The 51,002-nt window shown below is 64.6% G+C and carries 45 protein-coding genes and 1 pseudogene (1 of these 46 only partly in view); 23 read left to right on the forward strand and 23 right to left on the reverse strand.

Annotated elements, in window-relative coordinates; translation table 11 throughout:
* Window positions 1–502: the 5' end (the start) of a MocR-like pyridoxine biosynthesis transcription factor PdxR gene (gene pdxR, locus BN2476_RS15755; RefSeq protein ID WP_087735146.1), read on the reverse strand. The gene continues 1,004 nt to the left of window position 1, outside the view; 502 of the gene's 1,506 nt are visible here — the first part of the coding sequence; it begins with the start codon at window positions 500–502; the stop codon falls past the left edge of the window.
* Between the two features lie 191 nt (window positions 503–693).
* Complete coding sequence (locus BN2476_RS15760; protein ID WP_087735147.1) at window positions 694–2,214, reverse strand: peptide MFS transporter; 1,521 nt, start codon at window positions 2,212–2,214, stop codon at window positions 694–696.
* 340 nt (window positions 2,215–2,554) lie between these two features.
* Between BN2476_RS15760 and BN2476_RS46490 the strand changes: the two genes are divergently transcribed.
* From BN2476_RS46490 to BN2476_RS15795, 8 genes are all read left to right on the forward strand, one after another.
* Window positions 2,555–2,743 carry a hypothetical protein gene (locus tag BN2476_RS46490; RefSeq protein WP_160111724.1) on the forward strand — a complete coding sequence of 63 codons (189 nt, stop codon included), beginning with the start codon at window positions 2,555–2,557 and terminating at the stop codon, window positions 2,741–2,743.
* A gap of 244 nt (window positions 2,744–2,987) precedes the next feature.
* On the forward strand, window positions 2,988–3,557 hold the full coding sequence (locus BN2476_RS15765) for a cupin domain-containing protein (protein WP_087735079.1): 570 nt from the start codon (window positions 2,988–2,990) through the stop codon (window positions 3,555–3,557).
* 209 nt (window positions 3,558–3,766) lie between these two features.
* Window positions 3,767–5,383 (forward strand): peptide ABC transporter substrate-binding protein, encoded by a 1,617-nt coding sequence (locus tag BN2476_RS15770; RefSeq protein WP_087735080.1) that lies wholly within the window; start codon window positions 3,767–3,769, stop codon window positions 5,381–5,383.
* Window positions 5,384–5,401: 18 nt separating this feature from the next.
* Complete coding sequence (locus tag BN2476_RS15775) at window positions 5,402–6,340, forward strand: ABC transporter permease subunit (protein WP_087735081.1); 939 nt, start codon at window positions 5,402–5,404, stop codon at window positions 6,338–6,340.
* Window positions 6,341–6,351: 11 nt separating this feature from the next.
* Window positions 6,352–7,236 (forward strand): ABC transporter permease, encoded by an 885-nt coding sequence (locus tag BN2476_RS15780; RefSeq protein ID WP_162497877.1) that lies wholly within the window; start codon window positions 6,352–6,354, stop codon window positions 7,234–7,236.
* A 1-nt stretch (window position 7,237) separates the two neighbouring features.
* A complete protein-coding gene (locus BN2476_RS15785) occupies window positions 7,238–8,227 on the forward strand; it encodes an ABC transporter ATP-binding protein (RefSeq protein WP_087735083.1) in 990 nt (329 codons plus the stop codon).
* Entirely contained in the window at window positions 8,224–9,222 is a 999-nt protein-coding gene (locus BN2476_RS15790) for an ABC transporter ATP-binding protein (RefSeq protein WP_087735084.1), read from the forward strand. Before BN2476_RS15785 ends, BN2476_RS15790 begins: the two co-directional genes overlap by 4 nt.
* 155 nt (window positions 9,223–9,377) lie before the next feature.
* Window positions 9,378–10,895 carry an OprD family outer membrane porin gene (locus BN2476_RS15795; RefSeq protein ID WP_087735085.1) on the forward strand — a complete coding sequence of 506 codons (1,518 nt, stop codon included), beginning with the start codon at window positions 9,378–9,380 and terminating at the stop codon, window positions 10,893–10,895.
* 78 nt (window positions 10,896–10,973) lie between these two features.
* Here BN2476_RS15795 and BN2476_RS15800 read toward each other — a convergent pair whose 3' ends face one another.
* The 11 genes from BN2476_RS15800 to BN2476_RS15850 form a co-directional block, all read right to left on the reverse strand.
* On the reverse strand, window positions 10,974–11,273 hold the full coding sequence (locus BN2476_RS15800; protein WP_087735086.1) for a hypothetical protein: 300 nt from the start codon (window positions 11,271–11,273) through the stop codon (window positions 10,974–10,976).
* A 71-nt stretch (window positions 11,274–11,344) separates the two neighbouring features.
* A complete protein-coding gene (gene panE / locus BN2476_RS15805; RefSeq protein WP_087735087.1) occupies window positions 11,345–12,280 on the reverse strand; it encodes a 2-dehydropantoate 2-reductase in 936 nt (311 codons plus the stop codon).
* A 155-nt stretch (window positions 12,281–12,435) separates the two neighbouring features.
* Complete coding sequence (locus BN2476_RS15810) at window positions 12,436–13,620, reverse strand: thiolase family protein (protein ID WP_087735088.1); 1,185 nt, start codon at window positions 13,618–13,620, stop codon at window positions 12,436–12,438.
* A gap of 67 nt (window positions 13,621–13,687) precedes the next feature.
* Complete coding sequence (locus BN2476_RS15815; protein ID WP_087735089.1) at window positions 13,688–15,142, reverse strand: efflux transporter outer membrane subunit; 1,455 nt, start codon at window positions 15,140–15,142, stop codon at window positions 13,688–13,690.
* Between the two features lie 42 nt (window positions 15,143–15,184).
* On the reverse strand, window positions 15,185–16,765 hold the full coding sequence (locus BN2476_RS15820; RefSeq protein WP_087735090.1) for a DHA2 family efflux MFS transporter permease subunit: 1,581 nt from the start codon (window positions 16,763–16,765) through the stop codon (window positions 15,185–15,187).
* A gap of 22 nt (window positions 16,766–16,787) precedes the next feature.
* Window positions 16,788–17,903 (reverse strand): HlyD family secretion protein, encoded by a 1,116-nt coding sequence (locus BN2476_RS15825; RefSeq protein WP_087735091.1) that lies wholly within the window; start codon window positions 17,901–17,903, stop codon window positions 16,788–16,790.
* A 74-nt stretch (window positions 17,904–17,977) separates the two neighbouring features.
* Window positions 17,978–18,421 (reverse strand): MarR family winged helix-turn-helix transcriptional regulator, encoded by a 444-nt coding sequence (locus BN2476_RS15830; RefSeq protein ID WP_087735148.1) that lies wholly within the window; start codon window positions 18,419–18,421, stop codon window positions 17,978–17,980.
* A 64-nt stretch (window positions 18,422–18,485) separates the two neighbouring features.
* Window positions 18,486–18,911, reverse strand: coding sequence for a MarR family winged helix-turn-helix transcriptional regulator (locus BN2476_RS15835; RefSeq protein ID WP_087735149.1), 426 nt, complete (start codon window positions 18,909–18,911; stop codon window positions 18,486–18,488).
* Between the two features lie 81 nt (window positions 18,912–18,992).
* Window positions 18,993–19,892 carry a transglutaminase family protein gene (locus BN2476_RS15840; RefSeq protein ID WP_173819627.1) on the reverse strand — a complete coding sequence of 300 codons (900 nt, stop codon included), beginning with the start codon at window positions 19,890–19,892 and terminating at the stop codon, window positions 18,993–18,995.
* The gene (locus BN2476_RS15845) at window positions 19,889–22,522 is read right to left on the reverse strand and encodes a circularly permuted type 2 ATP-grasp protein (protein ID WP_087735092.1); all 2,634 of its coding nucleotides are present in this window, start codon (window positions 22,520–22,522) and stop codon (window positions 19,889–19,891) included. Before BN2476_RS15845 ends, BN2476_RS15840 begins: the two co-directional genes overlap by 4 nt.
* Before the next feature lie 41 nt (window positions 22,523–22,563).
* A complete protein-coding gene (locus BN2476_RS15850) occupies window positions 22,564–26,013 on the reverse strand; it encodes a transglutaminase family protein (RefSeq protein ID WP_087735093.1) in 3,450 nt (1,149 codons plus the stop codon).
* 332 nt (window positions 26,014–26,345) lie between these two features.
* On the opposite strand from BN2476_RS15850, the gene BN2476_RS15860 reads away from it, so the two are divergent.
* Window positions 26,346–27,410 (forward strand): zinc-binding metallopeptidase family protein, encoded by a 1,065-nt coding sequence (locus BN2476_RS15860; RefSeq protein WP_087735095.1) that lies wholly within the window; start codon window positions 26,346–26,348, stop codon window positions 27,408–27,410.
* A gap of 54 nt (window positions 27,411–27,464) precedes the next feature.
* Here BN2476_RS15860 and phaP read toward each other — a convergent pair whose 3' ends face one another.
* Window positions 27,465–27,884, reverse strand: coding sequence for a phasin family protein (gene phaP / locus BN2476_RS15865; protein ID WP_087735096.1), 420 nt, complete (start codon window positions 27,882–27,884; stop codon window positions 27,465–27,467).
* Window positions 27,885–28,322: 438 nt separating this feature from the next.
* Here phaP and BN2476_RS15870 point away from each other — a divergent pair, with 438 nt between their 5' ends.
* The 7 genes from BN2476_RS15870 to BN2476_RS15900 all read left to right on the forward strand — a co-directional run bounded on the left by BN2476_RS15870 (window position 28,323) and on the right by BN2476_RS15900 (window position 34,191).
* Complete coding sequence (locus BN2476_RS15870; protein ID WP_438942880.1) at window positions 28,323–29,498, forward strand: HPP family protein; 1,176 nt, start codon at window positions 28,323–28,325, stop codon at window positions 29,496–29,498.
* A gap of 118 nt (window positions 29,499–29,616) precedes the next feature.
* Complete coding sequence (locus BN2476_RS15875) at window positions 29,617–30,030, forward strand: MarR family winged helix-turn-helix transcriptional regulator (protein WP_087735098.1); 414 nt, start codon at window positions 29,617–29,619, stop codon at window positions 30,028–30,030.
* A gap of 39 nt (window positions 30,031–30,069) precedes the next feature.
* Window positions 30,070–31,887, forward strand: a complete 1,818-nt coding sequence (locus tag BN2476_RS15880) for a chloride channel protein (protein ID WP_087735099.1) — start codon at window positions 30,070–30,072, stop codon at window positions 31,885–31,887.
* Window positions 31,888–32,068: 181 nt separating this feature from the next.
* Window positions 32,069–32,596: a DUF4142 domain-containing protein gene (locus tag BN2476_RS15885; protein ID WP_087735100.1), complete on the forward strand. Its 528-nt coding sequence runs from the start codon at window positions 32,069–32,071 to the stop codon at window positions 32,594–32,596.
* Window positions 32,593–32,925: a cupredoxin domain-containing protein gene (locus tag BN2476_RS15890; protein WP_087735101.1), complete on the forward strand. Its 333-nt coding sequence runs from the start codon at window positions 32,593–32,595 to the stop codon at window positions 32,923–32,925. Before BN2476_RS15885 ends, BN2476_RS15890 begins: the two co-directional genes overlap by 4 nt.
* Before the next feature lie 29 nt (window positions 32,926–32,954).
* The gene (locus BN2476_RS15895) at window positions 32,955–33,671 is read left to right on the forward strand and encodes an RNA polymerase sigma factor (RefSeq protein ID WP_087735151.1); all 717 of its coding nucleotides are present in this window, start codon (window positions 32,955–32,957) and stop codon (window positions 33,669–33,671) included.
* A 163-nt stretch (window positions 33,672–33,834) separates the two neighbouring features.
* A complete protein-coding gene (locus tag BN2476_RS15900; RefSeq protein ID WP_087735102.1) occupies window positions 33,835–34,191 on the forward strand; it encodes a hypothetical protein in 357 nt (118 codons plus the stop codon).
* A gap of 24 nt (window positions 34,192–34,215) precedes the next feature.
* Here BN2476_RS15900 and BN2476_RS15905 read toward each other — a convergent pair whose 3' ends face one another.
* Together BN2476_RS15905 and BN2476_RS15910 are read right to left on the reverse strand one after the other, a co-directional pair.
* Complete coding sequence (locus BN2476_RS15905; RefSeq protein ID WP_087735103.1) at window positions 34,216–36,285, reverse strand: 2Fe-2S iron-sulfur cluster-binding protein; 2,070 nt, start codon at window positions 36,283–36,285, stop codon at window positions 34,216–34,218.
* Between the two features lie 60 nt (window positions 36,286–36,345).
* Entirely contained in the window at window positions 36,346–36,987 is a 642-nt protein-coding gene (locus BN2476_RS15910) for a glutathione S-transferase family protein (RefSeq protein WP_087735104.1), read from the reverse strand.
* Window positions 36,988–37,120: 133 nt separating this feature from the next.
* On the opposite strand from BN2476_RS15910, the gene BN2476_RS15915 reads away from it, so the two are divergent.
* The 5 genes from BN2476_RS15915 (at window position 37,121) to BN2476_RS15940 (ending at window position 41,717) form a co-directional block, all read left to right on the forward strand.
* Complete coding sequence (locus tag BN2476_RS15915; RefSeq protein WP_087735105.1) at window positions 37,121–38,029, forward strand: LysR family transcriptional regulator; 909 nt, start codon at window positions 37,121–37,123, stop codon at window positions 38,027–38,029.
* A gap of 465 nt (window positions 38,030–38,494) precedes the next feature.
* Window positions 38,495–39,109, forward strand: a complete 615-nt coding sequence (locus BN2476_RS15925; protein WP_087735107.1) for a LysE family translocator — start codon at window positions 38,495–38,497, stop codon at window positions 39,107–39,109.
* A 352-nt stretch (window positions 39,110–39,461) separates the two neighbouring features.
* Complete coding sequence (locus BN2476_RS15930) at window positions 39,462–40,154, forward strand: RodZ family helix-turn-helix domain-containing protein (protein ID WP_087735108.1); 693 nt, start codon at window positions 39,462–39,464, stop codon at window positions 40,152–40,154.
* A 9-nt stretch (window positions 40,155–40,163) separates the two neighbouring features.
* Window positions 40,164–41,264: a GGDEF domain-containing protein gene (locus tag BN2476_RS15935; RefSeq protein ID WP_087735109.1), complete on the forward strand. Its 1,101-nt coding sequence runs from the start codon at window positions 40,164–40,166 to the stop codon at window positions 41,262–41,264.
* A gap of 261 nt (window positions 41,265–41,525) precedes the next feature.
* Window positions 41,526–41,717 (forward strand): hypothetical protein, encoded by a 192-nt coding sequence (locus BN2476_RS15940; protein WP_087735110.1) that lies wholly within the window; start codon window positions 41,526–41,528, stop codon window positions 41,715–41,717.
* Window positions 41,718–41,767: 50 nt separating this feature from the next.
* On the opposite strand, the gene BN2476_RS15945 is transcribed toward BN2476_RS15940, so the two are convergent.
* Complete coding sequence (locus tag BN2476_RS15945; RefSeq protein WP_087735152.1) at window positions 41,768–43,186, reverse strand: aminotransferase-like domain-containing protein; 1,419 nt, start codon at window positions 43,184–43,186, stop codon at window positions 41,768–41,770.
* A 163-nt stretch (window positions 43,187–43,349) separates the two neighbouring features.
* Here BN2476_RS15945 and aptA point away from each other — a divergent pair, with 163 nt between their 5' ends.
* Complete coding sequence (aptA, locus tag BN2476_RS15950; protein ID WP_087735111.1) at window positions 43,350–44,678, forward strand: omega-aminotransferase AptA; 1,329 nt, start codon at window positions 43,350–43,352, stop codon at window positions 44,676–44,678.
* A gap of 70 nt (window positions 44,679–44,748) precedes the next feature.
* Here the strand turns inward: aptA and BN2476_RS15955 are convergent, their stop codons facing one another.
* On the reverse strand, window positions 44,749–45,330 hold the full coding sequence (locus BN2476_RS15955; protein ID WP_087735153.1) for a DUF6496 domain-containing protein: 582 nt from the start codon (window positions 45,328–45,330) through the stop codon (window positions 44,749–44,751).
* Between the two features lie 302 nt (window positions 45,331–45,632).
* Between BN2476_RS15955 and BN2476_RS15960 the strand changes: the two genes are divergently transcribed.
* Entirely contained in the window at window positions 45,633–45,884 is a 252-nt protein-coding gene (locus BN2476_RS15960; RefSeq protein WP_087735112.1) for a hypothetical protein, read from the forward strand.
* 134 nt (window positions 45,885–46,018) lie between these two features.
* On the opposite strand, the gene BN2476_RS15965 is transcribed toward BN2476_RS15960, so the two are convergent.
* The 5 genes and pseudogenes from BN2476_RS15965 to BN2476_RS48235 form a co-directional block, all read right to left on the reverse strand.
* The gene (locus tag BN2476_RS15965) at window positions 46,019–47,239 is read right to left on the reverse strand and encodes an ABC transporter substrate-binding protein (RefSeq protein WP_087735113.1); all 1,221 of its coding nucleotides are present in this window, start codon (window positions 47,237–47,239) and stop codon (window positions 46,019–46,021) included.
* Window positions 47,240–47,372: 133 nt separating this feature from the next.
* Complete coding sequence (locus BN2476_RS15970; protein WP_087735114.1) at window positions 47,373–48,086, reverse strand: ABC transporter ATP-binding protein; 714 nt, start codon at window positions 48,084–48,086, stop codon at window positions 47,373–47,375.
* Complete coding sequence (locus BN2476_RS15975; RefSeq protein WP_087735115.1) at window positions 48,083–48,886, reverse strand: ABC transporter ATP-binding protein; 804 nt, start codon at window positions 48,884–48,886, stop codon at window positions 48,083–48,085. The genes BN2476_RS15970 and BN2476_RS15975 overlap by 4 nt, the downstream gene beginning before the upstream one ends.
* A complete protein-coding gene (locus BN2476_RS15980; protein WP_087735116.1) occupies window positions 48,883–50,802 on the reverse strand; it encodes an ABC transporter permease in 1,920 nt (639 codons plus the stop codon). The genes BN2476_RS15975 and BN2476_RS15980 overlap by 4 nt, the downstream gene beginning before the upstream one ends.
* A 78-nt stretch (window positions 50,803–50,880) precedes the next feature.
* A pseudogene (locus BN2476_RS48235) lies at window positions 50,881–51,002 on the reverse strand (IS630 family transposase); the annotation flags it as partial.

Here is a 51,002-nt window from a genome sequence, read left to right on the forward strand (position 1 = left end):
GCACGCGCAGCGCGTGATTCACGCAGCGGCGCCAGACGTCGAACGGGAAATGGGACTTGTCGGTGATGCCGCCGACAAAGTCGAATGACGTGCCGAGCGTCGGCTGCGGACCGAGCACTTCGGGCACGGCGGACCACACCGGCTGCGCGCGGGCGCTGGACTGCACAGCCGATCTTGCGCCATGCAAGCCGTGCGCTCCCAGCGTGCCGAACGCGTCATGCGCGGCGCGCGCGTGCGACGAGCGTTCGGCGGGGAGGCGCTGCAATCCTTCGGCGACGAACGTGCCCGAGCCCGCGCGCGCATTCAGGAAGCCTTCGGCGAGCAGGCGCTCGAACACATCGAGCGTCGTCTTGCGGGACACGCCGAGTTGCGTCGCGAGATCGCGCGTCGACGGCAGTTGCGTGCCGCCCGCAAGGCGGCCTTCGATAATCCCTGCCCGCAGTTGCCGATAGATCTGCCCGGCGAGATCGTGGCGGCCCTCGACGGCGATGTGAATGTCCATGTGGTCCCGTTGCTTCGCTTGCTGTGTTTTTGCAAGCTTACCGTGGGAATCGGCGGCCGGGTCCGCGACGGGTATCGCCTGATTCGTCGGCGAGCGCAGCGCGTAAAAACGAAGCGCAAAAACAAAAGGCGCGCCCAACGGCGCGCCTTCCGGGATCCACTGAAACTGAACGGCCCCGCAGGGCCGCGGCGTCATTGCGCCGACGCAGCCATCGCCCCGGCCTTGCGCGAATCCTCACGCGCTTCCTCGGCGCAGCGATGATGCGCGCGCGACAGCTTGCCCATCAGCGGCAACAGCAGGATCGCGACCACGGCGCCGAAGGCCGCGAGCCAGCCGAGTTCGGTAAAGAGCTTCGTATACAGCGGCAGCGAAGTCATCGGATCGAGATCGCCGGCCGGCATCTTCGCCAGATTCGCGACGACGCTGCCCAGATACTGCGAGACACCCGTGGCCACGAAATAAGCGCCCATCATGAAGCCGCTCATGCGGGCGGGCACGTAGCGCGCGATCATCGCGAGGCCGAGGCCGCTCACCAGCAACTCGCCCAGCGAGTACAGCCCGTAGCCGCCGACCATCCACCACGACGACACGCGGCCGTTCACCGCGAAGCTGCCACTCCATGCATAGACGAAAAAGCCTGCCGCGACCACTGCGAAACCGAACGCGTACTTCGCCGCGACAGGCACGTCCTTGCCGTTTTTCGCGAGCTTCGTATACAGCGTCGCGAGAATCGGGCTCAGCAGCATGATCCATATCGGGTTCAGCGCCTGGAACTGCGCGGCGCTCCACGTGAACAGATGCGAGCCGAACAGCGAGAACGTCGGATCGACGTTGCGCAGCGCGAAGAGCGTCAGCGACGTCGACATCTGCTGATAGAACACGAAGAACAGGATGACCTGCAATACGAGAATCAGCGCGGCGAGCAGGCCCGAACGTTCCGAGCGCTCGCACTTGAGCAGCATGTATGCAAAGATCGCCAGAATCGCGACGCCCGCCGTATAGACGCATGCGACGGCAATCGCCTTGTGCTGCAACACGAACATCGTCGCCGTGCCGAGCGCGATGCCGCCGAGCGCGACGGCCAGCACGCGCATCCAGCGCACGGGTTCGGCATCCGGTGCGGAACCGACATGCGACAGCGTGCGGAACATCAGGAAGTAGTTGATCACGCCGATCAGCATGCCGCCGCAGCAGACCGCGAACGCCGTGTGCCAGCCCCAGTGATCCTTGATCCACGGCGTCGCGAGCATCGATACCGTCGAGCCGATATTCACCGCCATGTAGTAGATCGTGAACGCGCTGTCGATGCGCGCGTCGTCGCCTTCGTAGATGCGGCGCACGAGATTCGCCGCGTTCGACTTGAACAGGCCGTTGCCGACCACGATCACGCCGAGCGACGCATACATGTAGTCAAGGCTGTCGTTCGGCAGCGCGAGCATCAGATAGCCGGCCGCGAGCACGAGCGCGCCGAAGATCATCGAGCGGCGCGCGCCGAGAACCTTGTCGCCGATCCAGCCGCCGATCGACGGCGATGCATACACGAGCGCCGCGAACGCGCCCCATGTGAGATTCGCGTGGCTGTCGTCGAAACCGAACTTGTCGATCATGAACAGCACGACCAGTGCCGCCATGCCGTAGTAGCCGAAGCGCTCCCACATCTCGATGAGAAAGACGGTCGAAAACGACCGGGTCTGGGATACGGGTGAGTTCATGTGTTCCTCGAATTCATGCAAAAGCAGCCGCGCGCGCACGCGTCGATTCGACGCCATGCCACGTGGCGAAGCTGGAAAAACCGGAGATCGTCGATGACTTGCCGTGGCCGATGCGCGCCATGCGGCATTCGACGACGGTTCAGTGCGATACGAGCGACGGACGATGCGGTCCGCGTCGAAAACGGAACAACCAGGACTTCAGCGGGAGGCCGTCAACGCGAAAAGCCGCGTGACGATGGCTCAATGATAAAGCATCGCGTATCCGGACCGGAGTTGCGGCCCGTTCGGGACACTCGTGCACGGCAGGCGGGATGACGGAAGAAGGACGGCAGGAAAGACTGTGGATTGGATCGACATGCGTGTTCACCTTCGGTTATCGGTGGCAGCCCGGTCAGGACGTACCGATCAAGAGACCGCCGCAGGATCGCTGCAAACGGGAGTGCAGGCGGATCGGCCCTGCAAGGCCGATCCGCGCGAGGTAGCGATTTTGCGCATCAAGAAGCGTCTTGTCGCTTCGGGAATTCACTGAGGCCCGCACTCAAGCTTCCATCGACATTCAGGCGCCGTCCTTATCTGGATCGAGTCGTCTAATGCGAATCCGATAAGCGCTTCTTGCGATCTGGCAACATAGAGTGCTTTCTCGAAATTAACTGACGCACATGAGCGGCGTCGATGCGTGGTCAACGTCTTCAATGCGGGACACGCGAGCGGCACGTCATCTAACAAGATTTGCTTATATCAAACTAATTTTGACGGACTAATTTGGTTTTGTTATGGTCACGACACTTGAGAAGGACACGGCACTTGCACTGGGGAACAAGATCCGCGCGCTGCGGCAAAGGCTGAAGCGCACACTCGATGAAACGGCGACGGCAGCAGGCATTTCGAAGCCGTTTTTGTCACAGGTCGAGCGCGGTCTCGCATCGCCGTCCATCACGTCGCTGGCAGGAATTGCGCATGCGTTGGGTGTCAAGGTGCAGTACTTCGTCGATACGCCGAGCGAAGAGCGTTCGGTGTGTCGCGCAAACGAACTGAAGTTTTTTGGTTTCGCAGACTCGGCGAATCTGTTTGCCCGGATGACCAATCTGTCGGGGGGCCGTCAGTTGGAAGCCATCCTTGTGAGGATGCCACCCGGGCAAAAGCGTTCCGAAGTCACGACGCATGCCGGTGAAGAGTTTATCTACGTCATCGAAGGGCAAGTGTCGTTGACGCTGGAAGGCAAGACCTTCGTGCTGCGCGCGGGAGACAGCGCGCATTACGAATCGACGCTGCCGCATAGCTGGGCGAATACGGCCCGGAAAGAGTCGGTGGTCGTCTGGGTAGGTACGCCGAGGCTGTTTTAGAAGGCAGGCATTCAATCCTGGTTGGAAGCGCTTCCGCAGGTCGGGGAGCGCGATGAATCGGCGGTGGAGGATGCCTGTAATAATAATTGTAAGGAATCCTCTATGCCGTACACCGAGCAAGGACCACCCCGGTCCACATCACGCGGATAACCGTTAGCGGCATCCGTGCCGCTTGCGTTCCTCTCCCGACTCTTCCTGCGACTTCAACCATGAAAACAACGTTCGTCTACACGACGGCGCTGACCGCGCTCGTCCTTACACTTCAGCAAAACGCATCGGCCGTCGTGATTCCGTCCGGCGCGACGCTCGCCGCCAGCCAGGAGCTGACACGCCAGGTCCCGGCCGAAACCGAATCGCTCGATCCCGCGCACATCGAATCGTGGACGGGCAACACGATCGGCCTCGACCTGTTCGAAGGCCTCACGCGCATCGACGCGGCGGGCGCGATCGTCCCCGGCGTCGCGCAGTCGTGGGCGCGCACCGCGCCCGATACGTGGGTCTTCAAGCTGCGTCACGATGCGAAGTGGAGCAATGGCCAGCCCGTCACGGCAGCGGACTTCGTATATTCGTGGCAGCGCGTCGTCGACCCGAAGACGGGCTCGAAGTACACGGTGCTCGTCGAGTTCGTGAAGAACGCGAAGCAGATCATCGCGGGCAAGGCGCCCGTGACGAGCCTCGGCGTGCGCGCCGTCGATCCGTACACGCTCGAAGTGAAGACGGAAGTGCCCGCTGCGTTCTTCCCGCAACTGGCGGCGATGGCGACCATGGCGCCCGTCGACAAGGCCGTCGTCACGAAGTTCGGCAACGACTGGACGCGTCCCGCGAACTTCGTCGGCAACGGCGCGTTCGCGCTTTCGGACTGGCAGCCGAACAACCGTCTCGTCATCGCGAAGAACGGCAACTACTGGAACGCGCCGAAGGTCGCGATCACGAAGGTCACGTATCTGCCCATCGAAAGCGATGAGACGGCGATGCGCATGTATCAGGCCGGGCAGTTCGACTACACGTACACGATTCCGTCGGGCATCTACAACCAGGTCGGCAAGCAGTTCGGCGCGCAGCTGAAGGCAGGCCTGCAGATCGCCACGTACTACTACAGCCTCAACAACGATGACCCCGTGTTCAAGGACAAGCGCGTGCGCGAGGCGCTGTCGATGGTGGTGGACCGCGACCTGCTGACGTCGAAGCTCACGGCGGGCGGTGAATTGCCGATGTACGGCCTGATCTCGAAGGGCACGGAAGGCGCAGCCGTCTACAAACCGGAATGGGCGTCGTGGCCGATGGCGAAGCGCGTCGACTACGCGCGCAACCTGCTGAAGGAAGCGGGCTATTCGGATGCGAAGCCGCTCACTTTCACGTTCACGTACAACACGAACGATCTGCACAAGAAAGTCGCGCTCTTCGTCACGTCCGAATGGCGCACGAAGCTCGGCGTGAACGCGAAGCTGGAGAACGTCGAATACAAGGTGCTGCTCAAGCAGCGTCACGACGGCAAGGTGCAGGCGTCGCGTGACGGCTGGTTCGTCGACTACAACGACGCGATGTCGTACTTCGACCTGATCCGCTGCGGCAGCGTGCAGAACGACCAGCACTACTGCAACCCGAAGGTCGACGCACTGATCGACCAGGCGAACCAGCAGACCGACGACAAGCAGCGCACCGCGCTGCTCACGCAGGCGCATGAGTTCGCGATGAACGACTATCCGATGATTCCGCTGTTCCAGTACTCGGCGGCGCGTCTCGTGAAGCCGTACGTCGGCGGCTATACGGCGACGAACTACGTCGACCAGCGTGCTTCGCAAGACATGTTCGTGCTCAAGCACTAAACGGCAGGAACCGCACCCATGCTTGCATACACGTTGCGCCGCACGCTGTGGGCGATCCCGACGATCCTCGCCGTGATCACCGCGTGCTATCTGCTGCTGCACCTCACGCCGGGCGGCCCGTTCGATACCGAGAAGCAGTTGTCGGCGGCCACGATCACGAACCTGAACGCGCGCTATCACCTCGACGAGCCGCTGTGGCAGCAATATCTGCACTATCTGTGTGGACTGCTGCACGGCGACCTGGGCCTGTCGTTCCGCTACACCGACTGGTCCGTCACCGATCTCGTGCTGAAGGCGCTGCCCGTGAGTCTCGGCGTCGGCGGCATCTCGGTGCCGATCGCGGTCGTGATCGGCGTCGCGCTCGGCACGATTGCGGCCGTGCGCCGCGACAGCGTGACCGATCTCGCGGTGATGGTGCTCGGCAATATCGGCAACGTCGTGCCGCCGTTCGTGCTCGGCCCGCTGCTCGTATGGGTGTTCGCGATTCTGCTGAAGACTGCGGACGGCCACGGCTGGCTGCCTGCGGGCGGCTGGGGCGAAGGCGAGTGGCGTTATCGCGTGCTGCCCATCGTGCTGCTGACGTTCATCAACGTCGCGCTGATCGCGCGCGTGATGCGCGGCAGCATGATCGAAGTGCTGTCGGGCAACTTCATTCGCACCGCGCGTGCGAAGGGCCTGCCCGCGCGCACGATCGTCCTGCGCCACGCGATGAAGCCCGCGCTGATGCCCGTCGTCTCGCTGCTCGGCTCGGTGTGCATCTCATCGATCACGGCGGCCGTCGTTACGGAATCGGTGTTCGCGCTGCCGGGGCTCGGGCAGCTCGTCGTCAACGGCGCAATCAACCGCGACTACACGCTCGTGCTCGGCCTCGTCGTGCTGACCACGGCCGTCGCCGTCCTCTTCAACCTGCTCGTCGACCTCGCGTATGCATGGCTCGATCCGCGTATCCGCTACTGATACCGATGAGAATGCCACCTGTCACCTTGACCGTCGCCGACGCGCCGCCTTCGCGCAGCCCGCTCGCGACTGCCGCGCGTCGTTTCGCGCGCAACCGCGCGGCCTTCATCGCGCTGCTGTTGCTGGTCCTCATCGTGCTCGCGTGCTTCGCCGGGCCGCTGCTGTCGCCGAACAATGCGATCGACAGCGACTGGTCCGCGATCAGCCTCGCGCCGACCTTCGACAACATGCACTGGTTCGGCACCGACGAACTCGGCCGCGATCTGCTCGTGCGCACGCTCGTGGGCGGGCGCGTGTCGCTCGAAGTCGGCTTGCTCGGCACGCTCGTGTCGGGACTGATCGGCGTCGCGTGGGGCGCGACGGCCGGCTATCTCGGCGGGCGCGTCGATGCCGTGATGATGCGCGTCGTCGACATGATGTATGCGATCCCGTACATGCTGATCGCGATCCTGATGATGACGCTCTTCGGCCGCGCGTTCTATCTGGTCGTGCTGACGATCAGCGCGTTTTCGTGGCTCGACATGGCGCGCGTCGTGCGCGGTCAAACGTTGTCGTTGCGCTCGCGAGAGTTCATCGACGCGGCGAAGGCGATCGGCGTCAACTCGCGTTCGATCATCGCGCGTCATATCGTGCCGAATCTGATCGGCGTGGTGGTCGTCTATGCGACCGTCACGGTGCCGACCATCGTGCTGACGGAATCCGTGCTGTCGTTTCTCGGACTCGGCGTGCAGGAACCGATGACGAGCTGGGGCGTGCTGATCCAGGACGGCGCGCAGAAGCTCGAATCGACGCCGTGGCTGCTGCTGTGTCCCGCGCTCATGCTGTGCGCGACGCTCTATTGCGTGAGCTTCGTCGGCGACGGCCTGCGCGATGCACTCGATCCGAAGGACCGCTGACATGCCATTACTCGAAGTAAAAAACCTGAGCGTGCGCTTCTCGCGCCGCGACGGCGCGCCCGTAGACGCCGTGCAGCGCGTGTCGTTCTCGCTCGACAAAGGCAGGACGCTCGGCATCGTCGGCGAATCGGGCTCGGGCAAGAGCCAGACGGTGATGGGGCTGCTCGGGTTGCTCGCGAAGAACGGCAAGGTCAGCGGCGAAGCGCTGCACAACGGCGCAAACCTGCTGACGATGAATGAAGCCGCGCTCAACCGCATTCGCGGCGACCGCATCGGCATGATCTTCCAGGATCCGATGACGTCGCTCAATCCGTTCCTCACGATCGAGCGGCAGATGACGGAAACGCTGCAGCTGCATCGCAAGCTGCCGCGCCGCGAAGCGAAAGCGCGCGCAATCGAAGCGCTCGAGCGCGTGCGCATCCCCGATGCCGCACGCCGCATCGGCATGTACCCGCACGAGTTCTCGGGCGGCATGCGTCAGCGCGTGATGATCGCGATGGCGTTGTTGTCCGAGCCCGAAATCCTGATCGCCGACGAACCGACGACGGCCCTCGACGTCACCGTGCAGGCGCAGATCATCGAGCTGCTGCGCGAGCTGAACCGCGAGCGCGGCACCGCGATCATCCTGATCACGCACGACATGGGCGTGGTGGCCGGCCTGTGCGACGACGTGATGGTGATGTACGCCGGTCAGACGGTCGAGCAGGCGCCCGCGCAACAGTTGTTCGCCGCGCCGACGCATCCGTACACGATCGGCTTGCTGAGCGCACTGCCGCGCCTCACCGACGCAGACGACCAGCCGTTGCAGACCATTGCGGGCAATCCGCCGCTGCCGGGCGAGGCGTCGCAGGGTTGCGCGTTTGCGCCGCGCTGCGCGTTCGCCGGGGATGCGTGCCGCGCGACGCGCCCCGCGCTCGAATCGATCGGCGATGAAGCGCGTGCGTTGCGCGCGTGCCATCGTCCCGTCCAGACCATCGCGGAGGTGCTATGAGCGCTCATGAATCGCTACTCGAGGTCGACAAGCTCAGCGTGCATTTCCAGATCGCGCGGGGCGGCCTTCCGTGGTCGAAGAAGGCGACGCTGCGCGCCGTCGACGGCGTGTCGTTCGACGTGCGCCGCGGCGAAACGGTTGGACTCGTCGGCGAATCGGGCTGCGGAAAGTCGACGCTCGCGCGCGCGATCATCGGGCTTGCGCCCGTCACATCAGGCAGCGTGCAGTGGAAGGGCCGCGAAACTGTTGCCGCCGATGCCAGGCGAGATACCACGCAGATTCGCCGCGACGTGCAGATGATTTTCCAGGACCCGCTTGCATCGCTCGATCCGCGCATGACGATCGAACAGATCGTCGCGGAGCCGCTGAAGACGCATCAGCCGCAACTCGGCCGCGAAGAAATGCGCGTGCGAGTGCGGACGATGCTCGAACGCGTCGGCCTGAACAACCATCATCTACGCCGCTATCCGCATGAGTTTTCTGGCGGGCAGTGCCAGCGCGTGGGCATTGCGCGTGCATTGATCGGCGAGCCGCAACTCGTGATCTGCGACGAGCCCGTGTCGGCGCTCGACGTGTCGATCCAGGCACAGATCGTCAACCTGCTGCGCGACCTGCAACGCGAACTGTCGCTGTCGCTGCTGTTCGTCGCGCACGATCTCGCCGTCGTGAAAGCCATCAGCCAGCGCGTGCTCGTGATGTACCTGGGCCGCGTGATGGAGTTCGGCGACAAGCGCGACGTGTATCGCGAACCGCAGCATCCGTATACGCGGGCGCTGCTGTCGGCCGTTCCGCTGCCCGATCCGGCCGCGGAACGCGCGCGCGAACACGTGCTGTTGCGCGGCGAGATTCCGTCGCCGCTCAAGCCGCCTTCCGGCTGCGCGTTTCGCACGCGCTGCCCGGATGCAATCGACGCGTGCGCGCACGAGCGGCCCGTCGCGACATCAGCACGCATCGGCCACACGCAGGTTGCGTGCATTCGCGCCGCGATGACCTGACGAGCGCTCATATCGACGAGACCCCATTCCACGACGCAGCCAGCCGCTGCGTCAAGGGAGGCGTTCGTTTCCGCGACGGTGGAAACGGGCGGAAAGCGTGGTTCGGCCGACCGCCGCGCCACTGTTCAATCAACTAGAAAAAAGCTGGAGTTTCAATGACAACCCAACGAACCACATCAGGAGCCTCGACACTCGCGCTGCTGGCAATCGGCCTGCCCGCGTTGACGATGGCGACGAGCGCGCTCGCCGACGACGCGGCCGCACCCGCCGCTGCAAGCGCAGCCGTGGCCCAGGCCGCACCGCAAACCGCACCTCAGGCCGCGCCCGCGCCGCAAGCGAAAGCCAAACCGGCAACCACGACGCTCGCGCAAGCGACGCCCGAAACGAACAACGCTGTCATTAACGCCGAAGCCACCCAGGCCGTCACGCCGCCCGAGCAGCTGTCGAGCCAGGCGAAGAGCAAGGGCCTCGTCGACGATAGCCATCTGAATCTGTTGTTCCGCAACTATGCCGACCATTTCGACAACGAAGGCGGGCCGCACCGTCACGCGTGGGTTCAAGGCATGCAGGCCAACTTCGAATCGGGCTACACCAAAGGGCCGGTGGGCTTCGGCGTCGATGCGTCGCTGTTCGCCGCGCTGAAGCTCGACGGCGGCAAAGGCGCGGGCAACATGGTGCACGTGGCCAAGGGCGGTGGCGGCTCCGATCAGCTCGCGTGGGCATATCCGGGCATGTACGACATCAAGGGACGCATCTCCGAGACGGTCGTCAAGTACGGCTTGCAGATCGTCGACAACAATCCGTTCCTGGAACCGCACGACAACCGCGCGTTGCCGCCGACGTTCCTCGGCGTGTCGGCCGTGAGCAATGACATCCACAACGTCACATTGCAAGCGGGCAGCTTCACGAAGGTCGACGCGCGCGGCCATACGAACCTGACCGACATGAACACGTCGTACGGCGGCACGACGTTCAAGCGACTCAGCTACTTCGGCGGCAACTGGGACTACTCCCCGAACGGCACGGTCACGCTGTATGCCGACCAGGCTGAAGACGTGTGGAATCAGTTCTACGCGTCGATCTCGCATTCGATCGGCGACGTGAATACCGTCAAGTGGGCGGGCCTCGCGAACATCTACTCGACGCACCAGACGGGTTCCGCGCTGCAAGGGCATATCAACAACAATGCGTACAGCCTGTCGCTGTCGGCGCAGCATGGCCCGCATCAGATACTGCTCGGTTATCAGCAGATTCTCGGCGACCAGTTCTTCGACTATGTGAACGAGACCAACGGCATCTATCTCGTGAACTCGATGGACGTGGACTACAACGCGCCGCACGAAAAGTCCTTTCAGTTGCGCTATACGTTCGATGGCAAGTATGCGGGTCTGCCCGGCTTCAAGGCGATGCTGTGGGGTGTGACGGGTTGGGGCGCCGATGCTTCGGCGGGCGCGGCTTCCAATGCGATCGGCCCGTACACGCGTAATGGCGAGTTTGTGCACGGCACGCACCATGAAATCGGCTTTATTCCGAGCTATACGCTGCAAAGCGGCAGCTTCAAGGATACGAAGATCACGTTCATCGCGATGTACCACAAGTCGACCGCGCACTACTCGGACCCGGACAACATGGAGTACCGGCTTGTCGTGAATGTGCCCGTGAAGGTGTTTTAAGCAGGGCTTTGATGATGTTCATGCTTGCGGGCATCGGCATTCGATGGCCGCAAGCGCAAGATCAGCCCGTATAAATGTTCAGAAGATAACGGACACCACAATCGCCATCCACACCGCGATCACGCCCAACAGAAACATCATGCGCGCGATGCGAACCTTCGCATCGCTCGTTTCCGGTTCGACGGGACTCGTCGCCACCCACGGCACCAGCCCGAGAAACGCAAAGCCGATTATCGCCAGCCCCGCGACGAACTTGTCGGCGAGCGTCCAGACGCCTGCTTCCTGCAAGCCCCAGTAGCCGAGAAAGATGATCCCGATCGAGAACATCGTCGCGGAAGCCGTGCAGAGAGCGGGCACCGATCCCTGAGGAGTGGGCATGATCCACCTCGCGTGAGTCAGTGCCGTCGATTCTACTTCAGCTTCCGCACGCTCCGCCCTGCGTTCGCGGCCTAAGCCGATTGCCGCTCCCGCCGTGCCTCGTATGCTTTCAGATGACTGTACGCGACGCGCAGCGACGACAGCGCGCCTTGTTGCGCCCCACCGCCGCGCGCGATCAGATCGCCGACGATATGATCGGCCTCGATGCGCGACTGCCCTTCGATATCGCGCAGCATCGATGCCGTCAACGGCGAGCCCTCGGCAAAGAGAATCGTCTGTGCGCGCGCATTGGACGCCTCGCCGAGCGGGTATCCGTTCGCCGTCGCGACGGCCTTGCATTCGCCCAGCACGCCTTCGATCACGCGCCGCCCATCCGGCGTCTTCAGAATGTCGCCGATCGCGGCACGATGCAGACAGGTGGTGGCCGCGAGCGTCGCGAGGAACACCCACTTCTCCCACATCTGCTGAAGGATGTTGTCGGCCGCCGTCGAATCGAAGCCCGCGCCTTCGAACGTCGACGCTATCCCGCGCACGCGCTCGCTGATGCCGCCGCCTAGTTCGCCGAAGCCGATCGAATGCATGTCGTTCAGGTGCACGATTTCGCGCTCGCGATTGAGCGTCGCGGCGATCACGCACTGGCCGCCCAATACCTTCGATACGCCGAACTTCTCTTTCAGCACATCGACGTGATGCATGCCGTTCAGCACGGGCAAGATCATCGTCGCGTCGCCGACGGCGGGCGCGAACGATTCGATTGCATCGTCAAGGCTGTAGGCTTTGCAGCTCAGCAGCACGAGATCATAAGGCTCGCTGATCTGGTCCGCGAGCACGGTCTTCACGTCGCGCAGCGTGACATCCCCGCGCGGGCTTTTGATGACGAGCCCCGCGCGTTGCAGTTCTTCGGCGCGCTTCGCACGCACGAGAAACGTGACGTCGCGGCCCGCCTGTGCAAGACGGCCGCCAAAATATCCACCTGTAGCACCTGCGCCGACTACGAGAATTCGCATTGCTTCTCCTTGGGTCATCTTCCGTCCGTTGGCATCGCGCGGCTTTGTGCGGTCGCGCGCGATGTATGTGCATATGCAGTATGTCGTAAATCTTTGCGGACCGCAGCGGGCTTGCACGGCCCGCCGCGAGTCCTTACGCGCCGATCAAATGCGTATCAGACGATTTCAAGCGCAAGCGCAATGCCCTGCCCACCGCCGATGCACAGCGTAACGATGCCGCGCTTCAATCCATCGCGGCGCATCGAATGGATGAGGCGCGTCGTGAGAACGGCGCCCGTTGCGCCGATCGGATGGCCATGCGCGATCGCGCCGCCTTCGACGTTGATGATGTCATGCGCGAGCCCGAGCTTTTGCGCGACCGCGAGGGGCACGGCCGCGAACGCCTCATTGATCTCGACGCGCTCGACATCGCCGAGCTTCCAGCCCGCGCGCTCCAGCGCGATCTGCACGGCGGGCACGGGGCCGAGTCCGAACAGGCCGGGCTCGACCGCCGCGATGCCGAACGCAACGAGGCGCGCCGACGCTTCGATGCCATGCGCGTCCGCATAGTCGCGCCCCGCGACGATCATCGCCGCCGCGCCGCTATTGAGGCCGGGCGCATTGCCCGCCGTAATCGTGCCGTCGGGACGAAACGCAGGCCGCAATTTCGCGAGCGTTTGGGCCGTCGTGTCGGCGCGCGGCTGCTCGTCGCGCGCGAACTGCACGGTGCCCTTGCGTCCTTCGATTTCGACGGCAATGAGTTCCGCGTCGAATGCGCCGCGTTCCTGTGCGGCCACGAAGCGCTGCTGCGAGCGCGCCGCCCATTCGTCCTGCGCGGCGCGCGTGAGTTCGGCTTTCGTCACGAGGTCTTCTGTGTGCCAGCCCGAGTGCTCATTCGAGAACGCATCGACGAGCCCGTCACGCAGCATGCTGTCATGCACCTGCGCGTTGCCCATGCGGCTGCCCCAGCGGCCGCTTTCGAGCAGATACGGCGCGCGGTCCATGTTCTCCATGCCGCCCGCAACGGCCACGTCGCCGAGCCCGAGCGCGATCTCCTGCGCGGCCGACACGATCGCCTGCGCCCCCGATCCGCACACACGGTTCACGGTCAGCGCCGGCACCGACACGGGCACGCCGCCGCCGATCGACGACTGCCGCGCGGGGTTCATCTTGTTGCCTGCCTGGATCACGTTGCCCATCACCACGGACGACAACGTTTTCGCGTCGATCCCGCCACGCCGCAGCGTCTCGCGCACGGCAACCGCGCCGAGCTGCGTCGCGGGGACTTCTTTCAGCGATCCGCCGAACGCGCCGATCGGCGTGCGGACAGGATGGGCAATCACTACATCGCGTGCATTCATCGCTATTCCTCAAGTTGAACTACTGCACTTCGATGCCTCGCGTGAACGAGGCGCTTCGTTGAAGGCTTCAGTTGGCGGCCACGTCCGTCGAAGGCTGCGTCTTCGCGACGTCGCCATCGGCGGGCGCATCCCAGCCGCCGCCCAGCGACCGGTACAGCGCGACGGCCGCCTGCGCATGCTCGCGCTTCGCCTGATTCAACGATTCGGCGTCGCGCAGATACGCCTCCTGCGCCGCGAGCACATCGAGGAAGCTCGACGCGCCGCCCTTGTACAGTTCGTTCGACAGGCGCAGCGCATGGCCCGATGCATCGAGCGCGCCGGCGAGCTTCGCGACCTGCGCATCGCCGTTGACGAGATCGCTGCGCGTGTCCTCGATGTCCTTCAGCGCGTTCAGCATCGTCTGTTGCAAGCCGAGCTGCGATTCGCGCATGCGGCTTTCGTTCTCGTCGATGTGCGCGGTGATGCGGCCCGCGTTGAAGATCGGGCTCGTCGCGCTCAATGCGACGCTGAAGAGGTTGTCGGTCAGCGTCGGCATGCCGAGATACGACGAAGCGAGAATGCCGTCGCTCAGGCTCAAGCGGAACTTCGGATAGCGGTCCGCTCTCGCGACGCCCACTTCGGCCGCGCGTTGCTCGACGGTTGCATAAGCGGTGCGCACATCGGGACGGCGCAGCAGCGCTTCGGAAGGCAGCGTCTGCGGCACGCTTTGCGCGGGCACGGGAATCGGCCGCGCTTCGTCGATCAGCAAACTGCCGACGCTCTCCGGCGTGCGTCCCGAGTACACCGCGATCAGGCTCATGTCGTGCTGAATGTCCGACCTGATCTTCGGAATCTGCGCCTGCAAATCCTGCAACTGATTCTGCGCACGCGCAACGTCGAGTTGCGTAGAAAGCCCGTATTGCAGGCGCTCCTGTGTGAGCTTCAGCGCGCGGCTGCGAATCTGCTCGTTGTCGTTGATGATCTGCAATTGCGCCTGTGCCCAGCGCAAGTCGATATACGCAGCCGCCGTGTTGGCGGCCAGCGCAAGCCGCAATTCATCGAGCGCCGACTGGCGCCCCGTCACCTGCGCCTGCGCGGCGAGCACCGCGAGCCGCTCGCCGCCGAATACGTCGGGCTGCCACGAAGCCGTCAAGCCCACGCCCGCCTGCTTCACATAGCCTAGCGGCGGCGGCGTGTTCTGGCGCTGGTACGCGGCCGTCGCGCCAGCGTCGAGTTGCGGCGCGAGCGCCGCGCGCTGCTGCTTCGTGATGTCCTGTGCCTGCTTCACGCGCTCGACGGCCGCTTTCACGTCGAGGTTGTCGCCGAGCACGATATCGACGAGCCGATGCATCGTCGGGTCGCCGAATTGCGACCACCATGCGTCGGCACCGACGGTGTCTTTGGGCGCATCGACGCTCCACGCGTCGGGTGCGACCGTCTTCACGGTCTGCGGCAGATCGGCGTGCGTCGCGGGCTGCACGGCGCACGCCGCAAGCGTCATCGCGGCAGCAACGGCAAGCACTTTGGCTACGATCGATTTCATGTCTGGTTTTCCAGTCGAATTCGTTGAATGGGCGGCGTGTGTTCAGTGCGCATCGGGCGGCGGCGCGGTATTGCCGAAAGGCCGCGAGAACAGCACGCTCGCGAGACCGACGACGAAGCACAGCGAGACGGCAAGGAACGTATCGGAGAACGTGAGCACGAGCGCTTCGCGCAGCAACAGCGCGTGCAGCGCACCGAGTCCCGCTGCCGCCCCGTTCAGCACATCGCCGCCGACCGCCGCGAAATGCGCGGCCTGATCGCGCAGCAGCGCTTCGATCGCGGGGCGTCCCGCGCTCACGTGTTCGTCGAGCCGTTCGTAATGCAGATTCAGGCGGTCGTTGAGCATCGTGCTGCATACGGCGATGCCGATTGCACCGCCCAGGTTGCGCATCAGATTGAAGAGTCCGCTCGCCGACTTGAGCCGCGACGGCGGCAGCGAACCGAGCGCCATCGTCACGATGGGCGGCACGCAGAACTGTTGGCCGATGCCGCGCAGCGCCTGCGGAATCAGCAGTTCGTGCCAGCCCCATTGATTCGTCAGCGGCACATACAGATAGCAGCCGACGCCGAAACAGATCAGCCCGAACACCATCAACAGACGCATGTCGACGAAGCGGGCGAGAAACGAATACGCGGCCAGCGCGATCAACTGGAAGCAGCCGACCGACAGCAGCGCGACACCGATCTGCAGCGAATCGAAACCGCGAACACGCGACAGGAACACGGGCGTGAGAAACACTGCGCAGAAAAGCCCGATGCCCGTGATGAACGACAACAGACTGCCGATGCCGAAGTTGCGGATCGCGAGCGCGCGCAGATCGACGATCGGTTCCTTCGCGGTGAACGCATGCACGAGGAACAGAAAGCCGCAGATAACGGAAATCCACGTGCAGAACAGAATCGCGTGATCGCCGAACCAGTTCTTGCGCGGGCCTTCTTCGAGCACGTATTCGAGGCAGCCGAGAAAGCCCGACATCAACAGGATGCCGGGATAGTCGCCGCGCTTGAGCAGCGACAGATCGGCATGATCGACGTTGACGAAGCGCGGCACCAGCACCGTCACCAGCGCGCCCGGCACGAGGTTCAGATAGAAGAGCCAGTGCCACGACCATTGATCGGTGATCCAGCCGCCGATCACCGGGCCGATCGTCGGCGCGAGCGACGCGAGTGCGCCGATCGTCGTCGATGCGATCAGCCGCTGCTTGCCCGGAAACAGCACAAATGCCGTCGTGAACACGGTGGGAATCATCGCGGCGCCGAGCGCGCCTTGCAGCGCGCGAAACAGGATCATCGAATTGATGTCCCATGCGAGTCCGCACAGCATGCTTGTCAACGTGAAGCCGAATGCGGAGAACGCGAACACCCAGCGCGTCGAGAACACGCGCGTGAGCCAGCCCGACATCGGAATCACCAGAATCTCGGCGATCAGATACGAGGTCTGCACCCAGGAGAGTTCGTCCTGGCTCGCGGACAGCCCGCCGCCGATGTCCTTCAGCGACGACGCCACGATCTGGATATCGAGCGTCGCCATGAAGAAGCCGAGGCACAGCAGCGAGAACGCGAAAACTTTGGTGCCCGTCGGCAGATCGGCGGGATTCGTCGGCACGGATGTGGTCTTGCTCATAATGGGCGTTGCATCCGTCGAGTTACGAAGCCGTGCGGGCGGAGTCGCGCGTCGTCTCGCCGTCGCCGCGCAGATGCACTTTCACCGTCGCGGAGAGACCCGGGCGCAGCACGCCTTGCATCTCCTTCGGCACCGACAGGCGCACGCGCACGGGCACGCGCTGCACGATCTTCGTGAAGTTGCCGGTGGCGTTCTCGGCGGGCAACACGCTGAACGTTGCGCCCGTCGCAGGCGCCAGGCTCTCGACGGTGCCTTCGATGCGACGGCTCGATGCATCGAGATCGACGTCGACGGTGTCGCCGATCTTCATCTTCTTCAGCTGGTCTTCCTTGAAGTTCGCATCGATCCACAGGCCGCTCGCAGGCACCACCGTCAGCAGCGACACGCCGACATTCGCGAGCACGCCGACGCGCGCCGTGCGATTGCCGATATAGCCGTCGATGGGGGAACGGATCGTCGTGTACTCGACGTTCAGCGCGGCCACGCGCTGCGCCGCTTCCGCCGTCGCGACGCGGGCATGTGCATCGTTGATCTGCGCGTCGAGCACGCTCAGCTGACGTTGCGCCGCTGTCAACGCCGCGCCGCTGCGATCCACTGCGGCGCGTGCTTTCGCGAGATCCGCGTCAGCGCGCTCGACGACCTGGTTCGATACGGCATCGTCCTTCACCAGTTGCCGATAGCGCGTCGAGTCCGAGGCGCTGCGCGTAAGCTCGGCGCTCGATGCGCGCACCTCGGCAGATTGCTCGTTGATCGTCGCGAGTTGCAGCGACTTCTTCGCTTCGAGTTCCGTCACGGCCGCTTGCGCGCTCGCGACTTCGGCATAGGCCTGCGCGAGACGCGCATCGTAGTCGCGCGCGTCGAGGCGGATCAGCACCTGCCCCGCTTTCACATACTGGTTGTCCTGCACCAGCACATCGGTGACGAAGCCGTTGACCTTCGGCGCAAGCACGGTGACATCGCCGCCCACGTACGCATCGTCAGTCGTTTCGATAAACCGGCCGACAAAGAACCAGTACGATCCCGCCGCTGCGATCACGGTTATCACGGCGATCACCGCTAACATCATCCACGGAATGCTGCGGGTCTGTTTCGCAGCGCCAGCGACGCTCGGCGGTGCAACGGAAGGTGAAGTTGACATGTTTAGATGTGCGTATGCACTGAAAAGCGTTGAAAAAAAGCGCGTGAAAGCGCCGCTGCATGTCCTGCTGGGTGCTACCGCTTCGTCATATCGAACAGTTCGCCTCGCAGCGACGCGGCACGCTTCGTGCCGAAGCGCTCCTCGAATTCCTGCTGCGCCGCACGCCAATGCTCGCGAGCCTGCTTTAAACGTTCTTCGCCCGCCGACGTCAGCATCACGGTGAGCACGCGTCGGTTGCTGCGCGACGCTTCCGTGAACACGAGCCCGTCGCGTTGCAGCGGCTGGATCGCGCGAACCAGCGACGTGCGCTCCATCACCATCGAATCCGCGAGTTCCTTCATCGTCATCCACATGCGATACCGCAGCCGGCACATGATCGAAAACTGCGTCGTCTTCAGGCCGACGCGCGCGAGATGCCGGTCGTAAACCTGCGTCACGAAACGCGCCGCCTGCCGGATCGCGAAGCAATCGTCGTCGGGCGAGAACAGCACTTCAGATACTTCGGCCTCTAAGTGCATATGCACACCAATGAATCGATTTAGATCGAACGCGTCTTTCGACGCACCAAAAAACACAACGGGATTACGACGACGTGAGGTTGAACAGTTCCGCCCGCAACGCCTTGGCGCGACCGCGGCCGAACTTGCCTTCGAACTCGTCCTGCGCGGCACGCCACGCGATAGCGGCCTGCTCGAACGTCTTTTTGCCCGCATCCGACAGGCTGAACTGATACGTGCGCCCGTCATGCGCCGACGATTCGCTGACCACCAGACCATCGCGCTGCAATGGCTTCAGCGCGCGCACGAGCGTGGTGCGCTCCATCACCATCGTGTCGGCGAGTTCCACCATCGTCAGGCCGCGCTTGCGCGCGAGCTTGGCGAGAATTGTGAACTGCGCCGCCGTCAGGCCGACCTGCCCCAGATGGCGCTCGTAGATCTGCGTCACGTAGCGCGCCGCCTGGCGCAGCGCGAAACAGTTGCAATCGTCGTGGGAAATGGGCTTGCTCATGAAATGCAGTCTATATGTGCGTATGCACGCTGTCAAATCGCGCAGCGGCGTGCGGGTGAAATTCATTGTTGCAGCCGCTGCTCAGAGCGCGAGCACGCTGACGGCAACCTCGACGCGATGCGCGCCGCCGCCGAGTATCATGCCGCGCAGCAGCGACACGTCGCTGTAATCGCGGCCGATCGCGAGCGTCACGTGGTCCATGTCGGCGAGCACGTCGTTGGTCGGGTCGAGGTCGATCCAGCCGCTCTCGGGACAATGCACCGACACCCACGCATGCGACGCGTCCGCGCCGATCAGACGCGGCTGTCCCGGCGGAGGATCGTTGCGCAAGTAGCCGCTCACGTAGCGCGCCGGCAGGCCGAGCGCGCGCAGGCAGCCGATCATCACCTGCGCGAAGTCCTGGCAGACGCCGCTTTTCATATCGAACGCGCGTTCGGCGGGCGTATCGAACATCGTCGCCGATGGCCCGTAGTCGAAGTCCGCGTGAATGCGGTGCATCAGATCGATCGCGCCCGTAACGATGGGCGTGCCCGGCTTGAAACTGCGCAGCGCATAGTCGCGCAACGACGGCCGCAGCGCGATATTCGGCGACGCAAAGCAAAACTCCACCTGCGGATGGCACACGCCGCCCGCGCGAAAGCGCAGCGAATCCGCGACCGCTTCCCATGCGGGTGTCGCGTCGGGATCGAGATGCGTCCAGCGCGGCGCGAGTTCGACCGTCGTTTCGCTGATCATTTGCAAACGTTCGTGCGGAGCGTCGAGCGCGAAATACAGCACGTCGTTGCCGTACGCGTCGATCCGGCTATGCAGATACGAAGGCGCCGGCTCGATGCGCTCCGTGTGCGCGACCACGCGTTGCCATGCGCACGCGAGCGGTCGGATCGTCGCGAGATGCTGGGCCGTTTCGACGAGCGTCGAATAGTGATAGGTCGTGCGATGCGACACGGACAGCAAGGTCCCTTCACCCTTCACGCCCTTCATGACGACACCTGCGCGGCGAACGTATTCGCGTGACTGAAATAACGCGCGCTGATTTCATTGGCGGCCGCTGTGACGCTCATCGCGAGACGGTCGCACAGCGAAACCAGTTCCGCGTGCATGCCGTTGGCGTCCGTCGCGCACAGTCGTTCGAGCGACGGCAGCATGTTCGTGTGCGGCAGCAAATCGCTGAACGGCCGGTGACGCCCGCCGCCCGCGGCATTCGAAATATCGTCGAGCTTTGCGCACAGTCGCGCATACACGCCATACAGGCCGCGCGGATTGGTCGGCTCGATCACGAGCAGATCGAGCAACGCGGGCACGTCGAAACGCCCCGGATACAACGAGCGAAACGTCAGCGTGCTGTCGAACAGTTGCAGCAGCAGATCGAAGCCGGCGGGCGTCGCGATCTGACGCTGCATCGCGACGACGCGCAGGATCGACGTCATCGCCCACACGCGCTCGATATGGCGGCCCGCGAACATCAGGCGCCACGCTTCGTCGCGCGTCATGCGGTCGCCTTGCGAGCCGCTGATCGCGGCGAGCTGCGTCGCGAGATGTTCGAGCGCGTCCATCAGCGTGACGCGGTTGTAGCGCGCCTTGCCGCGCGACGACGCATTCGACGACACCGCCGCGGCAGGCGTCAGCTCGTGCAGCGCGTCTCGGAAATCGTTGCGCGCAGCGAGCGTGATGCGCCAGTGATCGTTCGACAGCCGCCCGCGAATCTCGCCGCTCGCGCGCGCCTGGCTCGCGAGGTTTTGCCCGATGCTGTTAGCGCCCGCGCTCTCATGCAGATTCGCAACCAGCGTGCGCTCGAACGCCTGCAACGATTGTCCCGCGACCATGTCGCCCGATTGCACGAGGCCGAAATGCAGCGCGAGCTCGACGAGCGTCGAGAACATCGTGTCCGCGCCATTGCTTTCGAGCGAGCCGAGTATCAGCCGCAGCAGACGCACATTGTTTTCCGCGCGTTCGCCGTAACGGCCGCTCCAGAACAGATTCTCCGCCGCGCGGCTCGATACCGTGCGATGCTTGCGCGCGAGATCGGCGGGCTTGAGCGGCGAAGGCAGCAGCGTGAACGTCGAACCGGGATCGCTCGACAGCACCCACGTATCGACGCTGCTGCCGCCGAACTGCATCGACACCGACGACTGCCGCTCCGCCGCGAGACGCGTGAAGCCGCCGGGCAGCACATGCCAGCCGCCGTTCGCATCGGCGACGGCGACCGCGCGCAACACGCACGGACGGTTGCCGAGCGCGCCGTCCTCGTAGCGCGGCGTGCACGAATACGGCAGCGGCTGCTGGATCGTGAACGCATCGGGCGAACGCTCGATGCGGCCTCGCCATTCTTCGAGCCGCTGCACGCCGCGCGCAATCCCAGGCGGTCCATCGGGCGATATCGGCGTGCGCGCGGGCCACGTCGGCTGAAGAAACGCTTCGTCCATGTTCGCGAACGCGTGCTCGCGCGCGGCGTCCTCGCCGCACCACCAGGTCGGCACGCCGTTGAGCAGCAACGGCTCGTCGAGCAGCGTCTGCGCGATACCGGGCAGGAAGCCGTGCATTGCGGGCGATTCGAGAAAGCCCGAGCCCGGCACATTCGACACGATCACATTGCCCGCGCGCATCACCTGCAAGAGGCCGGGCACGCCGATCGTCGAATCGGCGCGCAGCTCGACGGGATCGCAGAATGCGTCGTCGAGGCGGCGCAGCAGGACGTGCACGCGCTCGAGGCCCGTGAGCGTCTTCAGGTACAGCATGTCGTTGCGCACCGTCAGGTCCTTGCCCTCGACGAGCGTCACGCCCAGATAGCGCGCGAGAAACGCATGCTCGAAATAGGTCTCGGCGAACGGCCCCGGCGTGAGCAGCGCGATATGCGCGGCGCTGTCGGTCTTGTCCGGGTTGGTGTCCTTCGGCATCGTCGCGCGCGCCCATTCGGCGAGCGTCGCGATCAGCGTCGAGAAGGTCGGCGCGAGCCGGCTCACGCGCAACTCGCGGAACGCATCGGCGAAGACGTTGGATACGATCAGTCGGTTTTCCAGCGCGTAGCCGAGACCCGACGGCACTTCAGTGCGATGCGACACCACCGTCCATTCGCCGCTCGGCGCGCGCGCCAGATCGACGCCGATCACTTGCAGGAACTGGCCACCCAGCGGCACGAAGCCCTTCACGGCGCGCAGATAGCCCGGATGTCCGTAGACGAGCGCTGGCGGCAGCTTGCTCTCGCGCAGAAGCGTCTGCGGGCCATACACATCGGCGACGATCGCATTGAGCAGTTGCGCGCGCTGCTTCACGCCACGCTCGATCTGCGCCCATTCGCTTTCGTCGATGATGAACGGCAGCAGATCGAGCGCCCACGGACGCGGCTCGCCCTTGTCCGCATAGACGTTGTACGTGATGTCGTTGTCGCGCACCTGCTGCGCGACCGATGCGCGCCCCGGCGCGAGACCCGCGATGCCTTCCTCGCCGAGCAGTTCGAAAAAGCGCCGCCACGGCTCGCGCAGCGCGCCCGATGCATCGCGCAGCTCGTCCCAGTGGCCCTCGCGCACATCGAGCAGCGGCAACGCGCGCAGCAACGCCAGCGCATCGGGATGGCCCGCTGCCGCTTCGAACGGAAAGGTCGATTGAAAAGCCAAGGTCGTATCGCGAATCTGTTGTTGTGGGTTCGACCCGTTGTTTACCCGTGCCGCAAATCGAGCGTGAACGGAAATTCCAGGCTGCGCGGCGGCGCTTCCACGACGAGCGGACCGGGCGTATGGCCCATCGTGAAGAAGCGCGCGCGACGCCTGCTTTCCGCTTCGTATGCATTCACCGGGAACGTCTGGTAATTGCGCCCGCCCGGATGAGCGACATGATACTGACATCCGCCGATCGAACGCCCCGTCCACGTATCGACGATATCGAATGTCAGCGGTGCGTGCACGCCTATCGTAGGATGCAGCGACGATGGCTGCTGCCATGCGCGAAAGCGCACGCCCGCGACGAATTCGCTGACGCGCCCCGTCGGCTGCAGCGGCAGCGGCACGCCGTTTACGGCCACCCGATGACGGTTGTCGTTCAGGCCCAGCACCTTCACTTCGAGCCGCTCCACCGACGAATCCACATAGCGCACCGTCGCGCCCGCCGAGCCCTCCTCGCCCATCACGTGCCACGGTTCCAGCGCGCCGCTGATCGTCAGCGCGATACCGTTCGCGTGCATCTCGCCGATGGCCGGAAAGCGGAACGCGAAGTGCGGCGCGAACCATTCGCTGTCGAACGCATAGCCCGCGTCACGCAGATCGTCTAGCACGTCGTCGAAATCCATCTGAACGAATGTGCCGAGCAGGAAGCGGTCGTGCAGCTCGGTGCCCCAGCGCGTGAGCCGCGCCGTGTACGGCGTTTTCCAGAACCTCGCGACGAGCGCGCGCAACAGCAGTTGCTGCACGAGGCTCATGCGCGCATGCGGCGGCATTTCGAAGCCGCGCAGTTCGAGCAGGCCGAGACGCCCCGTCGGGCCATCGGGCGAATAGAGCTTGTCGATGCAGAACTCGGCGCGGTGCGTGTTGCCCGTCACGTCGATCAGGATGTTGCGCAGCGCGCGGTCGATCATCCACGGAGGCAGCCGATCGCTTCCGGCGTTGTCCCCACTGCCGCCGAGCCGGTCGACCTGTCGTTGCAGTTCGTCGAACGCGAGTTCGAGCTCGTAGACCTGATCGTTGCGCGCTTCGTCGACGCGCGGCGCCTGGCTCGTCGGTCCGATGAAAAGCCCTGAAAACAGATACGACAGCGACGGATGGTTGTGCCAGTACGCGACGAGGCTCGCGAGCAGTTCGGGGCGGCGCAGGAACGGACTGTCGGCGGGCGTCGCGCCGCCGAGCACGAAGTGATTGCCACCGCCCGTGCCCGCGTGGCGGCCGTCTAGCATGAACTTCTCGGTGCTCAGATACGACTCGTGCGCGGCCTTGTACAGGAACTCGGTGTGATCGACGAGTTCGCCCCAGTTCTTCGCCGGATGGATGTTCACTTCGATCACGCCCGGATCGGGCGTCACCTGCAGCACGGACAGACGCGGATCGCGCGGCGGCGGATAACCTTCGATGACCACTTGCATCTTCAATTCGGCGGCCGTGGCTTCGACGGCGGCCAGCAGATCGAGATAATCGTCGAGCGCCGTGAGCGGCGGCATGAAGACGTGCAGCAGCGCGTGACCGTCGCCGGCGGCATCGGCTTCCGCTTTCGGTCCCGCCGCGCGCGCGGGATGGCGGGCCTCGACGCACAGCGCGGTGCGAATCACCGACGACGCCGATTCGCCGCGCTCGGGCACGCGGTCCTCTCGCGCGGCACCTGGCCCGAAGCCGCCCGTGCCCGTTGCACCAACGCTTGCGCCTGCATCACCGCTACGCGCCTGCGCATACGACACGCCCGCATACTGCAACCTCAATTCCGCCGACGTGCGCAGCGGCGCAGCCTCGGCAAACGGATCACGTGCATGCTGATACGGATAGTCCGCCTTCGTGACCCACGGCAGCGAATCGAGCGGCAATCTGAGACCCATCGGCGAATCGCCGGGAATCAGGTACATGCGCTCGTCGCGGAAGAACCATGCGCCGCTCGTCCAGCCGCGCGCGCCTGTGCCGCCATCGGCGCGCGCGAGCGGCAGCACATAGCCCGTCACGCTCGACAGCCCCGCATCGAACACGCGCCGCAGACGCGCGCGCTCCAGTTCGTCGTCGAGACGCGAATCGAACGGATCGACATTGACGGGCAAGCGCCGCTCGCGCCACAGGTAGTACCACGTGTCCTCATGGCCCGCGTGAACGTGCTGGCTGTCGACGCCGAGCTTGTCGGCCAGCAGCGTGATGAAGCGGCGCGCATCGTCCGATGTGTAGCGGCCGGGGCTGCGCTCGTCGGCGAAGAGCGAGGGGTCGTGCCAGCACGGCTCGCCGTCCGCGCGCCAGTACAGCGACAGCGCCCAGCGCGGCAACTGCTCGCCCGGATACCATTTCCCCTGCCCGATATGCAGAAAGCCGTTCGCGCCGTAGTACGCGCGCAGCTTGTCCATTAGCGCGACGGCATAGCCGCGCTTGGTCGGGCCGAGCGCATCGGTGTTCCATTCGGCGGCATCGCGGTCGCGCACCGCGACGAAGGTCGGCTCGCCGCCCATCGTCAGGCGCACGTCCATAGCGTCGAGCCGGCTGTCGACGTGCGCGCCCATCGTCAGCACGTCGTCCCACGCGGCTTCCGTATAGGGCCTCGTCACGCGCGGCGTTTCGAGCACGCGCGTGATCGACATCGCATGCGCGAACTCGACTTCGGACTCGTCGACGGAACCGGAGATCGGCGCGGCGCTGCCCGGCTCCGGCGTGCACGCGACGGGGATGTGGCCCTCGCCCGCGAGCAGCCCCGAAGTCGGATCGAAACCGATCCAGCCCGCGCCCGGCAGGAAGACTTCGCACCACGCGTGCAGATCGGTGAAGTCGTATTCAGTGCCGCTCGGGCCATCGAGCGACTTCACATCGGGCGCGAGCTGCAGCAGATAACCCGATACGAAACGCGCGGCGAGCCCCAGCTGACGCAGCGTCTCGACCAGCAGCCAGCCGGAATCTCGGCACGAGCCTGACGCGTTGACGAGCGTTTCCTCGGGCGTCTGCACGCCCGGCTCCATCCGGATCAGATAGCGTATCTCGCGTTGCAGCCGCTGGTTCAGATCGACGAGAAAGTCGCTCGTGCGGCGCGGCGAGCGATCGATGCTCGCGACGAACTCCGCGAAGCGCGGCGTCATCTCGCGCTTGACGCGATAGGGCGCAAGCTCCGCGGCCAGCTCGGGCTCATACTCGAAGGGGAATTGCTCGGCGGCAGGTTCGAGAAAGAAATCGAACGGGTTGTAGACGGCCATCTCCGCGACGAGATCGACCGTGATCTTGAACTCCGGCGTGCGCTCGGGAAAGACGAGCCGCGCCTGATAGTTCGCGAACGCATCCTGCTGCCAGTTGATGAAGTGCTCTTCGGGCTCGACGCGCATCGAATATGACAGGATCGGCGTGCGGCAATGCGGCGCCGGGCGCAGCCGCACGACTTGCGGCGACAGTCCGACGAGCCGGTCATAGCGGTAGTGCGTGACATGGTTCAACGCGACACGTATGGACACTCCGGACTCCTGGCGAGAAGGGGCAGCCGCGAAAAGCAAGCTTCATGCCGTTGGTCGGCCGAAGCGTCGCCGCGAAGTGACGCTGGTACTGCGCTTGCATCGAACGCGTCGTCACATCATCGCTGCATGCCTCGACAAACGACACGGCCGCGTTGCATGCCCGTTCATGCGCACCATGGCGGCGCATGAGCGAAGCGAACGCGCACGCAATGTGCGCAAGCTCATCGACGTTATAGCGAAGCGGCATGAACATTGCGGGACCGCTCGCGCGCCGCCGCATGCCGCGCGTTGCACAGCGGTAGGTCATCACTTTCACATCAAAGGTCGAGGCGATGAAAGCGTTTCACTGCAATCGATGCGACCAGCGCGTGTTCTTCGAGAACGTGCTGTGCGAGCGTTGCGAGGCGCTACTCGGCTACGTGCCCGAACTCGGCGAAATCAGCGCATTCGAAGACGCGGGCGTTGGCCAGTGGCGCAGCCTGCACCCCGACGCGAAAGGCGCGCTGTACCGCCAGTGCCACAACTACGCGGTCGAGAACGTCTGCAACTGGATGATGCCCGCCGACGACCCCGACACGCTATGCCGCTCATGCCGCCTCACGCGCACGATTCCGAATCTCGCCGAGCCGAACAACCGGCTCTACTGGTATCGGCTGGAGACGGCGAAGCGGCGGCTGCTCTACACGCTCGCCGCGCTTGGCCTCGCGATCGAATCGCGCCAGGCCGACCCGGAGAACGGACTCGAATTCGATTTCCTCGAAAACATCGACGAAGCTGCGCCCGTGATGACGGGTCACGACAACGGCCGCATTACATTGAATGTCGCCGAAGCCGACGACGCGCACCGCGAAAAAGTCCGCACCGACATGCGCGAGCCGTATCGGACGCTGCTCGGGCACTTTCGTCACGAGTCGGGGCATTACTACTTCGAAAAGCTGATTGCGGGCACGCGCTGGCTCAAGCCGTTTCGCGAGCGATTCGGCGACGAGCAGGCCGACTACGGCGAGGCGCTCGACGCGTACTATCGCGACGGCCCGCCCGCCGAATGGGAGACGCGCTGCATCAGCGCGTACGCGACGATGCACCCGTGGGAAGACTGGGCAGAGACGTGGGCGCACTACCTGCTGATCGTCGATGTGCTCGACACGTCGACGGCATACGGGCTCGCGCTCTTGCCGCCCGCGTCGAACGAGCCGCGGCTCACTGACCAGACGCCCGTCGAGGAAGCCAGCTTCGATAATCTGATGAAGCGCTGGTTTCCTTTGACGGATGCGCTGAACAGCCTGAACCGCAGCCTCGGCATGCCCGACGGGTATCCGTTCACGCTCGCGCCGCCCGTCGTCGACAAGCTGCGTTTCGTGCATCGCGTGATCGCGCAGGCGTCCGCGCGCAAGTAGCCGCGCCGACGTCCGAACGATCGTGCGCCGGCGCGCGAGCACCGTCACTCGCCGTCACTTCTTCTGCAACAGCGCCTTCAGCTCCTCGACGTTTTCTTCGACCCGCTTCGCGATCACCGTGTACGAGTCGGCCTGCGTGCGATACGCGGCTTGCGTCAACTGCTGCATGTCGGCCAGCGCCTTGTGCAGCGCCTGCTGAACGAGCTCCGCCGTTTGCGCCGACGGCATGCCGCCCGTGGCCGCCTGCTTCTGCACGACCTCCTGGAGTTCCGTCAGCGTCGAGCGCAGCATTTCGGCCTGCTTTTGCGCGAGCGACTGCATGCCTTGCACGGCCGTCTGATTCGCGGCGATCAGCGCCTCGACGTCCTTACGGCGCGCTTCCATCACGGCGGGCACGTCGAATCCGGGCAGCTTGAACTGTTCGAATAACTTGTTGAATTCGGCGAACGGATTGGCGGCGTCAAAGGGTTCCATGCTCGATCTCCTTGGGGCGCGTCGATGGGGGAAATATGCCGCTCGCGCTCGAGCGTGCACACGGCTCGATCATGCCCGTTAATGCCGCGACCTGCCAGCGAACGGCAGGTTTATCCGTCTCTGGCCGCAAGACGGATGGATGCGTGTGCGCCGCGCGCTGCTGCGATGCAGAACGCCGGGGCCATTTTCTGCCCCGTCCCTGCGTGATCGACGCATGCTCCGCCCCCGATTCGTATCACGTTGTGATGCAGTCCGACCAGGCGCTCGATGCGGGTTTTCCCTGCATTCGCGGGCCCCGCCGAGGCCCGCCAGTACGGCGAAAGCGCGGATTTATATCACATTGGCATATATCCATGACCACAAGTTGTTTCCTTTCTGAGGGGTTTTCCCTTAACGTACGCCTGCCTCGCTCCCAACCAACAACCACAGAACAACACCTTGACCAGTTCCCCTTTTTTCCGCTGGCTGGCGCGTTTTTATCCGGCCGCGATGAACGTCAAATGGCCAGAGCGCATGCGCTCGGCGCTCGGCGCGCTGATCGGCATCGCCTTCACGGGCGGCAGCATGCATCTGCTGCTCGGCCCGAACGCGAGCATTCCGATGCTGGTCGCGCCGATGGGCGCGTCCGCCGTGCTGTTGTTCGGCGTGCCGGCTAGTCCGCTTGCGCAGCCGTGGTCGATCATCGGCGGGAACCTCGTGTCGGCGACGGTGGGCGTCGCGTGCGCGACGTTCATCTCCGATCCCGTCGCAGCGGCGGCATTGGCCGTGGCCATGGCAATCGCGGCGATGTTCGCGCTGCGCTGCGTGCACCCGCCGTCAGGCGCCGTTGCGCTGACGGCCGTGCTCGGCGGCCCCGCGATTCACGCGCTCGGCTTTCGTTTCGTGCTCGAGCCGATCCTGATCCAGTCGGCGGCGCTGCTCGGCGCGGCGCTCGTCTATCACGCCGTAACGGGCCACCGCTATCCGCACGCGGCGTCGCGCGCGACGCCCGCCACGCCGCAAGCGCCCGTCTCGGGCAACAACATCACGCGCGCCGACCTCGAAGCCGTGCTGAACCGGCGCGGCGAGCTGCTCGACATCGATCCCGACGACCTCGAAACGCTGTTCCGCGAAACGCAGTTGCAGGCCTACACCCGCACGTTCAGCGAACTGGCGTGCCGCGACGTGATGTCGACGCCCGTCGTCAGCATCACGCCCGACACGACGCTGCGCGCGGCAGCCGATCTGTTGCAGCGCCATTCGATCAAGGCGCTGCCCGTTATCGACAAACGCCAGCACGTGGTCGGCATCGTCACGCGCGCGGATCTCGCGAACAAGCCCAAAACGGCCGATCTGCGCCTGATGGACACGATTGCGGCGCGCTTCTTCAAGCGCGACGCGACGCGCGCGCAGCTCGTGAGCACCGTGATGACGACGCACGTGCGCACGGTCGCGACGGGCACGCCCATCGTCGAACTGGTGCCGCTCTTCGCCGACGACGATCATCACCACATTCCCGTCATCGACACGCATGACAGGCTGGTCGGCATCATTACCCAATCCGATCTGATCGCGGGTCTCTATCGGCAGACCCAGATGCAGGCCGAGGCGCAACAGCGCCCCGCCGCCGCGTGATGCAGTTCGCGTAGCGCTTTAAAGCAGCAGCAATATATCTTTTAGTCCGGCGATGCACAGGCATCGCCGGGTATATCATTTTGTGATAGATTTTCCGATTCCCCCTGGCGCGAGCAAGATGAAAGTTCTCACACGCACATTGAACAAAGCGGACTACAAACAGCTATCGGAGTTTCGCTATCAGATGCGGCGCTTCGAGCGCTTCTCCGAACAGGCCGCGCAGGGCGAGGGCATCACGCCGCTGCAATATCTGTTGCTGCTGCATATCAAGGGCTATCCCGATCGCGAATGGGCGACCATCGGCGAACTGGCCGAACGACTGCAGGCGCAGCACCACGGCGTCGTCGCGCTGGTGTCGCGCTGCGAGGCGCTCGATCTCGTTAAGCGCAAGATCAGCGAAACCGACCGGCGGCAGGTGGAAGTGCATCTTCTGAAAGCTGGAGAAAGGGTGCTCGCGCGCCTCGCCGAACTGCATCGCGCGGAACTGCGCTCGCTCAACGGCGCGTTCAGCATTCCGCAAATCGACCTTTGAAAATCGATCTTTAATCCAGCTGAACGCGGCAGTAGACACATGAGCGACAACTCTCACAAGCGGGACTTTTCCAGCAACGCACGATTGCCCGGCATTTCCGCGCTGGCGGCGGGCATCGGCTTTCTCAGCACGCTTGCGGCCTTCGTGCTGCTGAGCCTGATTCATCTGTTCACCAACCTCTTTTTCTTCGGCAGCTTTTCGTTCGCCGATCGCTCGCCCGCGACGAATACGCTCGGCGTGTGGGTGATCGCGATTCCCGTCGTCGGCGGATTGATCGTCGGCATGATGGCGCGCTTCGGTTCCGAGAAGATTCGTGGCCACGGCATTCCCGAAGCGATCGAAGCGATTCTGTTCGGCAAGAGCCGCATGTCGCCGAAGGTCGCGGTGCTGAAGCCGTTGTCGTCGGGCATCGTGATCGGCAGCGGCGGTCCGTTCGGCGCGGAAGGCCCGATCATCATGACGGGCGGCGCGCTCGGCTCGCTGATCGCGCAGTGCGTGCGGCTGACCTCGGCGGAACGCAAGACGCTGCTCGTCGCGGGCGCCGCGGCGGGCATGACGGCCGTGTTCGGCACGCCCGTTGCCGCCGTGCTGCTCGCCGTCGAACTGCTGCTTTTCGAATGGCGGCCGCGCAGCTTCCTGCCCGTCGCGCTGGCCTGCGCGGTCGCGGGCTTCGCGCGCGCAATCTTCTTCGGCACCGGTCCGCTGTTTCCGCTCGAAACGGCTGCGCCCACGGCCATTTCGCTGGTGTCGTGCGTGATCGCGGGATTGTTGTCGGGCGCGCTCGCGTCCGGTCTGTCGGCGGCGCTCTACAAGACGGAAGACCTGTTTCACAAGCTGCCCTTGCACTGGATGTGGTGGCCCGCGATCGGCGGCCTCGTCGTCGGCATCGGCGGCTTCATCGAGCCGCGCGCGCTCGGCGTCGGCTATGACGTGATCGGCGATCTGCTGCATCAACACATCGTCATCCAGGTCGCGATTGCGATTCTCGTCGTAAAAGCGGTGATCTGGGTGGTCGCGCTCGGCTCGGGCACGTCGGGCGGCGTGCTCGCGCCGTTGCTGATGCTGGGCGCGGGACTCGGCACCGTGCTCGCCCATGTGCTGCCGGGCAACGAGCCCGCGCTGTGGCCGCTCGTCTGCATGGCCGCGACGCTCGGCGCGACGCTGGGGGCGCCGCTCACCGCCATCGTGTTCGCGTTCGGCCTCACGCACGACGCCAATGCGCTGCTGCCGCTGCTCGCCGCGACGCTGGTCGCGCACGGCTTCGCGACCGTCGTGATGAAGCGCTCGATCATGACGGAAAAGATCGCGCGTCGCGGTTATCACATCTATCGCGAGTACGGCGTCGATCCGCTCGAACGGCATTACGTCGATGAAGTGATGACGCAAAAGGTCGACGCGATCGACGGCGCGGTTACTGTGGGCGACGCGCTTACGCAGTACTTCGGCGCGACGCAGAAGCGCCGCGCGTATCCCGTCGTGCGCGGCAACGGCATCGTGCTCGGCGTCGTCGATCGCGCGATGCTCGACGTCGTTCGCGAAGGCACGACGCGTCACACGCTAGATACGCCGCTTGCCGACATGCTGCAAGACCACTCGCTCGTCGTCGCGCTGCCCGACGAAACCTGCCGTCTCGTCGCCACGCGTCTTGCCGTGCACGATCTCGAACGGCTGCCCGTCGTCGCCGATCGCGATTCGATGCATCTGCTCGGCGTCGTGTCGCGCAGCGATCTCGTGAAGACTTCGTTCGCGCACTTCGAGGAAGAGCACAAGCGCGAGCGTTTTCGGCGCCTGACGTTCTCGTCCGGCAAGAAGCATTTCCCGCCCGTGCGCAAGACGCCGACGCATACGCACAGCTGACGCTCCCCTTTCTGCCGTCGATATTGCACGGCAAGTCGCGCGGCGCATCACACATACATCGCAAAAGAGCCGCGCGCCGGAACAGCCTTCCGGCACGTGACATCTAACTCCTCGAATCGCATTCAAACGCCTGCCCTTCATGACGATGGGCAGGCAACTTACCTTATCGAGGAGGCCTCAGATGAAATCCACACGCTGGTTACTCTCCGCGCTTGCGCTGACAAGCGCTTGCGCCTGGGCTCAAGGCTCGGGCCCGACCGATCCGCAGATCGCCGCGATCGTGGTCGCCGCGAATCAGGCCGACATCGACGCCGGCAAGCTCGCCGAGTCGAAGACGAATTCGAAAGACGTAAAGGCATTCGCGCAGCAGATGGTCAAGGACCATACGGGCGTCAACAAGGCCGCCGTCGATCTCGTGCAGAAGCTCGGCGTCAAGCCCGAAGCGAATCCCACCAGCGACAGCCTCAAACAGGGAGGCGAAACGAACATCGCGAACCTGAAGACGCTGCAAGGCGCGAAGTTCGACCGTGCGTATATCGATCACGAAGTGACCTATCACCAGGACGTAATCGACGCGCTCGACAAGACGCTGATTCCGAGCGCACAGAACGCCGAGCTCAAAGCACTGCTGGTGAAAGTCAGGCCCGCGTTCGTCGCGCATCTGGAGCACGCGAAGATGGTGCGGTCGTCGCTGCCGCAGGCGCAATGAACCGCGTGCGCAATGCCGTGCGCTGCGCGTGCACGCTGGCGTTGTTCGCCGCCGCAACGCCGGCGCTGGCGGGCACCTATGTCGTGACGATCGAGCAGATGCGCTTCAATCCGCCGACACTGACCGTGCATCGCGGCGACGAGGTCGTATGGGTCAACAAGGACCTCGTCGCCCACACCGCGAGCACCGACGCGAAGGGCTTCGATTCGAAGAGCATTGCGCCCGATGCGTCATGGCGCTACAAGGTAGGGAAGCCCGGCCGCTATGCGTACCGCTGCATCTTTCATCCGACGATGCATGGGACACTGATCGTCGAGCCGGCGCCATGACGACATGTGAATACGTGAGGAACGACACGATGGACGGCACGATTGCCGATATCCGGACGAAACCGCGGACGAATCCGCTATCCGATGACGACGCGGACATTGTGCGCCGCATCGTAGCGGGTGAGCGCGCCGCGTTCGAACTGCTGATGCGCCGCTACAACCGGCGTCTCTATCGGCTCGCGCGCGCGACGCTGCGCAACGATGCGGAAGCGGAAGACGCGTTGCAGGACGCGTATCTGAACGCATACCGCGCGATCACGCAGTTTCGCGGCGATGCGCAACTCTTCACGTGGCTATCGCGTCTCGTGCTGAACGAATGCTTCGCGAGGATGCGCCGCGATGCACGCCGCCAGAACCTGCTACCGATGCTGCACGATTGTCCCGACGACGAGCAGATGTCCACCGCCATGCACACCATGAACGCCCATCACGACAGCGCCCCTGATCATGCGGCCGCCCGCGCGGAAATCCGCGCGCTGCTGGAGCGCAAACTCGACGCACTGCCTGCAAGCTTTCGCACCGTGTTCATGCTGAGATCGGTCGAAGAGTTGAGCGTCGAAGAAACGGCGCAGTGCCTCGACATTCCCGAAGCCACCGTGCGAAGCCGTCATTTCAGGGCTAAAGTGTTATTGCGTGAATCGCTTGCCGAGGAAGTCGAGAAGATCGGTCCGGAGATTTTCGAGTTCGGCGGCGCGCATTGCGATCGCATCGTCGCAACGGTGCTGGAGCGCTTGCGCGAGTTGTAGCGATCGTGGTGCTTGGGATCAGCGTAAGCGCTAAAGCGCTAACCCTGATCGACTGCTCTGCTTGGGACCCGAGTAAGCGCTAAAGCGCTAACTCGGGTCGACCGCTCTGCGTGGGACCAGCGTAAGCGCTGAAGCGCTAACGCTGGTCGACAGGAGAAAGATCATGGCGCGAAGAAGTGGCTTGTTCGTGTGGGTCGTCATCGCCAGTGCGCTCGCCAGCGTGAGCGTACAAGCGCAGCAACAGATACGCATCCAATCGGGCACCTACGGCGCGAATTGCGGCGCGGCGCCCGGCAACGTCACGCGCGACCTGGCGAGCCGTTGCGATTCACACGCGACGTGCCGCTACATCGTGAACGCGAAGCTCGATCTCAAGCCGCATCCGTCATGTGCCGCCGACTTCGTCGCCGAATGGTCGTGCGACCATCGCGAGTTTCATCGCGCGATGCTGAGCGCCGGAGCAGGCAACGGCAGTTCGTTGATGATCACGTGCGTGCCTTCGACGGGCGCAGGCAAGTAACACACAAACGAGCCCACAAGCGCTTCAGAGATCGAGCGTCAGGCTGGCGTTCTCCCCTTCGACGACGGGATGCGCCATGCAGATCAATGCGTAGCCGTTCTCGACCTCCGCTTCCACCGCGCCGTCATACGCGAACTCGCCCGACAACACCTTCGTCGAGCACGCGCCGCACATGCCCGAGCGGCAGCTCGACTGCGCTTCGATGCCGTTCTTCTCCGCGAATTCGAGCAGGCTGCCGTGCTTCGGCAGCCATTGGACCGTGCGTCGCGAGCGCGCGAATGTCACCTGCGCGCCGCCCTTTTCGTCTTCCGTTGCCGCATGCTCCGCCGTTTGAACGGCAGTGATTGTGCGCTTTACGCTCGCGGGTCCAAACGCTTCGAAGCGAATGCGTTCGTCGGCGACATTCAATGCGCGCAGCCCTTCGTACAGATCGCGCATGAACTGCTCGGGGCCGCAGAGATAGAAGTCGTAGTCGTCGAAAGGCAGTGCGCGTTTCAGTTCGGCAATGCTCACGCGGCCTTGCGTCACGCCATCGGCAGACGCGCTCGCCGCGCTGTCGAACAGATGCATCGACACGGACGGATTGCGCGCCGCGATCTCCTTCAGATGCGCACTGAACGGCCGCTCGCGATCGCTGCGCGCGCCATGAAAGAAGAACACGGGCTTCGCATGCGCTGCGTCGCCCGCGCGCGCTTGCAGGTCGTGATGCAGCATCGCGATCATCGGCGTGATGCCGATGCCGGCGGAAATGAACACGGCCGGGCGCGGGCTGGCCGCGTCGTAGACGAACGCGCCGCGCGGCGCCATCGCTTCGATCTCCATGCCCGTCGCGAGATGCTCGTGCAACCAGTTCGACGCCACGCCCTCGCGCTTCACGCTGATCCGGTAACGACGCGCATCGTGCGCATCGGAGAGCGTGTAGGTGCGCGTCAACGGCGCGTCATGACCATCGGTGGGAATGCGGATCGGCAGATACTGTCCCGGCTGATACGCGGCCAACGGCGCGCCGTCCGTCGATTCGAAATAGAACGAGCGAATGGACGGCGTTTCTTCGACGACGGCCGCAACCTTCAGCTTGTGCCACGGCGACGCGGCCACCTGCTTGCTCTCCTTGCTGATGGTGTTGAAGGCCGCCGCGAATTGCGGCGCGTATTCGACTTCGGACCAGCGAAACGGCAACACGCCCTTGCTGCGCCGCACCTCTTGCACATGAAATCGCACGAGCCGCTCCGCACCTTCGAACGCCGTCAGTTCGGGGCCTTGCCAGATGATTTCGGCGAGCACGGCGAGATACAGCAGATCGCCCGTCGCGAAGTCGATGAAGAGCAGTCCTGCGCGCGGATCGTGCAGCAGATTACCGATCGTATTGAAGAACTTGTTGCCGCTGAAATCGGGCGTGGTCAGTGTCGCAGCATCGTCGATGCGCACGAAGCCCGGCGCGCCGCCGCGATGCGAGACGTCGACGCCACGCGCGAAACCGGCGTCGTCGGCCGTGTTCGCGCTCGCGATATAGAACGTGTCGGCGCGCGAGAGCAGCGCCCGGTCCGCGTCGCTCAGTTGCGTCGCGATCTCTTGCGGAGCGTATGCCGCATTCGCAGCCCGTTCGATGAACGTCGGCTTGCGGCCCTGGATGTACTTCGCGCAATTGCCGAAGCTCTGGCTCACTTCAAGCGTGACGGTGCCGCCATCGACCGCCGTCACCACGCCGTTGATCCTGTTGCGCCGCCGCGTATGCGGCTGAATGCCGAGCCCACCGATCAGCGCGCCCGTCTGCCAGCGTCCGTCGAGCGGATCGCCGGGCAATGCGCCGCCGTCGATGCGCAGCGTGCGCGCATCCGGCGACGACACGAAGCCCGGCTCGCCCACGCGCACGGTCGCCCACGGCTGCCCGCTCGCATCGACGCCGCCGAAGATCATGAACGGCTGCTGCGCGTAAAACTCGCGATGCTGATCGGGCATGTAGCGGCGAATGCCGCGGCGGCCCGAGGAATCCGCCTGGCTGTCCACGCCTGCGAGCCGCTGCGCGGCCAGTTCGTCGGCATGAAACGGCGAGGCTTCGATGCCCCAGCCGATCAGAGGAATGAAATCGGACATGATGCAGCTCCCGCGTCGCGGTACGTGAGGACGATGTGAATCAGACGTGCGGTGGAATCCTCACGCGGCAAGCAACCCCGCCTTCGTAACCGGCATCGCGACGAAACGCGGCAGCGCCTCGACGCGGCGCAGCCACGCGCGGATGTGCGGATACGGTTCGAGCGACACGCCGCCTTCCGGCGCATGCGCGATGTACGTGTGCGCGGCGATGTCGGCAATCGTCACGTGCTCGCCGGCGGCGAACGGCTTCGTCGCCAGCTCGCGGTCGATCACGTCGAACAGCTTCGCCGCGATGCCCTTCGCCGTTTCGTGATCGAGCGGCGCGCCGAACACGGTGACGAGACGCGCCGCGCACGGACCATACGCAATCTGTCCCGCCGCCAGCGACAGCCAGCGCTGCACGGCGGCCGCACCGAGCGGATCGTCGGGCAGCCACGACGGGTCGCCATAGCGCTTCGCCAGATACACGAGAATCGCGTTCGAATCGAACAGCGTCACGTCGCCGTCCTGGATGGTCGGCACCTGGCCGAACGGGTTGAGCGCCAGATACTCGGGCTTGCGGTTGTCGCCCGCGCGCATGTCGAGTTCGATCACTTCGAACGGCAGATCGAGCAAAGTCAGGAACAGCTTCACGCGATGGCCGTGACCCGAAAGCAGGGTCGTGTACAGGCGGATCGGCTGGGCGGGCTTGGCAGCGGGCATCGATAGCTCCAGGTTCGGTGGCGATGGACAGTGAATGGACAATGAAACGACAGCCTCAGGTTAGCGTGCGCTGCCCGCGCGCAGAAGACTGATAACCTTGGAAACATAATCCCTCGAAAGTGGACAATCGATCATGACGGACGTGCGCGACGTAAACCTGAACCGGCTGGCCGTCTTCGTCGCCGTCGTCGAGGCGGGCTCGCTGACGGCGGCCGCCGCGCGCCTCGGGCTCGCGAAGACGATGGTCAGCACGCACATGCAGCGGCTCGAAGCGGAGGTCGGCGCGAGCCTGCTCGCGCGCACGACGCGGCGGCTCCGCGTCACCGAGTCGGGACGCGCGTTCTACGACGCAAGCGTCAAGATCCTGCGCACCGCCGAGGAAGCGCTCGCCGAAATCGGCGGCGAAGAAGCGCCCGTGCGCGGCACGCTACGCGTCAGTTCGCCGATCGACTACGGCACGCTCGCCGTCGCGCCCGTGCTGGTCGAGCTGCGCCGAGCGCATCCGCAACTCGATATCGAACTGCTCTGCAGCGATCATCTCGTCGATCTGATCGCGGATGGCATCGACGTCGCGATTCGTCTCGGACGGCTCGCCGACTCCAACTATCGCGCGGTGAGGCTGGGCAGCTTCGAGAAGTGGGTCGTGGCGAGCCCGCAGTTCATCGAGACCTGGGGCGAGCCGCGCACGCCCGCCGAGCTGCCCGCGTTGCCGTTCGTCGCGCTCACCGTGTTGCCGCGTCCGCAGACGCTCGATTTGCGCCATACGGATGGCGGCACGCAGAGCGTGCGGTGCGAGAACGCGTTCCTCGTCAACACGGCCGAGGCCGCGCGCGCCGCGACGCTCGCGGGCGGCGGCATTGGACTGCTGACGGATTTTTCGATTGCCGCGGATGTCGCCGCGGGACGGCTCGTGCGACTGTTGCACGAGTGGTCGACGGAGCCCGCCGGCATTCAGGCCGTCTTCCCGCCGACACAGCACACGCCGCCGAAAGTGCGCGCGCTGATCGACACGTTCAGGATGCATCTCGCGCGCAACGGGTGATGATTGCGCGCCGTTCGAACGATGAACGGCGTGCGCCGCTGCCGTTGGGCTTCGCGCTTTGTTCCCAGGCGATCCAGCAAAAGTCGAACGACTGATTGTGGCGCCTCTTGCGCGGGCCCGCAGTTCTTCCCATTCGGCTCGCAACGCGTTTTCGTCGGTGACGATCTCGTACTGCGAATGCGTGTGCTTCATCGATGCCTCACGACAAACAGCCGCACGCGCGTCGCGCAAGGGACGCCGCGTGCGCAGTGGCGCCGCGTGTTGGCAAGTGTGTGCGTGGTGTGTGCGTGGCCGTACGGTTGCACGCGTTTCGAAAGTGGCGCGCCCGGATTCTCTTCCGCGAGCCTCGGGCAATCGTCCAGCCTCCGCTTTTCCGTACCGGAAATCATCTAGCAATCTGTACAGGTACTGTATCGGTCTGCGTCGCTACACTGTCGCAAACCGAAACTCTCGCGGAGCCATCCGATGTCCTTCGAAACCTTGAGCGCCCTGCCCGCCGGCATCCTGTTCGCGCTCGTCACGACCATCACGCCAGGACCGAACAACACGATGCTTCTCGCGTCGGGCGTCAACTTCGGTTTCCGCCGCACGCTGCCGCATATTCTCGGCATCAGTGCGGGTGTCGCGCTGCTGATGCTGTCGGTGGGTTTCGGTCTCGGCGAAGCGTTCCGGCGCTTCGAGGTGCTGTACACGGTGCTCGAAGTGCTGAGCGTCGCGTATCTGCTGTATCTCGCGTGGAAGATCGCGACCTCCGGCGAGGTGCAGGTGAAGAAAGGCGAGCGGCGGCCGATGCGCTTTCACGAAGCAATCGCCTTCCAGTGGGTCAATCCGAAAGCGTGGATGATGGTGCTGACGGCCGCGACCACGATTCATCTGAGCGCCGACTTCGGCATGAATGCGCTGCTGATGGCCGTGCTGTTCTACGTGATCGGCTTGCCGTGCATCTGCCTATGGGCCGCGTTCGGCACGGCCATGCGGCGCGCGCTGTCGAAGCCCGCTTATCTGCGCGCGTTCAACGTCGCGATGGCGCTGCTGCTGGTGGCCTCGCTGTATCCGATCGTGCTGCGCTTTTTCGCGTGACGCGCCGCGCCTCCGCACAATCGCCGGTGTTCGCCACGCTAGGACACCGTGCAACTTCTTCCAGCTTTGTGTCGTTTTTTGCCTGACTGTCGCGCGGCTCACACGTCCCTGTTTCGCGACTGGCATCTTCGTGAATTGACAGTAGAATACCCACGTCATAACCCCTGACGTCACGAGCGCGGGCCGCGCCATCCGAACCGATCCATTCAATGCGCATCGGCGTTCATCGGGCTCGCAAATTGCTCGAAGACGCAGGTTATCCGCAAGGCAAATTTTCCGGCGCTCGTGAGCGACACGCAGCGCCGGATTCGCCATTGACGAACGCAGACCGCACAGGTCGGAGGCGTTGCACATGGACGCAAATGATTCGCCAGACCGCGAGAGCGGCGCTCGGCAACCGCAAGACACGAGCTTTTTTCCATATGACAGCGAAGACCCGCAAGCCCCGCATTACAACTGGGTGCAGATCTGCCTGATTTCGGCGATGGGTCTCGCCGTCGGCGTGATGGGCACGGCCGCCTATGTGATCTGGTTCAGCCACGATCAGCAGACCTATAGCGAGGCCGTGCAGGCGGCGAGACGTCCGCCGCCGTCGGCTGTCGCCGTGATACCTGACGACGAATCGGCCGTCCCCGCGCGCGCCGCGCTGCCGACCAGCGCCGTGACGGGCCGCGTGATACCCGCAACGCCGACATCGCAGCCGCGCGACGCCGAGGCCGGTCAGGCCAATGACGCCAATCGCACGCTGGCTTCGGCGCAAGCCCCCGACGATGCAGTCGATCCCGCCGACACAGCCGACGCCACTGATCCCGCCGATGCCACCGACGATTCGCAGCCGGCCGCGCGTTCCGCACAGGCTGCGGCGGCCGGTTCCGCTGCTCGCGCCGACCGCGGCAAGCAGGCGTCCGTCGCGAGCCACCATGCGCAGCAACGCGCGAAGCCCAAGCAAACGTTCGTCTCCCGGCTGACGGCGATGTTCCGCAAGGTCGCCTACCATCGCGGCCGCGACCGGAACAACAACGCCGATCCGTATTCCCATCCCTGACCGGGCGGCGTGGAGGAGACCATCACGCCGTATCACCCTCCTCGCCCGCGCTGGCGTCCGCAGCCCATCGCAGTCGGCATGGCCGCACTGGTGTGCCTCGTGATCGGGCTGGTCTTTATCGCGATTCAGGTCAGGGCGCTCTACTCCGATCACTTTCAGCAGCAATACGCTGCGCTCGTGCTCGAAGCCGTCGAACGCGCGGAGAGCGCGCGCAACGCCGCGAGCCTGCTGAAACGGACCGCTCCTGCAAACGCGGCGCCGGCCGTCAATCAACCCGACTATCAGCAGGCGCTGAACGAGCTGCACGCGCGCGTCGCCGCGCTCGACGCGCTGATCGCGTCCAGTCCGATCCCCGCACCGCGCCTTTGGCAACCGCCTGATACAGCGAACGGCATCGACGACATGCAGCGCGCGCTCGCCGCCACCGAGGACTATTGGCGCGCTCGCCGCAACGACATCAACGCAGACGTCCGCGCGCGCACGCTGCGCGTGGCCAGCGTGCTCGCCGTGCTGATGGTCGTGGTGGGCGGCGCGCTGCTGGCGGCGCTCGTCGTGTTTGCGCGGCGTCACCGGCATCTTGCGGGGCTGACGCATCGGTTCCGGCATGCGGCGCAGCACGACGCGATGACGGGCCTGCCGAACCGCCAGCAATTCCTCGCGCGGCTCGAGCAGCTCGCGGCCGACCGAACGCCCGGAAAATGCGCGGTGCTCTTCATCGACCTCGACGGCTTCAAGCAGGTCAACGACACGCTGGGACACGGCGTCGGCGACGCTTTTTTGATCGCGGTCGCGCAGCGCTTTCGGCAGTCGCTGCGGCCCGGCGATCTCGTCGCGCGAATCGGCGGCGACGAATTCGCGGCGCTCGTGTCGGGTTTCGGCAGCGATAGCGAACTCGCGGGCATCGCCACGCGTCTGATGAATTGCGTCGGCGATACCGACACGCAGATGGGCTTGGCCCTCGTGCGCGCGAGTGTCGGCATCGCGACGTTTCCGGATCGCGTCGCCGATCACCGCCTGCTCGTCGCGGCCGCCGACAGCGCGATGTACGAAGTCAAGCGCAGCGGCAAGAACGGCTACGCATTCGCCACCCGTTCGATTCCGGGCGCGTGATCCGCGCGCAGGCCCGCCATGCAACGCCTGGCGCTGCACGCGCATGCGCGATCGTCAGAATTTGCAAATCCCGATCAACTTCCGTGCGGCGCTGCCGTTATATGGAAGCAATAGGGCGACGCGGTGCGCGGCGACTTTTGCGAACGGATCGGCGGTGGCGGCAGCAACGCGCCACATGCGCGTTCGTTCCGCTGAAGCACGAACGCACGATTTGGGCGAAATCGGCTCAAGCTTTTCAATTGGCTGTCGATAGCGCAGGGTATGGAAAAGAAACTCGCACAACGAATCGTCAGCTCCGCGCACCGCGCGGCCGAAGCGATCGCAAACGCCCGCATGGATCTTCCCGAGGTCCAGCAGGACCAGCTGTACAGCCGTGTCTTTATCGGGCTGCTGGAAGACAACGTTGGCGCGGAGAACATCGTCGAGCTGATCGACGCGCTCGCGAGGCCCTGACGCCGCGCGCGCCTTTCATCGAAGCGCGACGCGAAACCTTTCGCACGGTCTCACGCCGCAACGTCGCGGCCGATCCGTTCGATGAAGCGCCACAACGCGTCGTCGGTGGAATGCGGGACGTTGAAGCGGAACCACGCGCTCGGCGCGTCGTCGGGACGGAAATAGGAGCCGGGCGCGAGCCAGATTCCGTCCGATAGAGCCGCCGTCGCGATCTCGCCGGCGCGTTCGGGCTCGATTGGCAGGCGCGCGAACAAAAAGAGCCCGGCGCGCGGCCGGTGAAACACGTCGAGACCCAACGCGTCGAGCCGCTCTTCGACAATCGCATGCGCGGCGCGCAGCCTGTCGTTGACCTGCTCGACGTGGCGCGCGTAACGGCCTTCGTGCAGCACCTTGTCGACGATCCGCTCGATCGCCTCCGACGACGTCAGCCCCACCGCCATCTTCGTGCGCGCCAGTTCGCGCAGCACGTCGCGCTCGGCGACGACGTAGCCGCAGCGCAGCGCGGGCGTCACCGTTTTCGAAAAGCCGCTGATGTACAGCACGCGCCGCAAGCCTTCCATCGCCGCGAAAACGGGCGCGCCGGGCGCGCAGAGCTCGCGGCTCACGTCGTCCTCGATCACCCACATGCGATTGCGCTCGGCGATCTGCAGCAGCCGGAACGCGGACGCCATGCCATACGTCGCGCCCGTCGGGTTCTGCAACGTCGTGTTCACGAAGATCGCTTTCGGACGATGCTGGTCGACGATTTTTTCGAGCGCGTCCGTATCGATGCCCGCCGGCGTGCGCGGCACGCCGATCACGGTCAGGCCCGCGAGCTTGAGGATCTGCAGCAGGTTGCAGTAACCGGGATCTTCGACCACGACGGCGTCGCCCGCGCGCAGCAGCGTGCGCACGACCAGATCGAGCGCCTGCGTCGCGCCTTGAGCGAGCAGCACGTTCGACACGTCGACGGGCAGGCCGCGCCGGTCCATCTGCTCGGCGATCTTCGCGCGCAGCGGCGCAAAGCCGTACGGATGCCCGTAGTCGCCGAGACGCGCGGCGGGCACGCGGCTCATCGCGCGAAACGCGTGCTGCATGCCCGTTTCGTTGATCCACTCGTTCGGCAGCCAGCCGCCGCCCGCCTTGATCGGCACGGAATGATCGGCGAACACGTCGGACAGCAGCCAGGTCGCGGTGAGGCTCGGCGGCTGCCAGTCGACGGTGTTCGCATGCTCAGCCCGCGAATGCGGCGCAACGCGATAGCCGGAGCCGCGCCGCGCGATTACCAGCCCCATCGACACGAGCCGGTTGTACGCCTCCGTCACCGTGAACGTGCTCAGCGAATGCGACTGCGCAAGCTGCCGCACCGACGGCAGCAGCGCGCCCGCGCGCAGCCCCTGCGTGTCGATCGCGTGGGCGAAGCCTTGCACGACCTGCTCGACGAGCGTCGGCGCGGAACGGCGGTCACGGTCCAGTTCGAGTTCGATCATCTTCAGCGTCAAGACAGGGCGGCGGCTCGTTGTCGCACGCGGCCGCTAACAGCACAGTCGATGCGATTCGGCCAGCACAGTTAGCAGCGCAGTGAGTCAACTGTTTATGTCCGCCATTTAACCTCGGACGCTACAGTTTCGCTACCCATTCGAGGAGAAACCCATGACTTCGCGCCCCGTCATCGACGACCTGTCGAGCTTCTGGATGCCGTTCACCGCCAACCGCCAGTTCAAGGCCGCACCGCGCCTGCTGGAATCGGCGAAAGGGATGTACTACCGCTCGAGCGACGGGCGCGACGTGCTCGACGCGTGCGCGGGCCTGTGGTGCGTGAACGCGGGCCATAGCCGCGACGAGATCGTCGCCGCCGTGCAGAAGCAGGCCGCCACGCTCGACTTCGCGCCGACGTTCCAGATGGGCCATCCGCTCGCATTCGAAGCGGCGTCGAAGGTCGCGGAACTGATGCCCGAAGGGCTCGACCGCATCTTCTTCACGAACTCGGGCTCGGAGTCCGTGGATACCGCGCTGAAAATCGCGCTCGCCTACCACCGCGCGCGCGGCGAAGGGCAGCGCACGCGCCTGATCGGCCGCGAGCGCGGCTATCACGGCGTGGGCTTCGGCGGCATTTCCGTCGGCGGGATCGCGCCGAACCGCAAGACGTTCTCGGGCGCGCTGCTGCCGTCCGTCGATCATCTGCCGCATACGCACAACCTCGAACACAACGCGTTCTCGAAAGGCCAGCCCGCGTGGGGCGCGCATCTCGCCGACGAACTGGAGCGCATCGTCGCGCTGCACGATCCGTCGACGATCGCCGCCGTGATCGTCGAACCCGTCGCGGGCTCGACGGGCGTGCTGATTCCGCCGCAAGGCTACCTGCAAAAGCTGCGCGACATCTGCACGAAGCACGGCATCCTGCTGATCTTCGACGAGGTGATCACCGGCTTCGGCCGTCTGGGCGCGGCGACGGCGAGCGAATATTTCGGCGTGAAGCCCGACCTGCTGACGATGGCGAAGGCGATCAACAACGCGGCCGTGCCGATGGGCGCTGTCGCGGCGAGCCGCACGGTGCACGACACGATCGTCAACAGCGGCGCGCAAGGCGCGATCGAGCTGTTCCACGGCTACACGTATTCGGCGCACCCGCTCGCAGCCGCCGCGTGTGTCGCGACGCTCGACCTGTATCGCACGGAAGGCCTGTTCGAGCGCGCGGCGTCGCTGGCGCCGAAGTTCGAAGCCGCCGCCCACGCGCTGCGCGACGCGAAGCACGTGAAGGACGTCCGCAATCTCGGGATGGTCGCGGGCATCGAACTGGAGCCGCGCGACGGCGCGCCGGGCGCGCGCGCGTACGAGGCGTTCGTCAAGTGCTTCGAAGCGGGCGTGCTGATCCGCTTCACGGGCGACATTCTGGCGTTCTCGCCGCCGCTGATCATCGACGAAGCGCAGATCGAGCGGGTCTTCCAGACTGTGCGCGACACGCTGGCTTCCGTGCAGTAAGCGTTATTCGATCCGCGCCGCCGCGTTCGTCCCTTTCATGACGAACGCGGCGGCGTTTCGATACACACCGCTAGTGATGCGCGCGCGTAGCCCGCGTACGCGCGGCCTTCTTCGCGGCGGCTGAACGGCCCGCCGCGCCCTTCGTCGCAGCAGCCTTCTTCGCCGCGGCCGAACGGCTTGCGGCCGGACGCTTTGCCGCCGCCGTCTTCGTCTGCTTCGACAGCGCTTCCTTCGATGCACCGCGTCCGCTTTCGCGTTTCAGCACGGACTCGGAGACGCGCGAGCGCTTGGCCGTCGATTCGCTGCTCGGGCGGCGTGCCGCCGTCTTCTTGCCCGTCGTCCTGGCAACAGCCTTCTTGGCCGCCGTTCTCTTCGCCGCAGGCGACTTCTTCTGGCCCGCTGCCGTATCGGCGGCGACCTTCTTGTGGGTGGTTTCGCTCGTCGTCCCCGCCGTTGGCTGCTTCAGCGGGACGCCCGCGCGGCGCGCCTTCGACAGGCCGATCGCGACCGCCTGCTTCGCCGATTTCACGCCGTGTTTGCCTTCGCGCACGTGGTCGATTTCTTCCTTCACGAACTCGCCGGCCTGAGTGCTCGACGACTTGCCGGCGCGCTTGTCGGCGGCGGCACGCTTCATGGTTGCTTTTTCAGGCATGACAGTGCTCCCGTTTGACTGGTGGCCCATGCATTCCAGCAACGGATGTGCCTTGCCGATCCGACGCGGCGCATCGCCGCGAATCCCCGCGTTTTTCGCTATTCCAGCGAATCTGCTTGAGAAATTCATGCGCAAATTGCAGGCTGCGTTGAAGCAAGCACAGCGCAACCGATGCGGATTCGATGCGCAACATAGGCTGCGCGATGCGCGCCGAGCGTCTATGGTTTACGTGAAGGCACGCGATGGCAGGTGAAGGTACGTGAAGGGCCGGCACGATGACCCGGCTCGCCGGGAGACGCCTCATGAATACACCGACAGTCAGGGCAGGCACCCACATCGAAGGCATTCACTGGATCGCGGAGTATGTGGAGGACGTGCACGAGATCCGCATCTTCCGCGAGGGGCAGGAAGTGGACGTGCACGACGCGCCGTCGACGCTCTTCGGCGATGAAGAAAACGCCGGCTCGAAGAGCTGCGCGGACCATCGCGCGGCGGAAGCAGCCGTGCTCGCGTATCTGCGGCACTTCGTGGCCGAGCACGACGCGGAGGAGTGACGCTGCGTCGTGACATCGAGTCGTGATGTCCTGCGCGCGCAAAGAAAAAGGCCAGCTGCGCAATGCGCGTAGCCGGCCTTCGGGGCGCGCCTTCCGCAGCGCCTTTTATCCGGGTTATCCGGCGCTATTCGGCGTCATTCGGCGGGGCGCAGCTTCTTCACTTCCGCATCCGACGGCTGCACGCTCGCACCGTCGATATAGCGATACGACGTCATCACGCCCTTGCCGTCCTTCAATGCGGTCACGCCGACGAATGCGCCCATCGTCGACTGATTGTCTTGCGGCCGATAGGTGATCGGCCCAAACGGCGTATCGACATTCAAGCCCTTGAACGCGGCCGCGAGCTTGTCGGGATCGGTCGAGCCGGCCTTCTTGATGCCGTTTGCGATCGACATCAGCGCCGCGTAGCCGACCACCGAGCCAAGACGCGGATAGTCGTGATACTTCGCCTGATAATCGGCGACGAACTTCTTGTTCGCGGCCGTATCGATCGAGTACCACGGGTAGCCCGTCACGATCCAGCCGGCGGGCGCTTCGGCACCGAGCGGATCGAGATAGTCCGGCTCGCCCGTCAGCAGCGACACGACACTGCGATCCTTGAAGAGCCCGCGCGTATTGCCTTCGCGGACGAACTTGCCGAGGTCCGCGCTGAACAACACGTTGAAGATCGCGTCGGGCTTCGCATCTGCGAGCGCCTGCACGGTCGCGCCCGCGTCGAGATTGCCCAGCGGCGTCGCCTGTTCGGTGACGAACTCGACGTCGGGCTGCGCGGCCTTCAGCAGCTTCTTGAACGTCGCGACGGCCGACTGGCCGTATTCATAGTTCGGGTACACGAGCGCCCAGCGCTTCTTCTTCAGCTTCGCCGCTTCGGGCACGAGCATCGCGACTTGCATGTAGGTCGACGGACGCAGACGGTACGTGTATTTGTTGCCGTCGGCCCAAACGATCTTGTCCGTCAGCGGCTCGGCGGCAAGGAAGAAAATGCGCTTCTGCTTCGCGAAGTCCGTGAGCGCGAGACCCGTATTCGACAGATAGCCGCCGAACAGCAATTGCACCTGCTCACGCGCGATCAGCTCCTGCGCGACGCGTATGGTGTCGCCGGGATTTGCGTTGTCGTCGCGCGAAACCACTTCGAGCTTCTTGCCTACCACGCCGCCCGCCGCGTTCACCTGATCGAGCGCGAGATTCCAGCCGTTCCTGTACGGCAAGAGGAATGCGGGCTGCGCCTTGTAGCTGTTGATTTCGCCGATCTTGATCGTCTGCTGCGCCGACGCGCCCGTCGCCGTCAGCGACAGTGTCAGCGAGACGGTCAGTGAAGCGGTCATGCGAGAGATCCAGGCTGCGCGCGAGGTCATGCGTAACTCCGTTTATTGTCAGTTGAGTGATGCGGCGCGACGAGACGAACCCAGGCCGCCGGACGGTGCATCGTACCGGAGTTTTGCGGACGCGCTTTCAACGCGCATCGCTCGATACGAGGCCGTCAACACATCAAACGCTCAAGTACGCGCGCCGGACGACATCGTTTTGCGCCAGTTCACGCATCGTGCCGCTGAAGCGTATCTGGCCTTTTTCCAGCACATAGGCGCGATCGCTGACGAGTTCCGCGAAATGCAGGTTCTGCTCGGACAGCAGGATCGACAGCCCTTCGCGCTTCAGCTCGAGAATCATGTTCGCCATCTGTTCGACGATCACGGGCGCGACGCCTTCGGACGGCTCGTCGAGCAGCACCAGCCACGGATTGCCCATCAGCGTGCGCGAGACCGTCAGCATCTGCTGCTCGCCGCCGCTCATCTGGCCGCCGAGGCGCTTCGGCATTTCGCCGAGATTCGGAAAGAGCCTGAAGAGCTTGTCGGGCGACCATGTGGGCGCGCCTACGCGCGGCTGCTGACGTCCCGTGTCGAGGTTCTCCATCACCGTCAGGTCAGAGAACACGCGGCGGTCTTCCGGCACGTAGCCGAGTCCCATGCGCGCGATCCTGTGCGACGAGAGCGCCGAGATAGACGCGCCGTCGAATTGAATGAGGCCTTCGCGCCGCGGCACGAGGCCCATGATGGCTTTCATCGTCGTCGATTTGCCCGCGCCGTTGCGGCCCATCAGCGCGACGACTTCGCCACGTCCCACTTCGAGGCTCACGTCGAAGAGGATATGCGCGCGCCCGTAGTACGCGTTCAACTTCTCGACTTTCAGCATCGGTGCGTTCATGCGCGCGGCTCCGTTTGCGTCGCGCCGTCGGGCGACAGCGATGCGCGCGGCCGGAACGTCTTGCCCGTGCCGAAGTACACGGCCTGCACGCTCGCGTCATTGCGTATCGTGTCCGCGTCGCCTTGTGCGATCAGCTTGCCGCGCGCGAGCACGATCACGCGATCCGCGTACGAGAACACCACGTCCATGCTGTGCTCGGTGAACAGCACGCCAATCCCGCGCCCGGAGACGAGACGCTTCGTCAGCGCCATCAGATCGTTGCGTTCTTTCGGCGCCATGCCTGCCGTCGGTTCGTCCATCAGCAGCAGCTTCGGACGATTGGCGAGCGCGATGGCGAGATCGACGCGCTTCACGTCGCCATACGCGAGTACGCTGCACGCGCGCCGCGCATGCGCGGCCATGCCGACCTGATCGAGCAGCGCCATCGCTTCGTCTTCGAAGCACGATGCGGCCGGCTTCCATAAACCGTATAGACGCTTTTCGCGCGACACGAGCGCCATCTGCACGTTCTCGAGCAGGGTCATCGAATTGAAGGTCGCGGCGACCTGAAACGTGCGGCCGACGCCGCGCCGCCAGATGTCGCGCGGCCGCATGCCGATGAGTTCGTGGCCGTCGAGCCGTACCGAGCCATGCGAAGGACGCAGTTGTCCGTTGACGATGTTGAAGCACGTCGATTTGCCAGCGCCGTTCGGGCCGATCAGCGCGAGCAACTCGCCGGGCTGAACATCGAACGACACATCATCGACGGCTTTCACGCCGCCAAATGACATCGACAGATTCGATACGCGCAGAAGGCTCATCGTCCGCCTCCTGTTGCTTGCCGATGCCCGGCTTCGTTTGAATCATCGCGCTCGAAGCGCTCGCGCACGAAGCCCACGATGCCTTGCGGAAACGCGATCACGAGCAGCAGGATCGCGACACCGAGCAGCGCCTGCCAATAGTCCGTCTGCCGCGCGACGGCATCCTGCAGCCACGTGAACAACGCCGCGCCCGCGACGGGCCCTGTCAACGTCTGAATGCCGCCGAGCAGCACCATCACGAGTCCATCGACGGAGCGGCTCACGCTGATCACTTCCGGCGAAATCGTGCCCTTGGAAAATGCGTAAAGCGAGCCCGCCAGACCGCAAAACAGCGATGCGATCACGAACGCGGCCCATTGCACGCGCTTCGTATCGATGCCGATCGCTTCGGCGCGCAACGCCGAATCGCGCGACGCGCGCATCGCGTAGCCGAACGGCGAAAACAGCATGCGGCGCAAGAGCCACACGCCGAGCGCAGCGCACGCGAGCGTCAGGTAGTAGTACGCGACGGGCGACGACAGCCAGTTCGACGGCCACAAGCCGAGGATGCCGTTGCTGCCGCCCGTCACGTCATCCCATTGATAGACGACCGACCACACGATCTGCGCGAACGCGAGTGTGAGCATCGCCAGATACACGCCCGACAGCCGCACGCAGAACCAGCCGAACACGAGTGCGCCGAGCACGGCCAGCGACGGACCGAGGACGAGCGCCGCTTCCATCGGCAGATCGAGCACTTTCAGAAATAGCGCGGCGCCATACGCGCCCAGGCCGAAATACGCGGCATGGCCGAACGAGTGCATGCCGCCCGGACCCATGATGAAGTGCAGGCTCGCGGCGAACAGAACGGCGATCAGGATTTCGACGAGCAACACGGGCATGTACGGAAACGCGTTGGCCGCGAGCGGCGCGAGCACGAGCACTGCGAGCACGCACACGGCCAGCCACTTCAGATGCTTGCCCGCAGGCTTCAGCGGCGCTTCGGCAACGGACATCGCACGCATGGCGGACGTGGCGCGCCCGAGCAATCCCCAGGGCCGCACGACGAGCACGACGGCCATCACGACGAACTCCGCGACCAGCGTGAAGCGGCTCAACGAAAGATCGACGCCGAACAGCGACAGATGTCCGATGCCGATGCACAGCGCCTTGATTTCAGCAATCAACAGCGCCGCGATGAACGCACCAGGAATCGAGCCCATTCCGCCGACCACCACGACGACGAATGCATTGCCGATGGTCTCGAGATCGAGCGAGAGATTCGCGGACATGCGTGGCCCTTGCAACGCGCCGCCCAGCCCCGCGAGAAACGCGCCGACGAAGAACACGCCCGTGAAGAGCCACGCCTGATCGATGCCAAGCGCGCCGAGCATTTCGCGATCGTGCGTCGCGGCGCGCACGAGCGTGCCCCATCGCGTGTGTGTCAATGCGTACCACAGCAGCAGAAGCACGAGCGGCCCGATGACGATCAGCGCAATGTCATACGTCGGCAGCCGATGGCCTAGCAGTTCGACAGCGCCCGCGAGATGCGGCGCGCGCGGGCCGAACAGATCTTGCGGTCCCCAGATCGCAAGCGCGGCATCGCGAATGATCAGCACGAGCGCGAACGTCGCGAGCAGATGGAACAGCTCGGGCGCCTGATAGATGCGCCTCAGCACGAACAGCTCGACGAGTGCGCCCAATATGCCCGTCACGACGGCGGCCGCGAGCATCGACAGCCAGAAGCCCGCCGTGCTCGCGCCGAAGCGGCTCGCGAAGCTGTACGCGACATAAATGCCGAGCATGTAGAACGAGCCGTGCGCGAAGTTGACGATCCGCGTGACGCCGAAGATCAGCGACAGGCCCGCCGCGACGAGAAAGAGCGCGGAGGCGTCGGCGAGTCCGTTGACGAGTTGGACCAGCAGGTTGGGGAGCATCGTGCCCGTCGGCGTTGAGTTGCGATGGGCTGCATCATATACAGGAAATGGAAGGCGATTGCAGCAAGTGAAAAACCTCTAGTGTTCTGTCCCAGAAATAACTTTGCATAAACGCCCGATTTTTTCGAGGATGGAATCGGCGGTGGCCGTCCACATGAACGGGCGTTTATGGAGGTTGTACTGATCGACGTAACGCTGGA

The organism is Paraburkholderia piptadeniae (genome assembly GCF_900007165.1).
Classification (GTDB): domain Bacteria; phylum Pseudomonadota; class Gammaproteobacteria; order Burkholderiales; family Burkholderiaceae; genus Paraburkholderia; species Paraburkholderia piptadeniae.

Coding starts and splice junctions, on each gene's coding strand:
- panE (WP_087735087.1), bottom strand. CDS start 12,280: ATGCGAATTCTCGTAGTCGGCGCAGGTGCTACAGGTGGATATTTTGGC.
- BN2476_RS15885 (WP_087735100.1), top strand. CDS start 32,069: ATGAAATCCACACGCTGGTTACTCTCCGCGCTTGCGCTGACAAGCGCT.
- BN2476_RS15810 (WP_087735088.1), bottom strand. CDS start 13,620: ATGAATGCACGCGATGTAGTGATTGCCCATCCTGTCCGCACGCCGATC.
- BN2476_RS15860 (WP_087735095.1), top strand. CDS start 26,346: ATGAAAGCGTTTCACTGCAATCGATGCGACCAGCGCGTGTTCTTCGAG.
- BN2476_RS15775 (WP_087735081.1), top strand. CDS start 5,402: ATGCTTGCATACACGTTGCGCCGCACGCTGTGGGCGATCCCGACGATC.
- BN2476_RS15785 (WP_087735083.1), top strand. CDS start 7,238: ATGCCATTACTCGAAGTAAAAAACCTGAGCGTGCGCTTCTCGCGCCGC.
- BN2476_RS15815 (WP_087735089.1), bottom strand. CDS start 15,142: ATGAAATCGATCGTAGCCAAAGTGCTTGCCGTTGCTGCCGCGATGACG.
- BN2476_RS15965 (WP_087735113.1), bottom strand. CDS start 47,239: ATGACCTCGCGCGCAGCCTGGATCTCTCGCATGACCGCTTCACTGACC.
- BN2476_RS15825 (WP_087735091.1), bottom strand. CDS start 17,903: ATGTCAACTTCACCTTCCGTTGCACCGCCGAGCGTCGCTGGCGCTGCG.
- BN2476_RS15840 (WP_173819627.1), bottom strand. CDS start 19,892: ATGAAGGGCGTGAAGGGTGAAGGGACCTTGCTGTCCGTGTCGCATCGC.
- phaP (WP_087735096.1), bottom strand. CDS start 27,884: ATGGAACCCTTTGACGCCGCCAATCCGTTCGCCGAATTCAACAAGTTA.
- BN2476_RS15940 (WP_087735110.1), top strand. CDS start 41,526: ATGGAAAAGAAACTCGCACAACGAATCGTCAGCTCCGCGCACCGCGCG.
- BN2476_RS15875 (WP_087735098.1), top strand. CDS start 29,617: ATGAAAGTTCTCACACGCACATTGAACAAAGCGGACTACAAACAGCTA.
- BN2476_RS15765 (WP_087735079.1), top strand. CDS start 2,988: ATGGTCACGACACTTGAGAAGGACACGGCACTTGCACTGGGGAACAAG.
- BN2476_RS15970 (WP_087735114.1), bottom strand. CDS start 48,086: ATGAACGCACCGATGCTGAAAGTCGAGAAGTTGAACGCGTACTACGGG.
- BN2476_RS15800 (WP_087735086.1), bottom strand. CDS start 11,273: ATGCCCACTCCTCAGGGATCGGTGCCCGCTCTCTGCACGGCTTCCGCG.
- BN2476_RS15890 (WP_087735101.1), top strand. CDS start 32,593: ATGAACCGCGTGCGCAATGCCGTGCGCTGCGCGTGCACGCTGGCGTTG.
- BN2476_RS15760 (WP_087735147.1), bottom strand. CDS start 2,214: ATGAACTCACCCGTATCCCAGACCCGGTCGTTTTCGACCGTCTTTCTC.
- BN2476_RS15830 (WP_087735148.1), bottom strand. CDS start 18,421: ATGCACTTAGAGGCCGAAGTATCTGAAGTGCTGTTCTCGCCCGACGAC.
- BN2476_RS15895 (WP_087735151.1), top strand. CDS start 32,955: ATGGACGGCACGATTGCCGATATCCGGACGAAACCGCGGACGAATCCG.
- BN2476_RS15960 (WP_087735112.1), top strand. CDS start 45,633: ATGAATACACCGACAGTCAGGGCAGGCACCCACATCGAAGGCATTCAC.
- BN2476_RS15925 (WP_087735107.1), top strand. CDS start 38,495: ATGTCCTTCGAAACCTTGAGCGCCCTGCCCGCCGGCATCCTGTTCGCG.
- BN2476_RS15880 (WP_087735099.1), top strand. CDS start 30,070: ATGAGCGACAACTCTCACAAGCGGGACTTTTCCAGCAACGCACGATTG.
- BN2476_RS15770 (WP_087735080.1), top strand. CDS start 3,767: ATGAAAACAACGTTCGTCTACACGACGGCGCTGACCGCGCTCGTCCTT.
- BN2476_RS15915 (WP_087735105.1), top strand. CDS start 37,121: ATGACGGACGTGCGCGACGTAAACCTGAACCGGCTGGCCGTCTTCGTC.
- BN2476_RS15955 (WP_087735153.1), bottom strand. CDS start 45,330: ATGCCTGAAAAAGCAACCATGAAGCGTGCCGCCGCCGACAAGCGCGCC.
- BN2476_RS15905 (WP_087735103.1), bottom strand. CDS start 36,285: ATGTCCGATTTCATTCCTCTGATCGGCTGGGGCATCGAAGCCTCGCCG.
- BN2476_RS15980 (WP_087735116.1), bottom strand. CDS start 50,802: ATGCTCCCCAACCTGCTGGTCCAACTCGTCAACGGACTCGCCGACGCC.
- BN2476_RS15835 (WP_087735149.1), bottom strand. CDS start 18,911: ATGAGCAAGCCCATTTCCCACGACGATTGCAACTGTTTCGCGCTGCGC.
- BN2476_RS15790 (WP_087735084.1), top strand. CDS start 8,224: ATGAGCGCTCATGAATCGCTACTCGAGGTCGACAAGCTCAGCGTGCAT.
- BN2476_RS15910 (WP_087735104.1), bottom strand. CDS start 36,987: ATGCCCGCTGCCAAGCCCGCCCAGCCGATCCGCCTGTACACGACCCTG.
- aptA (WP_087735111.1), top strand. CDS start 43,350: ATGACTTCGCGCCCCGTCATCGACGACCTGTCGAGCTTCTGGATGCCG.
- BN2476_RS15900 (WP_087735102.1), top strand. CDS start 33,835: ATGGCGCGAAGAAGTGGCTTGTTCGTGTGGGTCGTCATCGCCAGTGCG.
- BN2476_RS15780 (WP_162497877.1), top strand. CDS start 6,352: ATGCCACCTGTCACCTTGACCGTCGCCGACGCGCCGCCTTCGCGCAGC.
- BN2476_RS15945 (WP_087735152.1), bottom strand. CDS start 43,186: ATGATCGAACTCGAACTGGACCGTGACCGCCGTTCCGCGCCGACGCTC.
- BN2476_RS15975 (WP_087735115.1), bottom strand. CDS start 48,886: ATGAGCCTTCTGCGCGTATCGAATCTGTCGATGTCATTTGGCGGCGTG.
- BN2476_RS15795 (WP_087735085.1), top strand. CDS start 9,378: ATGACAACCCAACGAACCACATCAGGAGCCTCGACACTCGCGCTGCTG.
- BN2476_RS15820 (WP_087735090.1), bottom strand. CDS start 16,765: ATGAGCAAGACCACATCCGTGCCGACGAATCCCGCCGATCTGCCGACG.
- BN2476_RS15930 (WP_087735108.1), top strand. CDS start 39,462: ATGGACGCAAATGATTCGCCAGACCGCGAGAGCGGCGCTCGGCAACCG.